31 protein-coding genes (2 of these 31 running past the window's edge) are annotated in these 57671 nt (G+C 40.8%); 24 read left to right on the plus strand and 7 right to left on the minus strand.

Annotated elements, in window-relative coordinates; genetic code table 11:
* From HDE70_RS05925 to HDE70_RS05945, 5 genes are all read left to right on the plus strand, one after another.
* Positions 1-839, plus strand: partial view of an arylsulfatase gene (locus HDE70_RS05925; protein ID WP_183888701.1) — the 3' portion only. 733 nt of this gene lie to the left of the window's left edge; the window shows 839 of its 1572 coding nt (coding positions 734-1572); its start codon lies off the left edge, out of view; it ends in the stop codon at positions 837-839.
* Positions 840-841: 2 nt separating this feature from the next.
* On the plus strand, positions 842-1594 hold the full coding sequence (locus tag HDE70_RS05930) for a thioredoxin domain-containing protein (RefSeq protein ID WP_183888703.1): 753 nt from the start codon (positions 842-844) through the stop codon (positions 1592-1594).
* Positions 1587-3419 carry an arylsulfatase gene (locus HDE70_RS05935; RefSeq protein WP_183888705.1) on the plus strand — a complete coding sequence of 611 codons (1833 nt, stop codon included), beginning with the start codon at positions 1587-1589 and terminating at the stop codon, positions 3417-3419. Before HDE70_RS05930 ends, HDE70_RS05935 begins: the two co-directional genes overlap by 8 nt.
* 327 nt (positions 3420-3746) lie before the next feature.
* On the plus strand, positions 3747-4631 hold the full coding sequence (locus tag HDE70_RS05940) for a polysaccharide lyase (RefSeq protein ID WP_183869154.1): 885 nt from the start codon (positions 3747-3749) through the stop codon (positions 4629-4631).
* A gap of 112 nt (positions 4632-4743) precedes the next feature.
* Positions 4744-6633 carry a 7TM diverse intracellular signaling domain-containing protein gene (locus tag HDE70_RS05945; protein WP_183888707.1) on the plus strand — a complete coding sequence of 630 codons (1890 nt, stop codon included), beginning with the start codon at positions 4744-4746 and terminating at the stop codon, positions 6631-6633.
* Between the two features lie 3 nt (positions 6634-6636).
* Here the strand turns inward: HDE70_RS05945 and HDE70_RS05950 are convergent, their stop codons facing one another.
* Genes HDE70_RS05950 through HDE70_RS05960 form a run of 3 tightly spaced genes read right to left on the minus strand, consistent with a single transcriptional unit; the run spans position 6637 to position 9514 of the window.
* On the minus strand, positions 6637-7680 hold the full coding sequence (locus HDE70_RS05950) for a hypothetical protein (protein ID WP_183869152.1): 1044 nt from the start codon (positions 7678-7680) through the stop codon (positions 6637-6639).
* A 13-nt stretch (positions 7681-7693) separates the two neighbouring features.
* Positions 7694-8458 (minus strand): LytR/AlgR family response regulator transcription factor, encoded by a 765-nt coding sequence (locus HDE70_RS05955; protein ID WP_183888709.1) that lies wholly within the window; start codon positions 8456-8458, stop codon positions 7694-7696.
* A gap of 3 nt (positions 8459-8461) precedes the next feature.
* A complete protein-coding gene (locus HDE70_RS05960) occupies positions 8462-9514 on the minus strand; it encodes a sensor histidine kinase (protein WP_183888711.1) in 1053 nt (350 codons plus the stop codon).
* Between the two features lie 407 nt (positions 9515-9921).
* On the opposite strand from HDE70_RS05960, the gene HDE70_RS05965 reads away from it, so the two are divergent.
* Positions 9922-12288, plus strand: coding sequence for a TonB-dependent receptor (locus HDE70_RS05965; RefSeq protein WP_183888713.1), 2367 nt, complete (start codon positions 9922-9924; stop codon positions 12286-12288).
* 19 nt (positions 12289-12307) lie between these two features.
* Here the strand turns inward: HDE70_RS05965 and HDE70_RS05970 are convergent, their stop codons facing one another.
* Positions 12308-13033 carry a hypothetical protein gene (locus tag HDE70_RS05970; protein WP_183888715.1) on the minus strand — a complete coding sequence of 242 codons (726 nt, stop codon included), beginning with the start codon at positions 13031-13033 and terminating at the stop codon, positions 12308-12310.
* A gap of 111 nt (positions 13034-13144) precedes the next feature.
* Between HDE70_RS05970 and HDE70_RS05975 the strand changes: the two genes are divergently transcribed.
* From HDE70_RS05975 to HDE70_RS05990, 4 genes are all read left to right on the plus strand, one after another.
* Positions 13145-13987 carry a DUF3828 domain-containing protein gene (locus HDE70_RS05975; protein ID WP_183869147.1) on the plus strand — a complete coding sequence of 281 codons (843 nt, stop codon included), beginning with the start codon at positions 13145-13147 and terminating at the stop codon, positions 13985-13987.
* Between the two features lie 34 nt (positions 13988-14021).
* Positions 14022-14543 carry a DUF3828 domain-containing protein gene (locus HDE70_RS05980; protein ID WP_183869146.1) on the plus strand — a complete coding sequence of 174 codons (522 nt, stop codon included), beginning with the start codon at positions 14022-14024 and terminating at the stop codon, positions 14541-14543.
* A gap of 172 nt (positions 14544-14715) precedes the next feature.
* Positions 14716-15567, plus strand: a complete 852-nt coding sequence (locus HDE70_RS05985; RefSeq protein ID WP_183888717.1) for a DUF3828 domain-containing protein — start codon at positions 14716-14718, stop codon at positions 15565-15567.
* A gap of 186 nt (positions 15568-15753) precedes the next feature.
* A complete protein-coding gene (locus tag HDE70_RS05990; protein WP_183869144.1) occupies positions 15754-16308 on the plus strand; it encodes a DUF6985 domain-containing protein in 555 nt (184 codons plus the stop codon).
* A gap of 2 nt (positions 16309-16310) precedes the next feature.
* Here HDE70_RS05990 and HDE70_RS05995 read toward each other — a convergent pair whose 3' ends face one another.
* Positions 16311-16913, minus strand: a complete 603-nt coding sequence (locus HDE70_RS05995) for an HD domain-containing protein (protein ID WP_183888719.1) — start codon at positions 16911-16913, stop codon at positions 16311-16313.
* A 202-nt stretch (positions 16914-17115) separates the two neighbouring features.
* Here HDE70_RS05995 and HDE70_RS06000 point away from each other — a divergent pair, with 202 nt between their 5' ends.
* From HDE70_RS06000 to HDE70_RS06030, 7 genes are all read left to right on the plus strand, one after another.
* The gene (locus HDE70_RS06000) at positions 17116-19830 is read left to right on the plus strand and encodes a DEAD/DEAH box helicase family protein (protein WP_183888721.1); all 2715 of its coding nucleotides are present in this window, start codon (positions 17116-17118) and stop codon (positions 19828-19830) included.
* Positions 19831-19947: 117 nt separating this feature from the next.
* Positions 19948-23613 carry a phosphoribosylformylglycinamidine synthase gene (purL, locus tag HDE70_RS06005; protein ID WP_183888723.1) on the plus strand — a complete coding sequence of 1222 codons (3666 nt, stop codon included), beginning with the start codon at positions 19948-19950 and terminating at the stop codon, positions 23611-23613.
* A 103-nt stretch (positions 23614-23716) separates the two neighbouring features.
* Complete coding sequence (locus HDE70_RS06010; RefSeq protein WP_183888725.1) at positions 23717-24514, plus strand: hypothetical protein; 798 nt, start codon at positions 23717-23719, stop codon at positions 24512-24514.
* 539 nt (positions 24515-25053) lie between these two features.
* A complete protein-coding gene (locus HDE70_RS06015; protein WP_183888727.1) occupies positions 25054-26250 on the plus strand; it encodes a hypothetical protein in 1197 nt (398 codons plus the stop codon).
* Positions 26251-26267: 17 nt separating this feature from the next.
* A complete protein-coding gene (locus tag HDE70_RS06020; protein WP_183869137.1) occupies positions 26268-27506 on the plus strand; it encodes a glycine betaine/L-proline ABC transporter ATP-binding protein in 1239 nt (412 codons plus the stop codon).
* Position 27507: 1 nt separating this feature from the next.
* Entirely contained in the window at positions 27508-28338 is an 831-nt protein-coding gene (locus HDE70_RS06025; RefSeq protein WP_183888729.1) for an ABC transporter permease, read from the plus strand.
* Positions 28339-28410: 72 nt separating this feature from the next.
* A complete protein-coding gene (locus HDE70_RS06030) occupies positions 28411-29280 on the plus strand; it encodes a glycine betaine ABC transporter substrate-binding protein (protein ID WP_183888731.1) in 870 nt (289 codons plus the stop codon).
* 111 nt (positions 29281-29391) lie between these two features.
* On the opposite strand, the gene HDE70_RS06035 is transcribed toward HDE70_RS06030, so the two are convergent.
* Entirely contained in the window at positions 29392-29853 is a 462-nt protein-coding gene (locus tag HDE70_RS06035; RefSeq protein ID WP_183869134.1) for a VOC family protein, read from the minus strand.
* A 177-nt stretch (positions 29854-30030) separates the two neighbouring features.
* Here HDE70_RS06035 and HDE70_RS06040 point away from each other — a divergent pair, with 177 nt between their 5' ends.
* From HDE70_RS06040 to HDE70_RS06060, 5 genes are all read left to right on the plus strand, one after another.
* Positions 30031-31011: a glycoside hydrolase family 43 protein gene (locus HDE70_RS06040; protein WP_183888733.1), complete on the plus strand. Its 981-nt coding sequence runs from the start codon at positions 30031-30033 to the stop codon at positions 31009-31011.
* Positions 31012-31495: 484 nt separating this feature from the next.
* The gene (locus HDE70_RS06045; RefSeq protein ID WP_183888735.1) at positions 31496-35962 is read left to right on the plus strand and encodes a Pls/PosA family non-ribosomal peptide synthetase; all 4467 of its coding nucleotides are present in this window, start codon (positions 31496-31498) and stop codon (positions 35960-35962) included.
* A gap of 136 nt (positions 35963-36098) precedes the next feature.
* The gene (locus HDE70_RS06050; RefSeq protein WP_183869131.1) at positions 36099-37013 is read left to right on the plus strand and encodes an S-adenosyl-l-methionine hydroxide adenosyltransferase family protein; all 915 of its coding nucleotides are present in this window, start codon (positions 36099-36101) and stop codon (positions 37011-37013) included.
* Between the two features lies 1 nt (position 37014).
* Positions 37015-39693, plus strand: coding sequence for a TonB-dependent receptor (locus tag HDE70_RS06055; RefSeq protein WP_183888737.1), 2679 nt, complete (start codon positions 37015-37017; stop codon positions 39691-39693).
* 213 nt (positions 39694-39906) lie between these two features.
* Positions 39907-41145, plus strand: coding sequence for an MFS transporter (locus HDE70_RS06060; RefSeq protein WP_183869129.1), 1239 nt, complete (start codon positions 39907-39909; stop codon positions 41143-41145).
* A 29-nt stretch (positions 41146-41174) separates the two neighbouring features.
* On the opposite strand, the gene HDE70_RS06065 is transcribed toward HDE70_RS06060, so the two are convergent.
* Positions 41175-41825 carry a response regulator transcription factor gene (locus tag HDE70_RS06065; RefSeq protein WP_183869128.1) on the minus strand — a complete coding sequence of 217 codons (651 nt, stop codon included), beginning with the start codon at positions 41823-41825 and terminating at the stop codon, positions 41175-41177.
* Between the two features lie 261 nt (positions 41826-42086).
* Here HDE70_RS06065 and HDE70_RS06070 point away from each other — a divergent pair, with 261 nt between their 5' ends.
* Both HDE70_RS06070 and HDE70_RS06075 read left to right on the plus strand, forming a co-directional pair.
* A complete protein-coding gene (locus HDE70_RS06070; protein ID WP_183888739.1) occupies positions 42087-49769 on the plus strand; it encodes a SpvB/TcaC N-terminal domain-containing protein in 7683 nt (2560 codons plus the stop codon).
* A gap of 61 nt (positions 49770-49830) precedes the next feature.
* Positions 49831-57671, plus strand: the 5' portion of a protein-coding gene (locus tag HDE70_RS06075) for a neuraminidase-like domain-containing protein (RefSeq protein ID WP_183888741.1). Its footprint extends 1363 nt past the window's final position; the window shows 7841 of its 9204 coding nt (coding positions 1-7841); its start codon is at positions 49831-49833; the stop codon falls past the right edge of the window.

Here is a 57671-nt window from a genome sequence, read left to right on the forward strand (position 1 = left end):
TGAGGCTACGCAGATATAAAAAGCTACAGGCTTTAGGGATTATCAAAAAAGAATGGGTGTTATCTCCACGATTTGAAAATGTAAAAGCATGGTCTTCTTTGTCTGAACCGGAGAAAGAGCTTTGGGATACGCGGATGGCAATTTATGCAGCGATGATTGACCGGATGGACGCGGGCATTGGCCAGATACTGGATAAGATCAAAGAGCTGAAAAAGGATAAAAACACGCTGGTTGTTTTTCTTTCAGATAATGGCGGAAGTGCGGATGAGGTTAAAAACTGGGACTACGTGACACAGAAAAACGGGGTCCCCGGGAGTGTGAACTCAATAGACAGTTATGAAGCCCCCTGGGGAAATGCAAGTAATACACCTTTCCGGTTATTTAAGAAAAATACGCACGAAGGCGGTATTTCAAGTCCTTTTATCGCTTACTATCCGGGTTTGATTGAGGCTGGATCCAGCAGTGATTTGCCGGCACACTTTATAGATCTGCTGCCCACATTGCTGGAGCTTTCCGGAATTGAATATCCAGAGACTTTTAAGGGGAATCCGTTAACGAAACTGGAAGGACGTAGTTTACTGGATGTATTTAAAGGTAAGAAAACAGGACGAAATGATGCGTTTTATTGGGAACATGAAGGGAGCAGGGCAATCAGGGACGGAGATTGGAAGCTGGTTGCCGAATTGAATGCGCCATGGGAGTTATACAATCTTAAAACGGATAGGACAGAGGTTTATGATCTGGCCACGAAATATCCTGACCGGGTTAAACAAATGGAGAAAAAATATCAAATATGGGCAGCAAAAGTTGGTGTCAGAGATTGGAACAAAATCAAATAAATATGAAAAATATCAAACAACTACTTTTAATCGCACTCATTTCGGTATCTGGAATGGCAGTTAAGGCACAGCAAATTAATGCTAATGAGGCGGCGGCGGCTTCCGGGACAAAGGAATCTTTTTTAACACTGGCTGATTTTGAAGTTAAATCTAAAGTGACTGGTGCACAGGTTGTGGATGCCAGAACTGCTGAAGAGTTTAGTCAAAATCATTTAAAAGGGGCGATCAATATTGATCCTGCGTCAACCGGGTATGCGAAAGCAGTGGACGCGCTGGTTAAAGACAAACCTGTTTTCGTTTATTCTATAGCCAATGGCCGGAGCGTGTCTGTGGCAAAAGAACTAAGAGCTAAAGGTTTTAAAGAAGTTCATGTTTTGCCGGGTGGGATTGCGAACTGGATTGGTTCAGGATATCCTATTGTGAGTACGACTAAAAAAGGGCTGGCACTATCTTCAGCACAGTTTAAAACCTTAAGTGAATCTTCGGAACTGGTTTTAGTTGACTTTGGTTCTAAATATTGTGGTGCTTGTAAAAAACTGATACCGGTGCTTGATTCTCTGGAAAAACAGCAGGGCTTTAAAGCCAAAGTAATCCGGATTGAAGCCTATGACAATACTTTGTTGCTTAAAGAATTAAAGGTTAGTCAACTGCCGACCCTGGTTTTGTATCAGGGTGGAAAACAGGTTTGGAGAAAAGCAGGATTATCATCCACAGCAGAAATAGAAAAAATTATAAATACGAAAAGACATGAGTAAGAAACAAATAATTGCTTTGGTCACTATCATGGCCGGGTTAGGTTATACAGCTGGTTATGCGCAGAATATTACGCAGCAGCAAGAGGCTTTTAAAGGGGTAATCGGCAGGACCCTTGCCGAATCGAAAGAATCGTGGACTAAGCCACAGACGGCTCCAAAAGGAGCGCCAAATGTAGTTTGGGTGTTGCTGGATGATGTCGGTTTCGGCGCAACCAGTACCTTGGGAGGAGTTATCAATACACCTACTTTTGATACTTTGGCGAATGAAGGATTAAGGTATACTAATTTTCATACTACAGCAATTTGTGCACCTACACGTTCGGCACTATTGACCGGAAGGAATAGTCACTCGGTTCATGAAGGTGGCTTTTCTCATGTAGCGATGTCCGCTGGTTTTCCGGGTTATGACGGCAGAATTCCTTCAGATAAAGGAACAATAGCAGAAATTCTCCGTGAAAGCGGGTATAATACATTTGCAGTGGGGAAATATGGATTGACCCCTGATGAAGATGCATCGGATGCAGGGCCATTTGACAGATGGCCGCTGGGCAAAGGTTTCGACCATTTCTTCGGCTTTTTAGGTTCAGCTACAGACCAGTATAAGCCTGATTTAGTAGAAGATAACGCACATGTTAAACCTGATGGCAGACACTTAAATGAGCAGATTACAGATAAAGCGATCAGCTTTATTGACAGACAGCAGCAGGCAAAATCTGGTAAACCTTTTTTCCTGTATTATGCGCCGGGTGCAACACATTCTCCTCATCAGGTAGCCACGGAATGGAGCGATCTGTATAAAGGTAAATTTGATAAAGGCTGGGATGTATTCAGAGAAGAAGTCTTCAACAGACAGAAAAAACTGGGTATTATTCCTGCGAATGCTGTATTACCGGAACGTAATCAGAATATTAAAGCATGGAATAAGCTAACGGTGGAAGAAAAGAAATTATATACCCGCTTTATGGAAGTATATGCTGGTTATCTGACTTATACAGATCATGAAGTTGGCCGGTTGATTGCGCATCTGAAAGAGATCAAACAGCTGGATAATACACTGGTCTTTGTAATTATTGGCGATAATGGCGCAAGTAAAGAGGGGACTTTGAACGGAACCATTGACTTACAGCGCGCTGCTTCTGCAAAATTGACTTTGCAAGAGTCGCTGAAACATAATACAGAAGTAATCAGTGAGATAGGAACGCCGGATGCTATTCAGGGGAATTATCCTCTGGGCTGGGCACAAGCTTTAAATACTCCTTTTAAACAGTGGAAACAAGATGCCGATTCAGAAGGAGGGACGCGTAATCCATTAATAGTTTACTATCCTAAAGGGATTAAAGATAAAGGAAGTATCCGCACACAATACAGCCACGTGATTGATCTTTTACCTACTACTTTAGAATATACCGGAATTAAAGCTCCTGACTATATCAGGGGGATAAAGCAGGATTCCATTCAGGGGACATCGCTGGTTTACTCTTTTGATGATGCAAAAGCGCCGGCAAGGCATCTTGTTCAGCATTATTACATATTTGGGGCAAGGTCAATTTATAATGATGGCTGGAAGGCGGCTTTACCTTACCATCCTGATTTGATTGATGTAGCGAACAATAAAGAAGGAATTCCGAAAAACTATAAAGAGAATGTTTGGGAATTGTATAATCTCAAAGAAGACTTTAACGAACGAATTAACCTGGCTAAAAAATATCCGGAGAAACTGGAAGAACTGAAGGCTTTATTTGAGGTTCAAGCCAAAAAGTATAACCTCTATCCGTATATCACCTGGGATGATGTGTACAACGGCAGAATTCATAAAAACTATTAATGTGATTAAAACCCCTGAAGAAGTTATCATTTGCGTCTTCAGGGGTTTATTATATGACACTAATCTTTTGAAGATTACAACCGGGCAATCGAAAAAGAATAAATATTTTTTTGTGGTGTAAGCGTATCAAAGATAAAATGAGGTAGAAGTTAAATTGGTTACAGGCTGATAAAGGCGCTTGTTGTGTTAAAAAATCTATGATTTATAGCGTATCAATTGTTTTTTAATTATTTGATATACAGTTAATTGTGATATTATTCTCTTGTTTATATCAATAAAACTCCTTTAAATTTATAGCAACCAATTTATAAACCAAATATTTATCTAATGAAAAAACAGACTACTAAAAGACAGTTGATGGCTAGTATAGTTTTGCTGGCAGTTTTATTCGGGACAGCTTGTAAAAAAGACGTCAATACAAACGAATCGGGGAACAAGGATCAGGAAGCTCCAACAACTGAAGTTAATGCGGTAAATGGAGATATCAATCTGAACTGGGAAAACCGGACCAACGGCTCAACTTATACCAATTCACAGGCGGCCGCAGATTTTGGAAACATTTCGGGGTGGCAAGAATCCAGGGCTTTTGTGACTAATGGAAAAGACGGTTCTAATGGATTAAGAATTACTTTATTGCCAAATGCCCTTTCGGCGGCAGGCGGTTTGGTTGGAAATGTGAATTTGAGCCAGGGAACTGCTTACGAACTGGATTATGATGTAAAGTTTCATAGCAATTTCAATTTTAGCAGAGGAGGAAAGATCGGGTTCGGCTTCGCAATTGGTGAAGGGAATACTGGCGGAGATCCAGGATGGGACGGAAATGGTGGAACACTCCGTTTAATGTGGTATTCACCAAGTGCAGACCGGGTATTCTTTCAGCCTTATGTTTATCACAAAGATCAGCCTACCAAATTTGGCGATACTTATACCAAACGTTTCCCTGCAAGCGGATCTCTTCAAAAAGGGGTTTGGTATCATGTCCATATGTATGTGAAAAGCAATACAGGTTCTAGTACCAACGGACATGCTCAGATTATTATTAATGGACAAACCATTCTGGATAATGATATTCGCTGGACTACAAATGATAGTCAGAGATTAATCAATAAGCTTACATTCCACACTTTTAGAGGAGGAAGCCAGGAAGAATGGAAAGCAAATACTACAGATTATATCTATTACGATAATTTAGTTGTGAATAAAATCAATTAGTGCACTCAACTGGCCTGACTTTCATTGGTCAGGTCAGTTATTTGATTGTTAAATTGTTCATTGCAATTGATTATATTTAGTCATCCTGTGATTAACATCTTTACAATTTTTAATGACTAAACCTGTATTTATCTATTTTACAGGCCATTTGGTTAGAATCCTTGTGGTCATGTATTTGTCTTTAATGCTGACAACTGAACTGTCTTATGCACAAAAGATCATTTCTATCAATGATAAAGTCCCTCATTATATTTTTTCTTATGGGGAAATTGAGTATTTGGAAGATAGTACGAACACTTTAAAATTAACTGATATTTTAAAACCTGCTGTTCAGTCAAAATTTCTTATTAATGATAGATATACACCAAAAAACTATCACATTACCTCCGCTTACTGGTACAAGTTTAAAATAAAGCATTCCAAAGCGTCTGCTAAAAACTGGATACTGGAATTCTTTGATCAGTCAATTAATCATTTTGGATTATTTGTACCCGATAGCAATGGTCATTACCAGGCGCACTATTCCGGTACTGCCTATCCATTCAGTCAAAGAGAATATCAGCATAAGAACTTCATTTATGAACTTAACAATGATGCTGACGCAACGTTAACCTATTATGTAAGGATAAAATCGTCGCAATCAGTAAGTGCAATTATGGTGTTGAGAGATATCCGCTGGTTCGTGAAATATGCATTGAATGAATATCTGATTTTCGGACTTTTCTATGGCATGGTCATCGTTTTCAGTTTGTATAACCTGCTCATGTTTTTTGCGGTCAGACAGATGCAATATCTCTATTATGTATTGTATAACCTGAGTATTGGCCTGTACGAAATGAGCATTGATGGTATAGCTTTTCAATACTTGTGGCCAGACTGGCCTTTATGGAATGAATACGGAATCGGCTTTACCTTGTACTTAAGCAGTGTTTTCGCGCTGATGTTCACACTTAATTTTCTTTACGTCAAAGCTAAAGCTCCAAAGCTTTATCAATTAATTATCTGGATTATCATTTTACGCAGTTTGTTTTTTATAATCTGTCTGTTCAATACACATCTTTTCAGCTATAAACTAGTAGAACTGATCCCTTTACTGGTCGCTTATGGAACTGGTATTCATATTCTGAAAAACCGTTACCGTCCGGCGATGTTTTTCGTGATTGGTTATACATTTCTGGTTATTGGCTTCCTGATCAAGATCCTGTTGTTACTAAATGTACCCTGGATGCCCTATGGGCCATTTACTTACTATAGCCTGAGTTTCTGTTTTATATTTGAAATGATCCTCGTGTCTTTTGCCATTGGCGAGCGTGTAAGGACCTTGCGTAAAAATGAAAGTGAAGTGCAAAAAAGGATGATCCATCAATTAAAGGTAAATGAAAGTCTGAAAGATACTTTGAACAAGGAATTATCTACACTGGTTGATGAGCGTACGCAGGAAGTAAGGTTGAAAGCTTCTATCATTGAAAAACAGAATGAGGAAATCTCCTTAATGAATACGATGCTCGAAAAGGATAATCAGGAGCTGCATTTAAATATAGAGAAGGTTACCAAAGCCAGGGTCATGTCTGACCATGTTGATTTTGCAGAGTTCAGTAAGATTTATCCGGATAGGGAAACCTGTTTTAAATATCTTTCCGAGCTGAAATGGGCAAAAGGATATGCCTGCCGTAAATGTACGAATACGTTCTTTCTGGCTGGTTTTTTACCCTATAGCAGAAGATGTACCAAGTGTGGTTATGATGAATCAGTAATCGCCTATACTATTTTCCAAAATAGCAAGATCCCGATCAATAAAGCTTTTTATATGCTTTTTCTGGTATATTCTACAAAAGGGAAGATTTCTTCCCATAAACTCTCAGGATTATTGCTGATAAGGCAGAGCACATGCTGGGCGTATAACAGTAAGATGCAGAAGATACTGGAAGAACGTAAAAAAGAGTTAAAGGCTAGCGGAGAAGGAGGATGGAGTAAATTGGTGCTTGATCCGAACCCGTCTTAACGGCTATAATTTCACCTGCCTGATGATGTTTTTAATGTTCAATTCTACAATATCAGTCATCGTTTTACAGCTCAGGTAATTCTGATCAGCAAAATGTTCTGACATTCCTTTTTTCAGTGTTTCTATGTTTTCTGGTGTGGTTAGTATCTCCATATTGGAGACATCCCGTAAATCAGTCAGCCGATGGCGTTCACTACGGACGCGGTGTAAGATCGAAGATTTCTCTTCCTGTTGATATTGCAGGAAAGTCTTATCAGATAATTGTTCCATACACATCTTTACATAAGGAAGGTTCTCTTTAAAGAACTGTGCAAGGTATACTTTGATATTTCCCTCATAAAATTGCTGATCAAAGTCAATGGCTCTGATCCTGAACTGAATGTCGTCAAAGTCGGGTGTGATCTGTACTACGAAATTATAAGCCCGCATATCGCCTAATAACATGACTAAACAACGTTCGTTGAATTTCACAAATTCTTTTGCAATACGGGTAGGGTTATATTCAGGATTGTGCAAATACATCTTTGCGAAAACATCTCCTGGTATTCCGGCTACATGCTCTTCAATTAGTGTTTCTCCATCTACAAGATAATTGACCTGGTTTGGTGACAGGATTTCTTCCAGCTCCAGACCGTAAATCCGGGATGCATCTGCTTTTTTAACATAAAAATAGTCATAGACATCATTTAAACGGTTTACAATTTTAATCCGGAAAGGATGTGTATTACCAAAAGTGCAATATTCGATTTTCTCGATATATTTATGCTGTACAATACGCAGGTTACCAGATGCTTTTAAATTGGCATAAATAACTTTCAGGCCATTATGTAACTGCTCAATCCTGTCTGCGGGATAGATCGGCCCTTCCCAAAGGGAGTCTTTGCCATATTTATCCATAATCGGATAAGCCTCGTTAAAAACTAACAAATCGTTGTAAGTGATTGGAAGTTTTGAATCCCGCTGATAAGTTCTCAAATACTTTTGCAAAGCAGGTGTGACTGGGAAAATAGGTTTCTTACGGGATATTTTTACATCATTAGGTTCCATGCATTCGCTGATTTTAGAAAGAACTATTTAACCATTTTTTTAAACTTACTGATTTATCCCGGCTCACCAAAATGGCGGTATCATTTGCGGGGATCAGTTCAATTTTCAATTTACCGTTGAATGACTGATAAATTTTATGAATAGATTTGACAGACACAATATATTGGCGGCTGATCCTGAAAAAGTCCTGCGGATTTAACTCTTGTTCCAGCTCTTCCAGTGTTTCTTCAATCATATAATGCTGACCCTGGTGGGTAGTCAGGTAATTCTTTTTATTCTCAGAAGTGAAATAAGCTATATCTGTGGTGATCACTGGTACAAACATATCCCGGTAGGCGACCAGAAACCGGGAGCGGTAAACGTGTGCTTTGACTTCGATTTTCTGAAGGATTTCCTGCATTCCGGAATGATCTGCTTTACCGATCATATTTTTAACCTTACGAATGCTGTTTTCGAGTTTATTTGCTTCAAGTGGTTTTAAAAGGTAATCAATTCCATTGACTTCAAAAGCCCGGAGCGCATATTCATCATAAGCGGTAATAAAGATAACTTGTGACTGGAGCTGAACCTGGTTAAAAATCTCAAAACTTAGTCCGTCTGTTAAACGGATATCCATGCAGATTAAATCCGGATGCTCGTTTTCACTCAGCCATTGTATACTCGCCCTGATTGTTTGTAACTGACCAGTAATTTGTATGGTGTCATCTATTTTAGTCAGCATTTCTTTTAACCGGACTGCATTCGGAAGCTCATCTTCTATAATTAAAACGCTCAGCATGTATTAAGTTTTTTTATTGACCAACAAGGGTATTTTGACTTCGAAATAGTGTTCTTCTGTATTGATTACAGGTATTCCATCACCTAACAGCAAGTATCGTTCCCGGATATTCTTCAAACCCAGTTGTGAACCTGGTTCGCTGGAAACTTTAACGGATTTGTTGTTTCTGACTACGATCCATTTATTTTCCAATGGGTAGATAGCTATCTTTAATGGGGATTCCAGCGAGAAAGAATTGTGTTTAATCGCATTTTCAATAAGCAGCTGGAGTGTTAAAGGAGCAATACCTTTATCACTTAATTCTTCCAGATTGGAAATATTAACCTGTATAGCCTCACCATACCTGGTCTGATATAAAAATAAATAAGCATGGATAAATTCAAGTTCGGCTTTGATAGAAATGATATTTTGTGGCCGGTTATTCAACATATACCTGTAAATCGATGATAGTTTAATCACGTAATCAACTGATCGTGCAGGGTGATCAGGAATAAGCGAGGCCAGTGTACTTAAATTATTGAATAGAAAGTGCGGATCTAATTGAAGTTTTAAAGCATCCAGTTGTGCCTGGGTTGCATGTTGCCTCATAATGGAGGTTTCCAGCTGTATATCTTTCCATTTATGGAAAAAGTGTTCGGCAGCAAATACAGCTGTGGCTAACAAAGAAAAGATAAAACTGAAGATAATAATCTGGCGGAACAAGAGCTGATCGGCCGTAAATTTACTAGGAAGCTCAATCTGGAAAATGGGAATAAGCGTAATAGAAACCAGGGAGATATGCAAAAGAAACTGCACAACAAACCTGGTCATGATTTTCTTTTCCCAGGGAAGTTTCCTGTTCAGTCTTAAGGTAAGCTGTATACCTGTTTCAAATAACAGGGCAGCATAAGACATCGTTAACAATACGTCTACGAAAATGAAATCCAAAAAAGAAAACTGTCTCCAGCTGTGAATGGAACGCTCGTAAGGATTAATTAAGAAAAATAACAGGATGAGGATTAAACCAAAACTGGGATATCCATAGAGCCTGAATGATCTGTAGCTGGTAGTTGACATCTATACAAAAATAGGTTAAGCATTGCGATAAATGTCATTGATAATGGATCAATATTTATAAAAATATTAATCCACAGCTTAGCAATACAACTAAGCCCAATAAAATAACCGGTGCTAATTTAATCAGATCATATATTTTCCTTACCGATGATGTTGTGCCCGCTTTCAGATTCATATGCGTGTCTCCTTTATAATATCTATTTAATGAGACAAATATCAATGTATATCTGCTTGAATTTTTCTTCAAACTACCCAGTTCGCAAAAATTCAGGCTGAAATTACGAGAATCGCGACTCAATTCTCTTGACTACAAAGAGAGAGATTATCTAAAGTCTATTTAGACTGATTACAGATAATGTATATCTTTGCCGGTGTTATTATTACACTTACTCATATCATATTAGTTGATGAAATTTTTACTGACTACACTTTTAGCACTGGTTTTTTATACCGCTTTTTCCCAAAAAACCCAAACCACAGGAAATATATCTGGTACAGTTTTACTGGTTGACGGCCAGCCGGCCGGATCAATTTCAGTTTCTTTAATTGACCTGGCTAAACACACATTGACCGATGAACACGGTCATTATTCTTTTAATAAAATTAGCCCCGGTAAACATACGATCAGAATTCAGATGTTAGGTGCCGCTCAAAAAGATCTGGCTGTAACAGTTATTGCAGCACAAACCATAAAAGCTGATTATCAGTTAAGCAAAGAAAATGTTCAGGCATTGCAAGAAGTTATCATTGGCGGTACATCGAATAAATTCTCTAAGAAAGAGAGTGTTTATTCAGCACGCCTTCCTTTGAAAAACCTGGAAAACCCACAAGTTTATATCTCTATTCCAAAAGAGCTTATTCAAGAACAATTAGCAGTTGATCTGGGCAGCATCTCTAAAAATGTTCCTGGCTCTGGAATTCCAATGCTGGCGAACCAGGGGAGGGTAACTTTCCGTTCCCGTGGTTTTGAAACTGAACCTATGGTGAGAAACGGAGTCGCTGGCTTTGCTTATACTGCCATAGACCCTGCTAATTTGGAGCGTATAGAGGCTATTAAAGGGCCTTCGGCTACTTTATTTGGAAATAACCTGTCCAGCTATGGTGGCTTATTCAACCGGGTAACCAAGAAACCATATAATGGGGTAGGTGGTGAAATTTCCTTATTTGGTGGTAGCTGGGATTATAAAAGAATGGCTTTTGACATCAATACACCATTAAATGCAGACAAAACGGTATTATTCCGTTTAAATGGTGCAGGCACTTATGAAAACAATTTTCAGGATGCGGGATACACCAAGAGCTTTAGCGTTGCGCCAAGTTTTTCTTATCAGATTACAGACAAACTTTCCATGTTGTTTGATGTGGAATATGGACAAGCTGAAGGGACATCGGTTGTCCGTTTTAACCCTTATACAAAGACAGATCCAGCTTCTAAAGTTGTCAAAGTGCAAAATATCAGGGATATGGGATTTCCGTATGACAAGCTGTTCGGAAATAATGACTTAGCCTACAGAACACAGATGGTAAACGTATTTGCACAGTTTAATTATAAAATGTCTGAAAATTGGACTTCGCAAACTGTGATGTCCAGATCCAGCACTGCAATCAGAGGATATATTTCGGCCTTGAACGGCGTATCCGATACTGAGTTAACTGCGCTGGTGATGCGAGGTTATACTTCATTTATTGCAACAGACATTCAACAAAACTTTACAGGAGACTTCAAGATTGGATCACACCGTAACCGGTTGGTTGTTGGTCTTGATTTTTATAACAATACGAATACTTTTGATAGGGTTCAGGTAACGGGGCCAAAGGTTAATTTCGTTAATCCTGGTAATAATGCCGGGATCAGCAAAAAGATTATTGATGACCTGGCACCTACTAAAGCCGGAAAAATAAGAAATGAAGCTAATGCAGATAATAGTTATGCGGTTTATGCATCTGATGTTTTTAATATCAATGAAAGGCTCCTGGCCATGGTAAGTCTTCGTTTAGATCGTTATCAGGCTGACGGGACAACAGTAGTGGCTACAGACGTTAATACCGGAGCTTTTGGTCAGACGGCGCTTTCTCCTAAATTAGGATTGGTTTATCAGGTAGTTAAAGACCGGGTGTCTTTATTTGGAAGTTATATGAACTCTTTTACCAATAAAAACGGGACTAAGATTAACGGAGATATGGTCAAACCAGAACAGGCAAACCAGGTAGAAATGGGCGTTAAAGGTGATCTGTTTAATCATAAATTAGTGGGTACAATCAGTTATTATGATATCAAAGTAAAAGATATTGTTCGTCCTGATGTGGCTAATAATACTTATAGTATTCAGGATGGAGATCAAAAAAGCAGGGGAGTAGAAATTGAACTGACTGCAAACCCATTTCCCGGATTTAATATTATTGCTGGTTATGCTTATAATGATAGTAAGGCTATAGGGGGAAGTCCAGATACAGAGGGCTTAAGACCTGCTTTATCAGGCCCCGATAAAATGGTCAACTTCTGGTTGAGTTACAAATTTCCGCAAGGAGCATTGAAAGGTTTTGGAGCTGGTTTTGGTGGGAACTCTGGAAGTTCATCTTATCAAACCAATACGAAAACTTCTAAAGTGATTATCCCTGGCTATACGATGTTTGATGCGACTGTATTTTATGATCAGCGTCGTTTCAGAATCGGGGTTAAAGTTGATAACCTGACCAGTGAAAAAGCCTGGTCTGTACGTTTAACACCACAAAGTCCGGCACGTTACCTGGCCAACCTGACCTTGAAATTCTAAATTAATTACAGTTTGTTAGTTAATCAACTAACAAACTGTAATTACAACGGTATCTGATACTGGTGTAAGGCAAACCTTTATAATTACCCGGCTTTGCTAAATTATAATCCTGTCTGATAATATATAAGCCCTTCATTACAGGCATAAAAGCAGCTTCACCATGGGCGTCGGTTTCAATTGATTTCTCCCAGTTCTGTGGATTAAATACCCGTAGTTTCGTCCCATTAGCAGCCGGATTTCCATTGTTAAAGGCTCTGACGATAATCATTTGATCTTTTGTAGCAGTAACAATATCTAAAAACTGAACAGGCTTTTCTACATAGCCCGTATGCTCAACAGTATAAGCTGCACATAAATAGTCGATAGGGCGTACATTCTTTCCGCCAGTTTTAGAACGATCTACAACCGGAAGAGACTCGTTGAGTGCTAAAATCTGGTAAACTCCCTTTTCCTGAGGAATAAAAGTTCCTTCCCAGCAGTCTGTTTTAGGGGAGATGCTGACAACGGTGTGTTTACCTTTTTCATCTATAACCGTGACCTTAAAATCACCAAGCTCAGCAAGTTCCGGCCCGGTTTCCCGGTGACGGATATTGTACTGATCAATTTCACCAAAACAGATTTGGATCTGCACAGGCTGATTTACTTTTCCAGAGCCCTTAATCGCAAACCAATAGCCATGTGCCTGGCTAATCAATGGTAAACAGCTCAAAAAGAATAACAGGCTGTAAATAATTCTTTTTATCATGCGCGCAAAGGTAAATATTTCATAGCTGAGATAGGGGTATTGCAGCTAAATCGCGTTTACCGAATTATAAAAGCTATTTAAGCAGCTTCTTAAACTTTAAAAAACAATTATATGAAATTAAAAATCCTGTTATCATTGATCGTAACGACGCTCTTATTCAGTTGTAACCCTTTCAAAAATAATGAGATTAACAAAGTGATTAATGCATTCTATACGCAGCACAAAGGGCCGTTCGAGGATGTAGACAAAACCTTACTCTCCACAGGTTTATCCTCTTTAGTGAACAAAGCAATTGCAGAAGAAGTTAAGTCTGTAGAAGAACTCAAAGCTTTAAAATCAACAGACAAGCCAGCTAAGATCGAAGGTGATATTTTTACCAGTCTGTCAGAAAGCTTCACCTCTTATGAGATCGGGAAAACCAGTATCTATGACGATAAAGCCACTGTCCAGATCGAATTTACCAATAATAAGGCTGGTACTGAAACGTGGAAAGACGATATAGAATTGATTAAAGAAAATGGCGCCTGGAAAATTGATAATGTCCGGTTTAAAGGTGAACGCGCTTTTGGGAAAAGTACTAAAGATGTTTTATCGCAGTTCCTGACCCCAATTACCGCAGTAAGTTCGGATGCTGATGATCAGCGGTGCAGGCTGTGTGCTGGTCATCAATATCAATGGAGCAACCTTAAAAAAGGATGTGTTCGTGTGCTTGAACTGCCTTTTAAATTAAGAAGTATGGATAAAACTTCCACAGCAAGTGTCATCTTCTCCGATGATCAGAGAAAAGCAGAAGTATTTACAAAAAATACAAGTTGGGTACTCAACAAAAAGTCTTTAACAGCCTATGAAACCGAGGCTTCTGATAAAGGTGTATTTCTGGAAAAAAGAAATAATGTCTGGAGACTTGGAGAGTTGAAAAACGGTAAGACGATCTATTCAGGACACGTAGAATAAAAATTATACCTGCTAAAACAAACCCCCTATACCGATGAAAACCAAAATTCTGTTCTCAATTATTACTGCTGTAATTTTATCCGGCTGTACTAATTCTAAAAGCAATAGTGCAGCAAAGGCTGTAAATGCATTTTATAAAAATTATGAAGGCCCTTTTGAAGAGGTAAACAAGACCTTACTTTCAAGAGAACTCGCCACGCTGATCGACAAAGCAATTAAATTTGAAAATCAGTCGGCTGCTGAATTGAAAGCGGCAAAGTCAACAGATAAACCAGCCATGATAGAAGGTGATATCTTTACAAGTTTGTATGAGAGTTATACTTCTTTTAAAATAGTGCGCGTAAAAACTGATGGTGATCTGGCCACAGTACGGGTAGAATTCACAAACCACCGGGAAGGTGATATTGTCTGGACAGATGAAGTGCAGCTGATCAGGCAAAATGGAAATTGGAAAATAGATGATGTACGTTACGGATTAAAAAATGTAACCCATCCAAACCTTAAAAAGGGATTGTCGGATTTCCTGGCTCCAGAGCCTGTAGTAAACGAAAGTTAGCACCCTTCAAGAGAACTAAAAGATAGAAAAACGATTTATTTGATAAATAAAGTTATTGTGTTATCATTCAAATACTTATAGGTTAATTACGGTGATATTATTTATTGTCCTGTCTGAATAATTGCTTATATTAGATAGTAGTATTTTTAGCTAAAAACCAAATATTAAGCTTATGAAAACCAAAATTCTATTTTTTCCTCTTATTGTTATTACACTTTTATTCAGTTGTAACAATTCTCAAAGTAATGGGATCACTAAGGTGGTTAACACATTTTACAAATATTACAAAGGCAAGTATGTCGGTGCTGATAAAGGGCTGCTTTCGGCCTCATTAGCCGTATTGATTGACAAAGCGCTTGAAAAAGAAGCTGCATCAGCAGCAGAGGTCAGGGCTTCAAAATCAACGGACAAGCCAGCGACGATCGATGGTGATATTTTTACCAGTCAGCATGAAGGGTATACCGGATTTAAAATTGGTGAAACTAAGGTTGAAGGAGATAAAGCTGTTGTCACTGTAGAGTTCACCAATAAGAACGCAAACGTTAAAACATGGAAAGATGATATTGTAGTCATTAAAGAGAATGGCGCCTGGAAGATTGATAATGTCAATTATAAAGGAGATGCAGGTGCTGGCAAAAATATCAAAGCAGTGCTAACGCAATTCTCATCGGCTTCAGCTGCACCTGGTATGATGGTAGGCGGAGATTCAGATGCTCATGGTTGTAAAGCTTCTGCTGGCTATACCTGGAGCGTACTTAAGAAGAACTGTATCCGTGCGTTTGAGTTACCTTTGAAACTATCAAACCCTTCTGGAAGTACAATGGCTGGGGTTGCCTTTTCAGAGGATAAAAAGCAGGCTGAAGTATTTGCTAAGGAAGGTAGTTTTATCCTGACCCAAAAAGCTGAAAACTCTTATACAAGTACAACTCCTGATGGGGGGATGTTCCTGAAAAAAGGAAACGGCATCTGGGAGTTTGGTACATTAAAAGACGGAAAAGCCCTGTATGCTGAGCGCAAAAAATAATACTTATACTTTAAATAACGGCTTTATGCTGATCTGATAAAAAGCCTGTCCTCAACCTGTGGACGGGCTTTTTTGTGCCTCTGAATGGCCTTAAATAAGCTTATCAATTGATTAACAGTAGTGTAATATTGACACCAATGATGAGTTTCTTGATAAAAATGCTTAATTTTTCACAAAAAAGCAGCCATGGGAGAACAGATCATATCAAAAGTAATCGGAACTTTAACTGAAGATGACAGCCTTCCGGATTGGTGGATAGGGGAAGAAATTGAGATCCCGTTTTTTGATCATGAAAAGGTAGGCATCAGTTTTACCGATTATGACAGGGAGCATGATGAAACCTTTTTAGTGGAGGCTGATGATGCTTTGCAACATTTTCTGGCGTTGACTTCCGCAGACAGGAAAGCGGTGACCCACCTCGTTTATAAATACTGTTTAGATTTCCTTGAATTAGCGGAGCCAGATGAAGCAGATGATGATTTAAGGGCAATTACAGATGAAAATGAGATCTGGAAATTCGTGCAGCCTACAGAAATTTATGTGACAAGGCGGTTGTATGAACAAGAAGACCTCTATGTTCAGGTTGCTTGTGCATGTGATTGGGATCAGGAACATGGGTTACAGTTAGTTTTCAGACAAGGAAAAAAACTGACCAGGGTTAGTGGTCAGGATGGTCATTTAACCGAAGCTGATGCGTATGGCAAACCCGATAGTGAAGACTTTTTATTGTCTCAATTTTGATTCTACTCCTGGTCTGTCTTTTTTATATATCCTTTTAATACGCTGTCATCAATCAGTTTTTCAGTAAAATCCCATATTGTTTTAGATCCATGCTCAATTTTACCAGTTTTCTCCATCACGGTGTGATAAGGTACATTATGCTCAGTCCAGGTACCGCCCTGGTTAGACACATTCTGTAAAATTGGCTCAAATCTATCCATAGAACGTGCGAACCTGGCCTCTGCTGTATCTCCTGTTTCAAACTCTTCCCAAATTGCAATAAATTCCTCTGCTTGTTTTGCAGGCAATAAACCAAATATTCTTTCTGCTGCTTTACGTTCAGCCTCTGTATTGTCGTGATTTACAATAGTATCATAAAGAAAAACATCGCCCGAATCAATCTCTACCAGGTCGTGAATCAGCAACATTTTTAAAACCTTTAAAATATCTACCGGCTCATTGGAGTGTTCTGCTAATGTAAGTGCCATCATAGCCAGGTGCCAGCTGTGTTCTGCATCATTTTCTCTGCGGTCACTGTTAAAAAGGCGGGTTTTTCTTTGAATGTATTTAAGCTTGTCGATTTCGTGGATAAAAGCAACTTGCTGAAGTAATATATCTAAATTCATGATGATAAAAATCTTTGTCAAATATAGAAATGGAAAACGGTTATCAGGATATCCGGCAAGAGTTTTCTAATTTAAAGCGCTGAATAACCAATTAGCATAGCTATCCAATTAACAATGATCATGAAATTAAAAGAAGTGAGAGGGAAAATTTAACTTCGCTCAACTTTAAAATTTTGAATCATTAATTTATAAATACATCAGGTTGATTGAGTTTCCAAAAGATATCAGGTTTAAATATAGCTGGAGAAAATATCAGCAACGCGTTTTTGATCAGCTGGACAGGTATTTAACAGACGGGCACCTTCATGTCATCGCACCTCCGGGTTCGGGAAAGACAATCCTGGGGTTAGAAGTAGCATTGCGGCTCAATCAGCCTGTTTTAATTCTGGCACCAACCATTGCCATCAGGGCACAATGGATTCAGCGTTTTAGTGAATTGTTTTTATCAAATGATGAAATACCTGGCTGGATATCAACGGATATCCGTAAACCCGGGTTTATGACAGTGGTGACCTATCAGGCACTCCATGCAGCGTGTAATAATTTGTGTATTGATGAAACTGAAACTGAAGAGGAAATTGAAGAAACAAAAACAGAAAATAGCGATAACAGGAATCTTGATCAGATTGTTAAAGGATTGATTGAACAGAAAGTCAGGACAATTATAGTTGATGAAGCACATCACTTGAAAAATGAGTGGTGGAAGACTTTGACAAAAGTTAAAAATCAGATTAAGCCTGTTATTGTTGGTTTGACGGCAACGCCTCCTTACGATGTTTCTGTGAATGAATGGCAAAGATATCTGGAACTTAACGGGCCGGTTGATATAGAAATTTCTGTGCCTGAACTAGTTATAGAGGGCGATTTATGTCCACACCAGGACTATATCCATTTTACTTTGCCAACAGCGGATGATGTGCAAAGCATACAGACTTTCCGGAAAAATGTATCTGGTTTATATTTAGAAATCAAAGCTGATGAGACTTTAATTTCTGCTTTAGAAAATTGGGCTGTCTGGATAGAACCTGCCGCCTATCTGGAATGGATTTATGAAAATTTCTCTTCTTATGCCGCTTGTCTGATCTTTCTGAAAGCATGTGGAAGAGAAATTCCGGATGGACATCTTGAAGTTATAGGAGATAAGAAATTCAATGTCCCAATATTGGATTATACCTGGATAGAAACCCTGTTGCAATTTTATCTTTTTGACAATACTCATTTCAATACATTTCAGGAACATCAGAGAAAGCTCGAAAACCGATTAATTCATCATGGTATAATTGAAGGCAAACAGGTCAGCTTCTGGCATAATAAGAAGGTAACAGGGTTTTTAACTTCCAGTACCAATAAGTTAAATAGCATTAAAGAGATTGCTGATTTTGAGTATCAACGGATGAATACAGCACTGAGGATGGTTATTCTTTCAGATTATATAAGGAAAGAATTTTATGTGAACGCTTCAGAGAACATCATGGAGTTGAATAAAATTGGTGTGATGCCTGTTTTTGAAAAGTTAAGGCGCAATAATCCTGCAAATATGAAAATAGGAGTGTTAACGGGGTCCATTGTTATCCTTCCTAAAACTGCTTATGCAGCATTTGAAGTCTTGTCAAAAGCTGCGGGATGTTTAAAAATTAATACGTCGGTTGTACCATTTGATCCAGATTATCTATTGATCCAGGTTGAAGGAAATCTTAGAAATTCAATCATACAACTGGTTACTGCCATTTTTCAGGCTGGGGGTATCGAAATCCTGATTGGTACCAAATCTCTGCTAGGGGAAGGATGGGATGCGCCTGCTATAAATTCACTTATTCTGGCCAGCTTTGTTGGTTCTTTCGTTTTGTCTAACCAAATGCGTGGCAGGGCGATAAGAACGCAAAAAGATAATCCGGGGAAAACCGCAAATATCTGGCATTTAGTCTGTATAGATCCAACTTCGGCGATGGGTGGTGATGACTTTGAAGTATTGAAAAGAAGATTCAGAGGTTTCGTTGGCGTCTCATTTCAAGGGAAATCTGGTATTGAAAATGGGTTAGGGCGTTTAAATATTCCTGATAGAATTCATGAGGATAAAGAAATTGCCCTCAGAAACAAAGAAACATTTATTGGTGCGGGTGACCGTGAATCATTAAAAGAGAACTGGAACACCGCTTTAAAATCCGGAGTAGCACTGGTAGAAGAAATCCGTGTTCCTTTTTCGGACAGGGCGCCTTATCAAAAGATAAAAAAGATGTATCTGAATAAAACGATGGCTTATCTGTTTGCTGAATTGTTTTTTGGGCTCCTCAGTTTCGGAGCAGATATGGTCAGGCTATTTTTCCGTTCACTCCGGTACATGAAAACTCCTGAATCTTTTTTTAAATGGCTGATGCTTGCAGGGTTTTTGGGATTGATTTTTTGTGGTAAACAGCTTTATACTGCTGCCAGGTTATATCTGAAATATCGTGATATCTCAAAAGATGTATTTCAGATTTCCAATGTGCTGCTTAAATCATTGATTAAAGCGAAAGTTATTCACTCCGATCCTTCAAAATTGGAGATTATTGCTGTCCACGATAGCTATGGTGCCATTTATTGTCATCTGGCGGGTGGAACAACCTTTGAAAACTCTGTATTTATAAAAGCTTTAAAGGAAGTGCTGGAAGAAATTGATAATCCGCGTTATGTGATCGTCAGAAAAAGCAGGCTATTTTCTTTTTTTAGTCAGAAGGATTACCATGCGCTTCCAGAAATACTTGCCCGAAATAAGGAGCTTGCTGAATATTTTACCGGGCAGTGGAAAAGTCTTGTCGGCCCTTGTAATTTGATATTTACCAGGACCCTGAAAGGCAGAAAATTATTGCTGCAATCAAGAATGCAGGCGTTGTCTTCCCAATTTACGGAAAAAACCGGACAAGTGAATAAATGGAAATGAGCAACAGCCCTGTAATTCTACATCTTAAAGTAGAATTTGCAAATTGTTGCATCTATTTTTGCAATATATAGCGGCATAGAATTTTTTTAAATTAAATTTGCGCCATAAAAACATACCATGATTTATTTCTTCTCCAACGAGCTTAATACTGTTTTTGCTTTACAATCAGAGCAAACTCTCTCATCGTCAGATATTTCAAAGTTAACTTGGCTGTTTGGCGGGGCCCAATTCAAACAAGAAACCGTTTTGACGGAGTTCTTTATTGGTCCGCGCGCTGCAATGGTAACTCCATGGAGCACGAATGCTGTTGAAATTACCCAGAATATGGATATTCACGGGATCATCAGAATTGAAGAGTTCAAAAACACAACGGCAGACTTTACTGACTTTGATCCGATGCTGTTTCAAAAATACAGTGAACTCAATCAGGAGATTTATACGATCAGCCTTCAACCAGAGTCAATTCTGCCAATTGAAGACATCGCAGCGTATAATCAGCAGGAAGGTCTTTCTTTAAGCGAAGAAGAAGTAGATTATTTAAATAAACTTGCAGAGAAACTAGGGCGTAAGCTAACAGACTCAGAAGTATTCGGTTTTTCTCAGGTCAACTCAGAACACTGCCGTCACAAGATTTTCAATGGTACGTTTGTGATTGATGGAGAAGAACAACCCTCATCTTTATTCAAACTGATCCGTAAAACATCTGAAGCTAATCCTAACGGAATTGTTTCAGCCTATAAAGATAACGTAGCCTTTGTAAAAGGGCCCAGAGTTCAGCAATTTGCCCCTAAAAGAGCTGATGTGCCGGACTACTATGAAATTAAAGACTTTGATTCAGTAATCTCACTGAAAGCAGAAACACATAACTTTCCAACTACTGTAGAACCTTTTAACGGTGCAGCTACAGGTTCAGGAGGAGAAATCAGAGATAGATTAGCAGGCGGTCAGGGCTCTTTGCCATTAGCAGGTACTGCTGTTTACATGACTTCTTTCTCTCGTCTGGAAGAAAATCGTCCATGGGAAAAAGCGGTAAATGAGAGAGATTGGTTGTATCAGACTCCAATGGATATCCTGATCAAAGCTTCAAACGGGGCTTCTGATTTCGGTAACAAATTCGGCCAGCCGTTAATTACAGGTTCGATCCTTACTTTCGAACATGAAGAAGACGCAAGGAAACTGGGTTACGATAAAGTAATCATGCAGGCCGGCGGGGTAGGTTATGGAAAAGCTGACCAGGCTAAAAAAGAAAAACCTGCCCTGAATGACAAAATTGTTGTTTTAGGTGGAGAAAACTATAGAATTGGAATGGGGGGGGCTGCGGTATCCTCAGCAGATACAGGAGCTTTGGGTTCAGGTATCGAACTGAATGCCATTCAGCGTTCCAACCCGGAAATGCAGAAAAGAGTTGCCAATGCCGTACGTGGTATGGTAGAAAGCGATCACAATACGATTGTATCTATCCATGATCATGGAGCTGGTGGTCACCTGAACTGTCTTTCTGAACTGGTTGAGGAAACCGGTGGAAAGATTGATTTAGATAAACTGCCGGTTGGTGATCCGACCCTTTCTGCCAAAGAAATTATCGGTAACGAGTCTCAGGAACGTATGGGACTGGTGATCAGCCAGAAAAATATTGATACTTTACAGAAAATTGCTGACCGTGAAAGGGCTCCGATGTATACTGTGGGAGAGGTGACTGGTGATCATCGTTTTACTTTTGAATCTGCTACCAACGGCTCTAAACCGATGGATCTGAAAATGGAAGACATGTTCGGCAGTTCTCCAAAAGTAATCATGCAGGATAAAACGGTTGATAGAAAATATGAGCCTGTAACTTATAATACTGCTGAGCTGAATACTTATCTGGAGCAAGTATTACAATTAGAAGCAGTAGCCAGTAAAGACTGGTTAACAAATAAAGTTGACCGTTGTGTAGGTGGCCGCGTGGCTAAACAACAATGTGCAGGCCCATTACAATTACCATTGAATAACTGTGGTGTAATGGCTTTGGACTTTCAAGGTAAAGACGGTATCGCAACTTCTATTGGGCATGCGCCGCTTTCAGCACTGATTGACCCAGCCGCAGGAAGCAGAAACGCGATTGCAGAATCACTTTCGAATATCGTTTGGGCTCCTTTAAAAGATGGTTTGGAAAGTATTTCACTTTCAGCCAACTGGATGTGGGCTTGTAAAAATGAAGGTGAAGATGCCCGTTTATATAAAGCTGTTAAAGCATGTTCAGAGTTTGCGATCAGTTTAGGAATTAATATCCCTACTGGTAAAGACTCTTTATCGATGAAACAGAAATATAAAGATGGAGAAGTTATCGCACCAGGTACAGTAATTATCTCTGCTGCTGGTCATTGTGATGATATTACCGCAGTGGTAGAACCTGTTTTACGTAAAAGTGGTGGTGCTATCTATTATATCAACCTTTCGGGAGACCGTTATAAATTAGGAGGTTCATCATTTGCACAGATCTTAAATAAAATTGGTACTGAAACTCCTGATATTTTAGATGCAGCGCAGTTTAAAACGACTTTTAATACTTTACAGGAATTAGTTAAAGCAGGAAAAATACAAGCAGGGCACGATATAGGCAGTGGTGGTTTAATTACTACACTTCTTGAATTATGTTTTGCAGACCGTAACCTGGGTGCAGATCTTGATCTTTCCGCTTTAGGAGACCAGGATATTATAGAAACACTTTTTGCGGAGAACATCGGTATCGTATTCCAGGCAGATGCAAGCGCTGAAGCTATTTTGGATGCGAATGGGGTAGTTTATCATCAAATCGGTACGGTGAACGAAACAGCTCAGTTAACGGTTAAAAATGCTTCTGGTAACTGGAGTTTTGATATTGATCATTTACGTGATGTATGGTTTAAAACTTCTTACCTGCTTGATCAGAAACAAAGCGGGCCGGTTAAAGCTAAAGAACGTTTTGATAACTATAAAAACCATGTGTTAAACTATAGTTTCCCATTAAATTTTGACGGAAAAAAACCAGTTATTGACTCTTCTAAACCAAGACCTAAAGCTGCTGTTCTTCGTGAAAAAGGAAGTAACTCAGAAAGAGAATTAGCAAATGCGATGTATTTAGCTGGTTTTGATGTGAAAGATGTGCACATGACTGACCTAATTTCAGGCAGAGAAACCTTAGAAGATATTCAGTTTATTGGTGCAGTTGGTGGATTTTCTAACTCAGATGTTTTAGGATCTGCTAAAGGCTGGGCAGGAGCATTCTTATACAATGAGAAGGCTAAAAATGCACTAACCAACTTCTTTAAACGTGAGGATACCTTATCAGTTGGTGTTTGTAATGGTTGCCAGTTATTCGTAGAGCTGGGTCTGATTAACGAAGACCATGAAGAAAAACCTAAGATGTTACACAATGATAGTGCTAAACATGAGAGCATTTTTACTTCACTAACTATACAGGAAAACAATTCGGTAATGCTTTCCACTTTAGCAGGAAGTACTTTAGGTGTGTGGGTTTCACATGGTGAAGGTAAATTCCAGTTGCCATATGCAGAAGACCAATACAATATTGTATCAAAATATGCTTATGAAACTTATCCGGCTAACCCTAACGGATCTGATTATAATACAGCGATGCTGAGCGATAAAACAGGAAGACACCTGGTGATGATGCCGCATATTGAGCGTTCATTGTTCCAATGGCATTGGGCTAACTATCCTGAAGGACGCAAAGACGAAGTTTCTCCATGGTTAGAAGCGTTTGTGAATGCCAGGAAATGGATTGATAATTTAGCAAAATAGACTATTTAATATAGCTGGAACCTGCAAATAAGCAAGTTCTTTATTGTGGCCTGATGTACTATCTTTGTATAGTAATCAGGCCATATTTATATCAGGAGGTTTTATGAAAAGGATGGTGTTATTATTTCTGCTATTATTTGCTTACCGTGTACAAGCACAGGATATTGTGTACGAAGTGAAAATTGGTACAGCCAGTAAGTATAAAAAAGACCCTACACCCAGACTGGCGATGTATCTCGCTTTCGATTTGCTTTTCCCTGACCGTTATCTGCCATTACAGCTTTTTAAGCTTACAGGTGTTAAAAAGATGAAAGTAGAAAATCCGGCTGATCCATCTAAAAGCTTTGTGCTCGTGTTTAACAGAAGAGGGCAGTGGACTGCAATGCAAACCCCGAATGATACTTTATTGGTAACCTATAAAGACGGTGCACCTGATGAATTTATAAATCATTCAGGGAGCTTTAATAAGTTTCAGTATTCAGGGGACACAGTAATTACAGTGCATAATCACAAGACAGACCGTTATATCCGTAAAGGCAGGATTTTTCATAAAGTGAATAAGCATGCTGATAAATTATCACAACCGATAACCATTTATTCTAATACGAACTGGGATTTGCCCTTAACCATCCATTATAAACAGCATCCGGACGATGATGAAATGAATGTCATGACCGAAAACTTCTTTAATGATGGCAATGGAAACCTGATTTTAGACAAGACAATTTCCGTCGGACGGTCACATCTGGTCTTTAAAATGGAGAATGGATTACCAGTCACTTTGAGCACCTTTAAACAGCGCTTATCCGGTGTTGAAAAATTAGTAAAAGAGTCGGGTGAGAAGTCAGAATTGCTTAATTTCAGCTACGAATATTTTGAAAAAGAAAAAAAAACAAAATAAAATATCGTCCTTTTGAAGACTGAAATTTCTGCCCTCTACACAGCAGTCAGATTTGCTGCCCGGATTGTCTGAAATTACGGGTTCAAATCACAGCAAAGAGATTTAGCCATGCTTCTTCAATATCGGTAAAAATCATGCCTTATGTTTGCTGACACGCTTTTTTTTATTGCTCAGTAATTCTTGGATCTCCCTATTTATGACTATAAAGCAGGGAGTGGATTTCTAGTCTTTTTCACAGCGAAAAACCGGCTGAATTATCCCCTTTTTTTTCTTGTTTTTACCACGTCAAATCTGGCCCATTCTAGTTCCATATCCGCCACAGGGGCTAAAAACCGATAAATTTTGCTTACCTTTGCCTCGGTTTTAGTTTAAACGTCCGCTGTTAAAGACGCCATCTGAGCGTTAAATTCTAGAAAGAAACAGCACAATTTCTGTTTAAATATTCAGGGAATTTACTCCCTGAGCATTTGTTAATTAATGTTTTATTTAAAGCATTTTATGATATGCGGCAATTAAGCCAGCGTATATAAACTTTATTTATGAAAATAAAATTACAGCACTTATTAAGCTGTATAGTATTTACCGTTATTTTACCTTTAACACTAGTAGCGCAAGACTCTGCATCAATAAAAAAAGATACTATACCCTTAAAAAAGGATACCACGATAACTCCTTCACGTCCGGATAAACCAGTTCTGAAAATTGGGGGCGCATTAAGGTTCAACTACAATCTATCCTCCTGGAAAAAAGAACAAGTTAAAAGAGGTGGAGACTTTGGCCTTGACATGTTTCGTATCAATGCAGACGTTGCTTACAAGAAACTGGATTTTCACGCAGAATACCGCTTTTACTCTAAAGATTTCGGAGGAAGCTTTCTGAAAGAAGGCTATGTGAGATATCTTTTCAATGACAGTACCCATATGGATATCGGACTGGTTCAGAATCCATTTGGAAATACAACCTATAACTCTCATAACTGGTTCTTTAACCTTCCATATTATGCAGGCTTTGAAGATAAGTTCTCGATGGGGGTTAACTTCCATCAGCGCAGAAACCGGTGGATCTATGATATTGCCTTCTTTAAAAATGCAATGGAACTGAACTTCGGAGACAAGTCCGGAACTGACCCGTCCCGTTATTCTTATGATGTTGCCGGCAGAAACAAAGAAGTGAATCAAGGTAATATCAAAACAGAGTATTTGATAGCAGAAGATAAGAAGATTGGTATTTCCGGCATGATTGGTGGGGTATACAACATTCCTACCGGAAGAATGGGGGCCAGATGGGCTGCTGCATTACACACAGACCTGACCTTTGGTAAGCTTAATGTTAAGCTGCAATCTATGTATTATCAATATAATCTATCTGATTCATCTCAGTATAAAAATATAGTACAACTAGCAGCCTATGGTTCATCTTACGATGTCGCCCGCAAAGCTTACCTGCATACCGCATCTTTCGCTTATACACAGCCTGTAAAACTGGGCCCGGTAAAGTCGCTTGTTTTTTATGAGAACTACTCTTATATGAATAAGCCGCAAACCGGATTTAAAGATACACAGATGAATGTACTCGGTTGTATGATCAATGCAGGGAACCTGGTGACCTATGTAGATTGGGCCGCAGGAAAAAATCAGCCCTGGTTAGGGCCGGATTGGCAAAATGGATTATCAACAGGTAATCCGGATTCAAAATGGAGCAGCCGGTTCAACATTAATATTGGTTATTATTTTTAACATAAAACAGCTACACTATGTCTAAACTTAAAATAGAAGACCTTACACTCATATTCGGTAAAGAAAAAGAGGAGGCACTAGCACTATTAAAGCAAGGAAAAACCAAAGCAGAAATCCTGAAAGAAACAGGGTGTACTGTTGCGGTGAAAAATGCCAGTTTTAATATCGAAAAAGGCGAGTTCTTTGTGATTATGGGCTTATCAGGTAGTGGTAAATCCAGCTTACTGAGATGTTTTAACAGGTTAATTGAACCCACTTCGGGTAGCGTCATTTTGAATGATGTAAATATTACCAGTCTTGGAGACAAGGAATTACAGAACGTCCGTAAAAAAGAAATGGCCATGGTTTTCCAGAATTTTGGTCTGTTACCTCACCGTACAGTACTGGAAAATGTTGCCTTTGGCCTGGAATTACAGGATATCCCAAAAGAACAACGCGAAGCAAAAGCTCAGGAAGTTATTGAGATGGTTAGTCTGAAAGGATATGAAAATCAGAATACCTCAGAACTTTCTGGTGGGATGCAGCAACGTGTTGGTTTGGCCCGCGCTTTAGCAAATGATCCTGAGATCCTGTTAATGGACGAAGCTTTCTCTGCACTGGATCCGCTGATCCGTACACAAATGCAGGATGAGCTGATTGATTTGCAGGAGAAGATGCATAAAACAATTGTTTTTATTACGCACGATCTGGACGAAGCGATCCGTCTTGGAGACCGTATTGCCATTATGAAAGATGGTGAAGTGATCCAGATTGGTACTCCTGAAGATATTTTAACCAATCCGGCAGATGATTATGTGTCCTCTTTTGTAGAGAAAGTGGACCGTAAATCAATCATTACTGCGGCCAGTTTATTATTTGAGAAACCTACCGTTGCGATTTTCAGAAAAGATGGGATAGAAGGTAGTTTAAGAAAGATGCGTTCTTCGGGATTGACATCACTGCCGGCAGTTTCTGTAGACAAACATTTCCTTGGTTTTGTTTATCTGAAAGATATTCTGGAACTCAAAGCTAAAGGGCACCAGACGATAGAAATGGCTATTGTTAAAGACGTACCAGTAGCTTACCCGGAAACTACAGTGGAGCAAATGCTTCCATTTATTGCAGAAAACGGGAGAGCAGTACCAATTATTGACAGAGAGACAAATAAACTGCTGGGAATTGTTGCACAAACTTCTCTCTTGATAGAGACTACAGGGACTTCCTGGGAAAATGTGAACGGAAACTCAATTGATAACTTACAAAACGAAGTAATATAATATGATACATATAGGACCTTATATAGAAGAATTTATAAACTGGCTTACCAGCAATTTTGGAGCCTTATTTAATATTATAAAGATCATTGTGATCTCAGTAGTGGACTCAGTGGAATGGGTATTAATGTTCCCTCCATTTTATGTGATCATTTTACTGGTTGCTTTCCTGGCCTGGAAACGTACAGGTTTAGGCGTAACGATATTTACTATTTTAGGCTTAACCCTGATCTGGGCTATGGGCTATTGGGGACAAACCATGGCTACACTGGCGCTGATTCTGTCTGCTGCTTTCATTGCCCTGTTAATGGGGGTACCTATGGGAATCTGGGCTGCTAAAAACCCTTTGGCGGGAAAAATTATGAGACCTATACTTGACTTAATGCAAACCATGCCTGCATTTGTTTACCTGATTCCGGCAGTATTGTTTTTCGGTTTAGGGAAAGTACCCGGAGCATTTGCGACCATTATTTTTGCAATGCCTCCCGCAGTTCGTTTAACTACGCTGGGAATCAGTCAGGTACCTAAAGAAATTGTAGAAGCAACCCGTTCATTCGGTGCTACACCAAGACAATTGCTTTTTAAAGTAGAATTGCCTTTGGCCCTGCCAACTATACTGGCAGGAGTGAATCAAACGATTATGATGGCACTTTCTATGGTTGTTATTTCAGCGATGATTGCAGCCGGAGGATTGGGAGAAGTGGTCCTGAAAGGGATTACACAACTGAAAATAGGATTAGGATTTGAAGGTGGTATCGCGGTAGTGATCCTGGCAATTATCCTGGACCGTATTACACAGTCTTTTGGAAATACTAAAAGGAAAAATATAGCCTAAGCGGCAAGCTCAGGTTTCAAACGCAACAAAAACGGATTAATGATATTCAATAAAAAAATTAAATCTATTCAAATGAAGAAAGTAATTAGCGGATTATTAATAGCACTGACAGCAACTACACTTTACTCTTGTGGAGGTGGCGCTGCGAACAATAAAAAAGTAACCATTGGTTATGTAAACTGGGCAGAAGGTGTTGCCATGACTCAGTTATCAAAAGTATTACTGGAGAAAGAAGGTTATACTGTAGAACTGAAAAATGCAGATGTTGCACCAATTTTTGCAGCAGTAGCAGGAGGGGATGCAGATGTTTTTATGGATGCATGGATGCCGGTTACACACAAAGAATACATGGATAAGTTTGGAGCAAAACTGGAGGTTTTGGGTACAAACTATGCAAATGCACGTATTGGTTTAGTCGTTCCTGATTATGTAAAAGTAAACAGTATTGAAGAATTGAATGCAAACGCTGCACTTTTTGATGGTAAAATTACTGGAATTGATGCCGGTGCAGGGATCATGAATAAAGCAGAAGCAGCCATTAAAGACTATAAATTAAAATTGGAACTACAATCTGCAAGTGAAGCAGCAATGCTGGCTATCTTAAAGAAAAGTATTGATGCCAAAAAACCAGTGGTTATTACAGGCTGGTCACCACACTATATTTTCAGTACTTATAAACTGAAATTTCTGGCAGACCCTAAAGGTGTTTTTGGAAAGGTTGAAACCTTACAAACTGTTGCCAATAAGGACTTTGTGAAATTAAACCCGCAGGTGACTTCGTTTTTCAGAAACTTTCAGCTAGATGATGCGCAATTAGGGTCATTAATGGCTGCGCTTAATGGAGCTGATGATGAAAAAGCAGCGATTGAAAAATGGCTGACAACTAACCAGGAATTTGCTATTAGAATGAGTTCTTTTTTAAAAACTGAATCTGTAAAATAGTAAACAGTTTAATGGCTGTTTATTATCGGAGTCATTAGAAATAAAAGGCTATATGTCCCTTCATGAAGGGGCATATAGCCTTTTTCTATTTTAAGCATCTATTTAACATTGCTAAGCGTCTTTTAACGCCTGCATATCAAGCTTGTCCATTTTCAGCATTGCGCTCATCACTCTGGCCGCTTTTTCGGGATCATTATGATGTAACAATCTGCTTAAATCAGCAGGTACAATCTGCCATGATAAGCCAAACTTATCTTTGAGCCAGCCACATCTTGATTTTTCACCTCCTGCTGATAACTTTTCCCAGAATTCATCTATTTCTTGTTGTGAATGACAGTTCACAAAGAGTGAAATTGCCGGGGTAAAAGAAAACATAGGGCCTCCGTTCATTCCCAGGAAATCCTGCCCGTCCAGATGAAAAGAAGCAGACATCACAGAGCCCTTTGGCATAGGGCCGCCTTCCCCATGGTAAGAAATGTTTTGAATAACTGAATTTTTAAAGATGGAGGTGTAGAAATGGATGGCCTCTTCCAGGTTGTTGTCGAACCATAAAAATGGGGTTATTTTTTTCATACGTAATATATTTGGTGGTTAATTAATTTTAATTTATTTACCCTTACATTAGGAATAATAGTATTTAAGCCCGTTTAAAGTTTAAATATACCTCAGTAATTTGATTTAATGAAGGGGGAAAAGAGACATTTAACGGGTGAAATCATGCCTTTAAGCCTAAACCAAATAACCACAACTATGAAACGTATTTTGATCCTTTTTGCTTGTTCAGTTTTCGGAACTTGCTTATTTGCGCAGAAAAAACCAGTTAAAACCTCGGGTAATCCGATTTTTCAAGGCTGGTATGCAGACCCTGAAGCCGCAGTTTTTGATAACAAATTCTGGGTGTACCCAACTTATTCCGCTAAATATGAAGAACAAGTATTTATGGATGCTTTTTCTTCATCAGATCTGGTTACCTGGAAAAAACATGACCATGTTTTAGATACTGCTAATTTTAAATGGGCAAAAAAGGCAGTATGGGCACCTTCCATTACTAAAAAAGACAATAAATATTATCTTTTTTTTGGTGCAAATGATATACAAAATGATCAGGAAACAGGAGGGATTGGGATCGGTGTGTCCGATAAACCCGAAGGCCCTTTTAAGGATTATCTCGGAAAACCATTAATTGATAAATTTTATAACGGTGCCCAGCCCATAGATCAGTTTATATTTAAAGATAAAGACGGTCAGTATTATTTGATATATGGCGGATGGGGACACTGTAATATTGGAAAAATGAAACCTGACTTTACTGGGTTTATCCCATTTGAAGACGGCAAAATATTCAAGGAAATTACCCCTAAAGGTTATGTAGAAGGCCCTTATATGTTTATCAGGAATGGAAAATATTACTTCATGTGGTCAGAAGGAGGATGGACGGGCCCTGATTACTCAGTAGCCTATGCTGTAGCCGATTCACCAATGGGGCCATTCAAAAGAGTGGATAAAATACTCAAACAAGACCCAAAAGTCGCCACTGGTGCAGGTCATCACTCGATTATCAAACATCCTCAAACTAATGACTATTATATCGTTTACCATAGAAGACCATTAAATGAGACCAATGGAAATCACCGGGTAACCTGCATTGATAAAATGGAATTTGATGCCAGCGGATTGATTAAACCAGTGCAGATCACCTTTGAAGGCGTAAAAAGTAATCCAATCAAATAAGGAAACGTAATCCAGTCAATTGATGAAAAGGAGTTCAACTGATTGAATACCAATTATTCTTGTAAATTGTTACAATTAATGCCCGATAAAGGCGTTTTGTTCGTGTTTTAACCTTGTTTTTTATCATTTGTTTTATTCATTTTTGCACCCCTGTTTAAGCTGTTGATCCGGCATGCTTCAGGAAAAAAGATTTAGCATGAAGCAGAGGTGGGAAATGGGGGCTTTGCCGGATCGGGGGATTGCAGTCTGCCGGATAAAAAGAACGATACTTTATAAAAGATAAACTGAACAATTTAATAATTACGCTTTAGGACTGGTTTTTGTAAACTATAAAAGCAAACAATAATGCCCTGATTGATTTAAATCCTATTTAATAGCAATAGGGTTATGGGAATGAGAGAAAAAACAACTAAGTTGTACATCCCTTATCGATTGGGATTATACACTGATTTTTGCTAAGAATTTTAAATACGCTGCTACACAAATGAATGAATTAACCGGGCCTTCTAAACAAACTTTGAACTTATTAAGTGCTGTTACGGGAGCTGTTTATGTGCTGTTGAATAAATATCAGGCCTATCTGAACGATGTAGTAAAGATTGAACTGGGCATTCAGGAAAACGGGCAAAACGGGACAGTAAAAAATACAATGGAATTTCAATACCCATTGGATGGTTCGTTGACTTTCAGTGCCTTAAGTGAAAGGATATCCAAAAGCATCGATACCCTGAACAGCAATGCCGCTGATAATTTTTTCTTATTGATTATCTGGAAGAGTGACGATCAGGCCAATGAATATAAATGTGTTATTCGTATAGAAGATGGTGATGTGGTTGGCTCAGTATTCAGTTGTAAAGACACCGCATTTTACGCTGCTGTCTTTAAACAGGCACACAGCCACTTTGTGAATGTATTACAACAGGTAGTGGAAAATCCGGTGATACAAATCTCCAAACTCTCCTTTATGGATGAGCAAGAGCTGGAACAACTTGCCATTTTTAACACTGGTCTGATCGATAATGCAGTTGGAACGCCCGAATTATTACACTCCATATTTGAACGTACTGCGTTAACTTTTCCTCAAAACAAGGCAGTACATGCTGGAAGCAGGCAGGTAAGTTATCAGGAATTAAACCAGGCCGCAAACCAGCTGGCCAATCGCTTAATTGCAAAAGGTATACAAAAAGGTGATTTTGTGGGGATCTTGCTCAAGCGTTCCCCGGAAGTTTATCTTTCCATGCTCGCCATTCTTAAAGCAGGAGCTGCTTATGTACCACTGGATATCGGTTATCCTGAAGACAGGGTTAGTTTTATCCTGGAAGATTGTGGTGCTAAATTTTTATTAAGTGATGAAGCCTGTTCTGCCAGCTTTAAACTTTCCTGCGAAGTAATCCTGGTGGATGACAATTCATTTGCCATTCGTCAAAACGATATTGATGCCCCGGAAATAACGATAACAGTTGCTGATCCGGCTTATATGATTTATACTTCTGGCTCAACAGGACGTCCTAAAGGCGTAATCATTTCACATGCAGCGATCAGTAACCTGGTTAAAGGAGAAGATCGTTTATTTGAACTGAACCCGCTGGATAAAGTTGCACAGGTTTTTTCTGTAGCCTTCGATGCTTCCTTAGAAGAAATCTGGCTGGCTTTCAGGTCAGGTGCTACTTTATTCCCTGTTTCGGAAGCTGTAATGCACTCCGGATCAGATTTGAGTGACTATATTGCGACCCATCAGCTTACGGTATTGTCTACAGTACCGACTATGCTTTCGATGATGCAATACCCTTTGCCATCGCTGCGCCTGCTGATCCTTGGCGGAGAAAACTGTCCGCATGAATTACTGCTGCCATGGCATAGCAGTGGCCTGAGAATCGTCAACACTTATGGGCCTACAGAAGCAACGGTAATTGCTACCTATGCTGATTTTGATCCCTTACATAAAATAACAATCGGAAAACCCGCAGTTAACTATACCACCTATATCCTGGATGAGCAACATTTACCCGTACCCATTGGTGTACCGGGTGAACTTTGCATTGGTGGGCCAGGGCTGGCTATAGGTTACCTGCATCAGCCTGAGTTAACCGCTGAGAAATTCATCCAGCCGGTTTTTCCACTGGCTGATATTGCGCCATCCTGTTTATACCGCAGTGGTGACCTTGCCCGTTTCAACGAACAGGGGAACATTGAATTTTTAGGACGTATAGATCTTCAGGTAAAACTCAGGGGCTATAGAATAGAGCTTTCAGAAATAGAATCACAGTTACTGCAAATTGAAAGTATTAAAAATGCAGTCGTTACCGTTAAAGAAGACGAGCAGAAAGTACAAAGGCTGGTTGCGTACCTGATCCTGAAAGGAGAAGCAGATACCTTTAACGAAGAAGGCTGTAAAACACAACTTAAAGCCAGATTAGCACCCTATATGGTGCCTGCTGTATTTGTAATTATGGATGCCTTTCCACTGCTGGCCAGTGGTAAAGTAGACCGTAAACTTTTACCACAGCCTGTTAAAAAATATAAAACCGAAGGACGCAAGCTGGTCGCTGCCCGTACGCCAACAGAAACAATGCTGCTGGAGGTATGGAAAAAATACTTTGAACCACAGGAAGTTTCTGTGACTGATGACTTTTTTGACCTTGGCGGACATTCCCTGGTCGCTTCCATGATGGTTTCTGAATTACGGAAAACAGGCGCTGCTGCACAAATCTCTGTGCAGGATATTTATACCTGCCGGAGTTTAGAAAAACTTGCTGCTAAAATCAGTGCCATTGCTGATGACAACGAACAATTGCCAAAAGCAAAAGCAGAACCAACTGTCAGGTTAAAAGTATCAGGAGGCATGAAGGCCTTAACTTCATTTTTACAGTTAATCAGTGTGTTTATCTTTTTTATGATAGGCTCAGCAGGGTTGATGGCACCCTTTGTGATCCGGCATTTCGGCTCCTCAACCAAAGCATATGACTTGCTGGTTTATGGTGTAACTGGTTTTTCCGCTTTATTCTTTTCTATCATTATCCTTTCTATTGTTGCAAAATGGGTGTTGATCGGTAAATTCAAAGCAGGCAGATATCCGCTTTGGGGTTGGTATTACCTGCGTTTCTGGATTGTAAAGAAACTGATTGACCTGAGTCCGATTGGTATTTTAAGCGGAACACCATTTCTAAAATGGTATTTCAGCCTGATGGGCGCAAAAATAGGAAAGCGTGTATTCCTTGGCTCAGACAGAATCAGGGTATTTGACTTATTGACGATCGGTGACGGATCCAGCATTTCTAAAGAATCCCACTTACTCGGTTATAAAATTGAAGACGGTGCGCTGATTATCGGTAGCTTAACTATTGGAGAAAACTGTTTTGTAGGTACGCGTTCCGTGATTTCGCCCGGTGCAGTGATGGAAAATGGCTCTGGAATAGGAGAGCTTTCACAACTTCAGCCAGACACTACGATTCCTGCCGGAGCTTACTGGAAAGGAACGCCAGCAGTACATATAGGGCCAAACAAAGCAGCGCCGGCTATCAAATTCACCGGGCAGAATTCACCGATGAATTTCGCATTATATGTGGCTATATTAGCTTTAACACTAGGTTTTGTCTTCGTTTTTCCTTTCGGATTAAGTATCCCGTTTATCGTGATCTATTACGAAGTGATCTTATCTTTCGGTCTGGGCTGGGCAATGATACTTTCTATCCCGATTTCGGCGATGTATATTATCATTTATTGTGCCTCAGTTGCCCTGTTTAAATGGCTGATTATTGGTAAACTCAAAGAAGAAGCCTTCAGTATGTACAGCTTCAAGTATATCCGGAAATGGGCTGTGGATTCGCTGATGAACATGAGTTTGAATTATTTCAGATCTGTTTATGCGACTATATACCTATCATCCTGGTTAAGACTGATGGGCACCCGTATTGGTAAAGCCACTGAAATATCTACTGTAAATCAAATCACGACCGACCTTGTTAAAATAGGCGCAGGAAGTTTCCTGGCCGACTCTGTGAGTTTAGGCTCTCCGGAAGTACACCAGGGCACAATGTACCTGCGTAAGATTACGATCGGGAATAAAACCTTTATTGGAAACAGTGCCGTGATTTCAGCAGGGGATACCATCGGCAGCAATTGTCTGATCGGGGTATTGTCTACACCGCCAGCCAATATTGAGAAAAAATATGTCAACGATTCTTCATGGCTTGGTGCCCCACCAATGTATTTGCCTAAAAGACAGGAGAGTGTGAAGTTTGCGGACGACCTTACTTTCAGGCCGACCAATAAATTATACATCCAGCGTGGCGTTATTGAGCTTTTCAAGATTACTTTACCTTATGCCATTACCTCAGTGATCCTATTGTTATTCTATCATTTAATTGATAACTACTACGATCATTCCAGCAGACATATCGTTTACACCCTTAGCATTGCCCCGTTTTTACTGCTCGCGCTGATTGCTGCCTCCGCTTTAATTACTGTGCTGTTTAAAAAGGTACTCATTGGTACTTACAAACCATCAAACCAGCCCTTATGGAGTATGTTTGTCTGGAAAAATGAACTTGTGAACTCCCTGTGTGAGAATATGGTTTATCCTTTATTGGTCAATACACTGCTAGGAACACCATTTGCACCTATATTTTTCAGAATGATGGGCTGTGATATTGGAAAAGACGTTTATATGGATACCAGTGAGATTACAGAATTCGACCTTGTACATATCGGAGATCATGTGGCTATTAACCATATGTGTACGATACAAACTCACTTATTTGAAGACCGCGTGATGAAAATGGCGCACCTGCACATTGGTGATAACTGTAATATAGGGGCAATGAGTGTGGTGCTTTATGATTCTACGCTGGAAGAAGGCGCAACTTTACAAGCATTATCCTTAGTCATGAAAGGGGAAACGATCCCAAAACAAACACAATGGGCAGGTTCGCCGGCCAAATTTGTCAAGTAATCTATAAGAATAGAAAAATAATCAGGTAATTCAATAGAATAGAAAAATAACAAGGTGAAATAAAGCTGATTATATAGGTTTAATTGTTGCAACTCTGGTCTTATCTACTAAATTTGTAGACTTTAAATAAAACCTGATGATCACAAACCTAAAACACAGTATTACCTTAATTTTTCTATTCTTTGTTACCAGCCTCGCTTCAGCCCAAAACAAGATCCTTGTTTTTCAATCAGACTTCGGCTTAAAAGACGGGGCCGTTTCTGCGATGAAAGGAGTAGCTATCGGCGTTTCGCCGGATCTTAAAATATTCGATCTGACCCATGAAATCCCTGCTTATAATATCTGGGAAGCCGCTTATCGTTTAGTGCAGACTGTACCTTATTATCCAGCCGGAACAGTATTCGTTTCTGTGGTAGATCCCGGAGTAGGGACAGCCCGCAAATCTGTAGTGCTTAAAACCAAAACAGGACAGTTTATTGTTACACCAGATAACGGTACGCTGACTTTAGTCGCGCAATCACTGGGCATTGAAGAAGTCCGTGAAATCAATGAAGTTAAAAACAGACGTAAAGACTCAGAAAAATCCTATACCTTCCACGGCCGTGATGTTTACGCTTTTACCGGTGCAAAATTAGCTTCGGGTGCAATCACCTATGATCAGGTTGGAAATGAACTTCCAAAACAAGTGGTAGAAATCCCCTATCAGAAAGCTACCCTTGAAAACGGAAAACTCAAAGGAAGTATTTCTATCCTTGATGTACAATACGGCAATATCTGGACAGACATTACCGCAGACCTGGTGAAACAACTTAACCCGCAATACGGAGACATACTGCATGTGCAGATCTTCCATAAAGGAAAGAAAGTTTACGAAGGAGATGCTCCTTATAGTCAGACTTTTGGTGCTGTTGCCGAAGGTAAACCTTTAAGTTATCTGAATAGCTTGTTACAACTATCCTTCGCTTTAAACCAAGGTAACTTTGCCGCAGTTCATCATATTGCGAGTGGCAATGAATGGAGCGTGGAAGTGACTTTAAAGAAGGGTAAATAGGATGAGGGGATTAATTTACGCTTTCTTTTTTCTACTGATTTCAACTGCTGCTTTTTCCCAAACCCGGACCATAACAGGCCGGATTACAGACCAGCATAACAATCCATTGCCCGGTGCAACGATTGTATTATCGCCCGATGGCAAACAAACCACCAGCGATCATTCAGGTGCATTTAAAATAACGGCAACTGCCAGCACACAACTGATCGGTGTTAATTTTATAGGGTATAAACTTTTTAAAGAAAAGCTAACCACTGCAAATTATTATACCATCAGCTTACAACCAGATGAAGCTGTGCTGGATGAAGTTGTTTTAGTGGGTACGCGCAGTACAGGCAGAACAAGACTGAATACCGCAGTCCCTGTGGATGTATTCAATATCCCAAAATTACAAATGATGGCGCCGCAGAATGATCTAAATCAGCTGCTGCAATATGCCTCACCCTCATTTAACTCTAACCGCCAGTCTTCTTCTGATGGCAGTGAACATATTGACCCGGCCAGTATCCGCGGATTAGGCCCGGATCAGTTACTCGTGTTAATTAACGGGAAACGCAGACACACGACTTCTCTGGTGAATAACCAGGGAACGGTAGGTAATGGATCTGTAGGTACAGATATGAACTCCATTCCTGCTTCGGCAATTGAAAGAATTGAGGTTTTAAGGGATGGTGCTTCTGCACAATACGGCTCAGATGCAATTGCAGGTGTCGTGAATATCGTTTTGAAACAAAATACAGATAAATTACTGATTGCAGCGACTGGTGGGATTACTTCCAGAGGTGACGGGCAGGTGGGGCAGCTCAACCTGAACTATGGAACTGCGCTGGGCAAAAATGGCGGTTATTTAAATTTGACTGCCGAAGGCGCTTACCGCGGTAAAACTACCCGTGATCAAAATAATGACCTGATTATCTTTGATGAGTCCGCTAATCCAACCCGTGCCTACGATGATGCGCAATTAAAAGCCGGAGGCTTAACCAGAGATGATTTTAATTTCCAGATCGGAGATGCTAAAATTCAGAACCTGTCTGCCTTTTTTAATCTTGGACTTCCATTTAACCACGGAAAAACTGAGTTCTATGCTTTTGGAGGATATAATTACAGAACCGGAGAAGGCTTTGGCTTTCGCAGGCTGCCGAGCGACCCTTCAGTGAATGTATACAGTATTTTTCCAAATGGATATCAGCCCAATACCACTTCAAAAATCAATGACAGGTCTTTGGCATTTGGATTTAAACAGAAACTGGGGAATTGGAATGCCGACCTGAGTAATACTTTGGGTGATAACAGATTTGACTACGAAGTGAATAATACCGTGAATGCTTCTTTACAGGATAAATCTCCAACCAGCTTTAAAGCAGGAGGGCATGAATTCCTTCAAAACACAACCAACCTTGACTTTAGCCGTAAACTCGATGTGGTTTCTGGTTTAAATCTTGCTTTTGGTGCAGAATTCAGAGTTGACGATTATCAGATCAGGGCGGGTGAGGAAGCTTCCTGGAAAAACTATGCTTTGATTACAAATCCTGACGGCACGGTTTCCAATCCTTCAGGATTGGCAGGAGGTTCACAATCATTCAATGGTTTCTCTCCTGATAATGTGGTGCATAAAAACAGGAGTAATACTGGCTTATACGCCGACGCAGAACTGGATATAACTTCGAAATGGCTGATCAGTGGTGCGGCCAGGTTTGAACATTACAGTGATTTTGGTTCTACTGTGAGTGGTAAATTCGCTACCCGTTACAAGATTACCTCTAAATTTAATATCAGGGGAGCGATCAGCAATGGATTTCGGGCGCCATCCCTGCATCAGCAATATTTCAGTGCCGTAAGTACCGATATCTTACCAGATAATACTTTAGGGCAATCCGGTTTCTTTACCAATAACAGCCCTGTTGCAAAAGCTTTGGGTATTCCAAAATTGAAACAGGAAACCTCCCTCAATTACAGCCTTGGTTTTACCGCTCAGCCCTTTAGAAACTTCAATATTTCGGTAGATGGTTACCTGACGGATATTAAAAACAGGATTGTACTGACCGGAAGCTTTGGTTACGATGCTTTTGGAGATCCGGTTCCGGAAATTCAAAGTATCATTAATTCCTTTGGTGTATCCTCTGCGCGTTTCTTCAGCAATGCAATTGATACCAGGACTATCGGCGTAGATGTTGTGGCAGATTATAATATCAAATCCGGTGACCATACCTATGGTGCTTCGTTGGGTTTTAACATCAACAGGAATAAGATTATTGGTGACCTGCATCTTCCAGACCAGTTAAAAGGGCAGGAGGATATCTTTTTCTCACCGAATGACAGAACTTTGATTACAGAAGGAACGCCAAAGATAAAAACTAATCTTGCGCTGAATTACGGCTACAGGAATTTTAGTTTACTGCTGCGTAACGTCTACTTTGGAAAAGTGGCCAGAAATAGCTTCCCGTATGGAGAAGAGCAAATCCATAGTGGAAAAGTGGTGACTGATCTGTCCCTAAGCTATACCGTAAAACCAGTGACCTTTACTTTAGGTGCTAATAACCTTTTTGATATCTTTCCTGATCAGCAAATCTATGCCAATAGTTATTTTGGTGTATTTAAATATGCTTCAGTACAAATGGGAACCCTCGGAAGTTATTACTTTTTACGGGCGACCTTAGACTTGCCAAACAAAAAAAGATAAATAGCAGGCTAAAGGCAGGAATTGGGTCTGCCTTTAGCCTCTTTTTGTTTGAATTGTGTAATAATTTAGAAATACGAATAAGCTGTATTCTTTGTTTAGTGCTACCTGAACTGTATTATTAATGATAATTTAATATACCATCATTGAATTGTGTAATCATTTATTTGATTATTGTAATTGCAGGAGTTGCTAAAGTGGTAATTTTGTACCATTATGATAACGATTACCTCCAAATCGAAAGCTATTAAAGATCAAAACCAGGGAATAGCCACCCTGTTAGCTTTTGCATTACTCCCTCTATCTGGCTTTGCGACTGATATCTATATTCCTTCTTTACCTACTATGGCTGGGGAAATGAATGTAAGCAGTATTCAGGTGCAGCTTACCCTAAGTATCTTTCTGATCAGTTATGGTGTTTCTCAGCTCTTTATCGGGAGTGTCCTGGATAGTTTTGGGCGCTATAAAATCTCTTTGATTTCCCTGGTGATTTTTGCACTGGCAAGTTTCACGATTGCTACCACACATAATATCTATCTGATTTACCTGATGCGGGTGATCCATGGATTAACCGTTGGTGCGATTATCGTAGCTAAACGTGCTTATTTTGTCGATGTATTTTCGGGAGATAAACTCAAACACTATTTAAGTCTTTTCTCTATTATCTGGTCTACAGGCCCGATTGTAGCCCCTTTTATAGGCGGTTATTTACAAGCAGCCTTTGGTTGGGAATCTAACTTTTACTTTTTAGGTGGTTTCGCACTGGTTTTGCTGGTACTGGAAATGATTTATAGCGGAGAAAGCCTGGTTCACTTTACCGAATTCCGTTTCCGTAATATTTTAAATATCTATACGACGATGATCAAAACTGCCAGTTTTACACTGGGAATTGTGATGCTTGGATTAGCTTACTGTATGGTGATGATTTATAATATGACGGGCCCGTTTATCATTGAGCATCATTTACAGCTTTCACCTATTATTGCAGGTTATAGTTCCCTGTTTTTAGGTTTTGCATGGATGGTCGGCGGATTTATTGGTAAAGCGACAATTAACAAGCCTTTTTTCAGAAGGCTTGCCGTTAATATAGGCTTGCAGGTTGCTTTTGTGACTGTGATGATCATCAGCCTGAACTTTATCAGCAACTTATACTCGATGCTGTTTTTTGCTTTCATTATCCACGTAGGTGCAGGTTATACCTTTAATAACTATTTCACCTTCTGTTTAGGTAAGTTTCCAAAGAATGCAGGTATTGCTGGCGGGCTTACCGGCGGGATCACTTATGTCATTGTTTCTTTCCTGAGTTATGGAATTGTAAATGTTGTACCCGCAAAAGACGAAACAAATCTGAGTTATAGCTATTTGATCCTGATCGGGCTATCTGTAGTGATTATGCTGATTATTGCTAATCTCAATAGAAAAGCTGCAAATCAAGCAGTAGCACAGACTGCATAGCAGTGAAAAAACAGAACGGGATCTTTTGCTTAAACATGAATGATCCCGTTTTTTACGGCATAAATAACGAGTCCGGCGATCTTCTTTGAGCCTATTTTTTCAAACAACTTAGTCCGGTAACCTTCTACAGTCCGTACACTCAGAAAGAGCTTCTTCGCAATTTCTATATTGGTGCTTTCCTCACAAATCAGTTTGAGTATATCAATTTCCCGGTCATTCAACATCGCTTCTTTGCTGCCAATCGTTGCAGGCGGCTGGACTAATAACTCTTTGATTAAAGTAATCGATAAGTGTTTATTGAAATAAAAGCCCTTTTCATACACTTCACGGATAGCCATAATAATTTCCTCAGGCTCTGAATCTTTTAACAGATAGCCACTTGCACCCGCTTTCATCACTTTGATAATATACTGGCCTTCATCAATAGTAGACAGCATCAGTATTTTGATATTTTCAAAATTCGCTTTGATATAATCAAGCATCTTTAAATCATCCAGGCCAGGCAATTTGATATCTATAATGATCACGTCCGGCTTTTTAGAGGACAATTGATGGAGCAGATCAAAACCATTTCCTGTTTCAAAGACAAGATCAAATTCTTTGATATCATTGACTATTGCTGTTAATCCTTTCCTGAAGATTTTCTGATCATCAGCGATTGCAATTTTTAGCGGTATCATAAGAGAGAGAAAATTATAATTTGATATAAACCCGAATAATAAATATAATTCAATTCTTATAAAGTATCAAATTTTTAATCCTGGTTTACGTAGAATCACGGTAAGCCTGCCGTGGTAGCACGTATTTTGAAATCCGTAATTGAACACTCCCGATTCCGTATTATCCACCTTGAAATAAAGCAGCCAATATTCGAATTTAGGTCATGCAATTTGTAGAAGATCCAGCCATGAAATTGATATGTTCAAAATAAGTTGATCCCGATGAAACATGATGAATTTGAATCAAAGAATAAATCAGACAAGCAATTCCTGAATACTGAAGGTGGTAAAACAAAATCCAATGCGATAGAGATCCCTTCGATTAACTTGCCCAAAGGGGGCGGGGCGATTAAAGGTATCGATGAAAAATTCTCGGTCAATGCCCTGAATGGTACTGCCTCTTTTTCTGTGCCCCTTCCTTTTTCCAGTGCAAGGGGTAATTCACCCGCTTTGAATTTAACGTATAGCTCTGGCGCCGGAAATGGGGTTTTTGGACTCGGCTGGACTATAAACCTGCCTGCGATCAAAAGGAGAACGGATAAGAAACTGCCTCGGTACGATGACCTGGCGGACTCTGATGTCTTCCTTTTCTCTGATGCAGAAGATCTGGTTCCTGTCTTTAAAAAAGACCTGACCGGAGATTTTATGAAAGACCCCGCAGGTCAGTATATCATTGATGAAAAAGACTCCGCAGATCATTTATTCACGGTCCGGTATTACCGTCCCCGCATAGAAGGCTTATTTGCAAGAATAGAGCGCTGGACTGCTAAAACCGGCCCTGAAATTCATTGGAGAGTAACCACAAAAACAAATGTGACTACTTTATTCGGCTGGAGTGTAAATTCAAGAATTGCCGATCCCGGCGATGAAAACAAGATCAGCGAATGGCTGCCTGAATTTGTCTTTGATGATAAAGGGAACTGTATCCGGTACAGTTATAAAAAAGAAGACGAACTGGGTTTTGATCCGCAGCTCATCCAGCATACCAACCGTTTAAAAGCAGGAAAAATAACTTACACAAACTTATACCTGGAAAAGGTTTTATATGGTAATAAAACACCTTATATAGCCTTTGGAGATGCATATCCTGCCGAAACAGATTTTATATTCCAGACCGTTTTCGACTACGGAGAATACGATACCAACGCACCTTATCAGGTTATTCAGGATTGGGATTTCCGTGCCGATGCCTTTTCCGCTTACAAAACGGGTTTCGAGATCAGAACAACCAGGCTTTGTAAAAGAGTGCTGCTGTTCCATTATTTCGAAGAATTGACCGATACCATTTCCGGACAACGCACATTGGTCAAATCTCTGAATTTCGATTACAATACCAGCACAGCACAAGGTTTCACTTTTTTAAATGCCATCACGGCTTTCGGGTATATCAAACAAACCGATGGTACTTATACCAGCCAGTATTTACCGGCGATGGAATTCACTTACCAGGAACATGAGTGGAATAAAGAGATCAAAATACTCTCTCCCGAAGCGCTGGTTCATGCCCCCTCAGGTTTGGATGAACAACAGTATCAGTTTACAGATTTATTCAATGAAGGCCTGTCAGGAATACTGACTGAACAAGGGAACGGCTGGCACTATAAGCGGAACCTTGGAGATGGCAATTTTGAAAATGCACGTCTGGTTGCCCCAAAGCCGTCTTTTAGTGGATTAAATAATCAATTGCAAATTACAGACCTCGATGCAGACGGAGGCCGGCAGGTGGTCAGCTATAACAATCAGCCCAGAGGATATTTTGAATTGAGTGAAGAAGATGAATGGCAGCCATTCCGGTATTTTCAGACGCTGCCTAACATTGATATGAAAGACCCCAATGCCAGGATGCTCGATTTAAATGGAGATGGCAGGCCGGATGTGCTGATTACAGAAGAGCAGGTTTTTACATGGTATGAGTCTTCAGGAAGGGAAGGGTTTAGCTGTATCCATAAAGTATTTAAGCCCTTTGATGAAGAAAGCGGGCCGCATATTCTGTTTGCTGAAGCTGAACAAACCATTTTCCTGGCTGATATGCAGGGTGATGGCTTAACAGATCTTGTGCGTATCCGCAATGGGGAAGTCTGTTACTGGCCAAACTTAGGTTACGGAAAATTTGGTGCAAAGATCACGATGGGCAATGCACCCTTTTTTGATTATCCGGACGCTTTTAACCCTGCTTTAATAAAACTGACAGACATAGACGGGTCTGGTACCACTGACCTTATTTATCTCGGTCAGCAAAGTTTCCGCTGCTGGCTGAACCTGAATGGCAATAGTTTTAGCACAACGCCGGTTACGATAGATCCTTTTCCGGAAATCAGCAACCTGGCTAAAGTCACGGCTATTGATTTATTAGGCAATGGGGTAGCTTGTATTGTCTGGTCAAGCAGCCTGGCTAAAGATGCTGAGGCTCCTTTAAAATACATTGACCTGATGAACAGTAAAAAGCCCAATATCCTTACCAGTTATAAAAATAACCTGGGGAAAGAGGTCACACTGGAATATACACCTTCTACGAAATTTTACCTGGAAGATAAGCTTGCGGGAAGACCATGGGTTACCAAACTGCATTTCCCGGTTCACTGCTTATCCAGAACCGAAACCCGTGACCAGATTTCAGGCTTTTTGCAAATCAGTACCTATGACTACCACCATGGTTATTTCGACCATGCAGAAAAGGAATTCAGAGGATTTGGAAAGGTCGTACAGACCGATACCGAACAATTTCAGGATTGGGTAAAAACGGGGGCGAGCAATATCACCGCTCAGGATTTACATCAGGACCCGGTAAAAACGAATTCCTGGAGCCATACCGGTGCATTTACCGGCAGAGCCAGCATGCTGAACCAGTTTGCCCATGAATACTGGTACGAAGAAATGAGCCGCAACGGTTATTCTGTTACCCAGCACGAACGTATGCTGCCAGAAGCACAGGTTACCCTTGCCCCAAATCTGGATGCTTCAATCCTGCAATATTTGAGCCCTGAGGAATGGCGGCAGGCAGCAAGAGCGTGTAAAGGGATGGCTTTGCGTACCGAAGTATTTGCACTGGACGCACCATTGTCCGGTGCGACTAATGATCAGCTTCAAAAACAATTAACCCCTTATACCGTAAGCACGCACAATTGTAATATTGAATTGCTGCAACCTAAAGGTCAGAACCCTTACGCAGTTTTTATCGTTAAGGAAAGCGAAGGAGTGACCTACAATTATGAACAGGATACCTCAGATCCAAGGATATTGCACAAACTGAGTTTAAGTTTTGACGAATATGGCAATGTACTGGATTCTGCCTCTGTAGTTTACCCAAGGATACTGACAGATTCAACGCTTCCTTTTGATATTCAGCAGCTTCAGCAGCAGTCTCTGCTTACGTATTTAGCCAATCAATATACCAATGATATGATCACCGCTACAGATTACCGTTTGCGGATGCCATCAGAAGCGGCCACCTATGAAATCAAGGGCTTAAGTAAAACAGGGTTTTATTATCAGCCAGCAGATTTTGACCAGGTATTAAATACAGCAACCGAGGTTGCCTATCAGCAAATTGATGCGGCCCCTGCGCCCGGAACTACACAGAAAAGATTAATTGAACAAATCAGGACGATTTACAGAAGTAATAACCTGACTACAGCATTAACGCTGCATACACTCGATTCAAAAGGGTTTTCTTATGAAAATTATCAGCTGGCTTATACGCCCGCATTGGTCACTGATCTATTTGGCACCCGGGTGGATGCAGCCTTAATGCTCGAAGGTAAATTCTGTCACAGTGAAGGAGATGCCAACTGGTGGATCAGGTCAGGGACTTCTGATTATATCACAGGTACAGAAACTCTTCCGGCAGCTCAAAGCCGTTTTTATATGCCCGTTTCCTTTACCGATCCTTATGGTGCAACAACCAAAGTGAAATATGATAGTAATTATATTTTATTTATTCAGGAAATAGAAGACGCTATTGGTAATAAAGCATCAATTGATCAATTCAACTATAGAACACTGAGTCCCGGCAAGTTAAAAGATATTAATGATAATCTTTCTGAGGTGCTCAGCGATGAGCTTGGTTTTGTCAAAGCAGTTGCACTTTATGGAAAAGGTACAGAAGCCGATGATTTGACCGGCCTCCATGCATTTACGACAACCGCAGAAAATACGCTCAAAGCAAACTTTTTTAACTCCGCTGATTCCGTACAACTCGTGCAAAACGGTAAAGACTTATTGCAGCATGCTACCACCTGTTATGTACTGGATTTCCATAGCTACGTGACCAAAGGTAAACCTGCGGTGATTGCTTCCATATCCAGAGAAGAACACTTTCAGAAAAATAACCATTCACCCGTCCAGCTTAGTTTTGAGTATACCAATGGACTGGGGCAGGTGATGCTGAAAAAGACACAAGCAGAACCCGGTCTGGCCAGGCAAGTGGTGGTACAGCCTGATGATTCTTATACGGTGACTACGATAGATACCAGCTCTTTAACACCACCACAACTCCGCTGGATAGGAAACGGCCGGACAGTATTAAACAATAAAGGAAATGCAGTTCAGCAATATGAACCTTATTTCTCTGTCAGCTTTCAATATGAAGATTTGAAGGAACTCATAGAAACAGGAGTGACCTCCACCTTATATTATGACGCGCCGGGCAGGATTATCAAGACTGTACTACCGGATGAAAGTTATTCTAAAGTTGAATATACTTCCTGGAAACAGCTCTCCTGGGATCAGAATGACACTTTATTGGATTCTCCATGGTATTTAAACCGGCATAACGGGCTGATCAATGCAGAACTCATTGCCGATGGCAAAGATCCGGCACTGGAAAAACAAGTCGCCGATCAGGCAGTTAAACATGCCAATACACCTGCTGTACAGCATTTTGATACGATGGGCAGACCAGTATTAGCTATCGCACATAACAAAGACCTGAGTACTGCCGCAGATGTGTTTTCCCAGACGCGGGCCATACTGGATGCAGAAGGAAATCAGCGGGGAGTAATTGATAGCAGAGATAACCTGCTGATGCAGTATAAATATAACATGCTCGGTAATCTCGTTTATCAGGACAGTACCGATGCAGGTAAGCGCTGGCTGATTCAGGATATTACAGGGAAACCTTTAAGGACCTGGGATGAACGGAACCATGAGTTTCAATATTACTATGACATCATGCACCGGTCTGACTATAGTAAGATCCTTGGCGGGGATGGCGCAGTTGCACTGGATAACATCTTTGAGCGGTTTTTTTATGGAGATACTGTTCTTAATGCTAAGGTTAAAAATCTTAAAGGTCAGATAATCAAACGTTATGATACAGGTGGTTTAATAGATACTCCAGCATATGACTTTAAAGGGAAACCTGTTTCAACTAACAGAACACTCTTTAAATATTATAAGCAGGTTGCTAACTGGATTGACGGGAACCTGGTTTCAAACCTGGAAACTGACAGCTATACTTTTACAACCGAACTGGATGCACTGGGCAGGATTTCTAAACAAACTGCGCCCGATGGAAGTGTCATTACACCTGCTTATAATGAAGCCGGGCTGTTAAATTCAGAGACGGTCGCGCATACAGACCCGGTGATCACCACCACTTATATCAAGGATATTGATTACAATGAAAAGGGGCAGCGCAGTAAAATTATTTATGGGAATGACGTCATCACCCGGTTTTACTATGACCGGGAAACCTTCCGGCTCAACCGGCTGGAAAGTAAAAGACAAAATAATGATCCATTACAAGACTGGACTTATAGCTACGATCCGGTAGGAAATGTGGCTTTTATTAAAGACCAGAATATTCCGGTTGTATTTTTTAATAACCAGAAAGTGACCGGGATGTCTGAATATATTTATGATGCTTTATATCAATTGGTGAATGCTAAAGGCCGTGAAAACGATGCCGCGCTGGTTTATACGAATAAAGATAACTGGAATGATATTGCTTTTATGCAGACTGCAAACCCCGGAGATCCGATGGCTGTCCGTAATTATACACAAAGTTATCAGTATGATAAAGTGGGGAATATCCAGCAGGTACAGCACGTGGCTACAGGCAACAGCTGGACGAGGACTTACCAATATGGGACAGGTAATAACAGGCTGAACAGTACAAAAATAGGAGCCAGTACCTATGCGTATACCCATCATCCTGAACACGGCTTTATCCTCGGAATGCCCCACCTGGAAGAAATGGGCTGGAGCTTTAAAGAAGAGCTTATCAAAACTGTCCGTCAGAAAAGACTGGATGGAGGCACTGCCGAAACTACTTATTACCAATATGATGGGCAGGGACAGCGGGTCCGGAAAATTACCGAAAATGAAGCTGATCCTGGAAATACACCTACAGTTAAAGAAGAACGTATTTACAATTCCGGTTATGAGCTTTACCGTAAAGTGACTGGTACAAATGCCGGGCTGGAACGCAGAAGCTTAAGCCTGATTGACCAGGGAAACCGCTTTGTGATGGCCGAAAGCCGGAATGCGATAGACGATGGAACAGAAAAACACCTGGTGCGTTATCAGTTGCATAACCATACCGGTTCTGCGAGTATGGAACTGGATGCTACGGCGCAGCTGATCAGTTATGAAGAATATCATCCTTTTGGAACAACGGCTTACCAGGCAAAAAATGCCACTGTCAAAGCTGCAGCCAAACGTTATCGCTATACCGGGATGGAGCGCGATGAAGAGAGCGGGCTTTCTTATCATAGTTCGCGTTATGAGCTGCCCTGGCTGGGGCGATGGCTGAATGTCGATGCAGCAGGGCTTAAAGACGGGGTGAATTTATATGCTTATACCCGGAATAATCCGATCCGGTATAATGACCAGACCGGTACACAGTCCGATCCTGTGCAAATAAATTTTTGGGAAAGCCGGGTTTACCATACCGAAGTCACTGCGACTTACAGTGCCCGGGGGATTTCTCCTGAACTCAGAGCGACAATGACCGGAGTATACCGGATCTGGACTTCTGATTATACCAGCGAAGTAGATGTCGGGCACATGGGGAAACCTTTTGTTTTACTCAGAGCGGGCGAAAGATCGCCTGTGGGGCCTCAGCTGGCCGGGCCTAATAGAAGTGACGGCGGTGGTGCAGTAAGAGCAATGGCGGCAGCTGTAAGAGGGGCAGGTGGTTTTACCAGAACTGATGATCTTGATTTAACTCCCGCAGGTATCGCTTCCAAAGGGACGAGATACCCGGCTATTGCTTTGCCTCCTGCACTAAGAGATCCAAGGCTCCCGGTGATTGGCAGGCTGACCGCAGCGCCGCCAACACCGCCACCACTGATTACGGTTCCGCCGGCTTCAGGAACTGGCGCTCCGGTAACACCCGTAACGCCACCTGCACCAATGGAACAGTTGTCTTTTGACTTTAATGCCCCGCCAAGACCAGCTGCGCCACCACGGCCTCCGGTAGCACCACCGCGTCCGGTCACACCGCCAAGAGCTGCCACCCCGCCAAGGGCGCCATCTGGCGGAGGCGGAGGCAGAAGTGGAAGAAGCGTTCCGATGGGAGGCGGAGGAGTTGGTACCAGTGTGGTCGGTGCAGTTGGACGTGCAGTTCCATTTGTGGCCGAAGCCGAAGTGGTCTTGACAGGCGCAGCAGGCGCATCCTTAATGACTGCCACTACAGCGCCGCTGGCGGCACCTTTACTGGCCACCGCAGAAGCTCTACCAGTAGTTGCCGGGGTTGCCGTGATTGGGGCAGGAACAGGGCATATTGTCCGGGCTGTGGCTTCTGAAGCCGGAGCAAGCAGGTCAACTGCCGATGGACTGGGTTTAGGTGCAGCGGTATTGACCGGAGCCGCGATCGGATCAGTTATCCCTGGTGTCGGAACTGCTGTAGGAGCCGGAGTAGGCGCATTGGTAGCAGGGGGACTTTACTTATGGTCGCTTTAAGGTTAAAATTGAAAATAAGATAACAGGAATAATATAAAAATTAAACATAAAGGAATTCATCATGGCAATTTTAAACGAGGTAATTAATATTGTATTTGGTAAAATAACTAATCAATCTAATCAGCCCTTAGCCAACCTGCTGGTACAAGCTTATGACCGTGATATGCGATCAGAAGAGTTGCTGGGCGAATGTATAACCGCGCAGGATGGCAGTTATAAAATTAACTGGAAGCATGAGCAGTTAAGCGGGCGGGGTATTAAAGAGGCCGATTTATCGATGAAGGTGGTGAGCAGGGAGAAAAAAACCGTACTCTATGCCGCTACTGTAGCCGAAACCAGGTTTAATGCCTCCCCGTCAGAAGAAATTAATATAGTCATCAAAGGTATTATTGAACCGGAATTCATTGAATACGATTTTTTATATAAAGAAGTATCATTTCTGGCGGATAAAGTGAAGCTTGCCGATTTACAGGAAAATGATAACAACCAGGATATTTCGTTCCTTTCCAGGGAAATGAGTGTGCCGGCTGAAAAAATCACACACCTTGCGATAGCACAGCGGCTTCAGGAGTTATCAAAAATAGACGCGCCTTTCTTTTATGCCCTGCTGCGTAAGAATACCTTATTGAAAAATGACCTGATCAATTCTTTTCAGGCGCGTGTGGCCGTAGACCTGAATACGGAAATTCTGCCTTTACTTTACGATGCTGCTTTAGTTGATCCGAAAACTATCAAAAAGGATGTTGGAGAGGCGGTCAAAGAGAAGCTGATCGCCGGAAAGACGCTGAAAGAATTGGATAGTTATCAGGAAATCCTTCAGCAGTATAAAAAAAGAGGTGAAGATTATTATCAAAATGAATATGCCGGTAAAGTCTTCCTGTTATTGAAAAGTTATGTGCTGGATAGCCGCTTGTCTGAAATCGGGCAGATTTTTAAAGCGAACAGGAACAACCTGAATGGTTTGGTCGATGAGCTGACAGCAAAAAGTTTCTTTGAGAGCAGCAATCAGTCTATTGATGCAAAAACTGCGGTTAAACTGGCTCAGCTGTTAGGCTTGAATATCGAGCTGATAGACCGCGTTAAAAAAGCAGAAAATATTAAGTCCGAAGAAGATGTTAAAAATCTGGCAGCGCTGAATAAAGCGGACTGGCGGGCTATTCTGGTCAAACAACCGGGGGTTAAAGATCAGGGTACTGAAAAACAGATCCTTGATCTGCAAGCTTCGGCTCTTGCCCGGAATTTCGAAAAGCAATATCCGGGAGTTGCTTTTGCGGCACAGGTAGCAAGAGCGACAAAAACACCTTACCGGAACCAGGCAAAAATCCAGGAGTTTTTTAAAACCCAGCCGGATTTTGATTTACAGCAAAGCAATATTGATCTGCATTTCAAACAGCAGAAAATGGCAGATGCACAGAATAATCCGCTCCGTGATGAATTGAAAGCAGTTCAGCGGGTTTTTAAACTCGTGCCGCACTACAGTAAAACGAATGGGCTATTGGCGCAAAACATCCATTCTGCACAAAGTATTACTTTAGCTGGAAAATCACGTTTTGTGAAGGATATAGCTCCTAAAGCAGGAATAGACCCTGTAGAGGCCAAAGCAATTTATAAAAAGGCAGAAACAGTCAATACTGCGGCCATGCTGATGGCTGGCGAACTGCATGATGTGATGAGTGCTAAAGATATCCCGGCTATGGAAATGAAATCGCTGAGCCTGAAAATAGAGGCGGTCAGCAAAGATTTTCCAAACCTGAAGACTTTATTTTATACCGCTGATGTTTGTACCTGTGATGAATGCAGGTCGGTTTATAGCCCTGCGGCCTATATGGTAGAGGTTTTACAGTTTCTGCAAAACAGAATGGTTACCGATCTTACTTTGCCAGCTACTAACCTGTCTGCTAAAGAAGTACTGTTTGAGCGCCGTCCGGATATAGGGGATATTGATCTGGGCTGTGAAAATGCAATGACCCCTGTTCCTTATATTGATTTGGTTTGTGAGTTATTAGAAGAAGCTATTTCGCCAGATCCGGGCATTCCTTATACTGGTGTACTTTCTGATGGGCCGGATCCGCTTAAAGGAAAAATCTCAGCTGCATTGCTCCATACACTATTGTCGGCCAAAACCTCTTTCACTGATCCGGTGACTTCAGTTGTTACCGATACACCTTGCAATTTTCCGGTGACTGATCAGGCGCTTATTTTTAAAACAGAGGGAACGCTTCCTGATCAGCCTTTTTACCTGCGGGATCAAAAAGTAGTTTTTAAAGTTGTGCCATTGGGAGGCATTAAGTACATGATTCACAACTTACGTCAAACATTTTCTCCTGCCGAAGAGCTGGCTTCAACTCCAGCTTATGTTAATGTGAACGCATATAAAACATTGCAAACCAGTTTCTATGCTTTTGAACTTCCTTTTGATCTGAACCTGACTTCGGCCAAAGCCTATTTCTCCCGCTTTGGGGTAGACCGGTCTGAACTGATGAAAGCTTTTCAAAGCGCAGCCAGCCCTTCAGATCTGGCGATTGCCACAGAAATGCTGGGTTTAACCGATGCGGAAAAAGATTTAATTAGTAATGCTGCGACCGGTAAACAGCAGAGTTACTGGAATACCACCGCTGCCAATGCCTCCTCAGAAATGAACAATGTGGATGTGTTCCTGACTAAAACAGGGCTGAGCTTCCAGGAATTAACTGTATTGCTGACACTGGAATTTATAGATCCGGATCAAAAACTATTTGTTCAAAATCTGGATCTGACTTGTGATACCACGAAAAAGATAATTGCTAACCTGGATGATGTTGCTTTAGACCGCATTCACCGTTTCTTAAGATTACAGAAAAAAACAGGGTTGAAATTTGAGTTACTGGATGAAATCATTTCTCAACCGAACCTTGGCGCGGACGATCTTCAGGAAACGTTATTAAAGCTGGCTGAGCTGAACAGTATTTCGGTATTAAGTGGTATTAAGGTGGAAGAACTTGTAGGTTTCTTCGGAGAGATCGCTTATGAAATACGTACACAGGAGAGTCCGCTGCCATTGTTTTACCAGGTCTTTCTGAATAAAGCTAAAAATGGTTTTGCAGATGATCAGTTATTGGCAGATACGATTACAGGTACTGCTTTATTGTCTCTATACAAAGATAGTTTATCAGTTTGTCTGCAATTATCGGGAGATGATTTTGATGCGCTAACACAGTTTACACCCGATGGTTTGTTGAATTTCAAAAATCTGAGTGTGCTGTATTCGATAGCCAGAATGCTGCAAAAATTAAGTTTGAAACGTACTGACTTTGAAGCGATCAATGAATTATCCGGATTGAGTTATGCTACAGATCCGGCTGTCTTACTGCAATTCATTCAGCAGGTTATGGCTTTCAGATCTTATCCTCAGCGTCCTGCGGATCTGCTTTTTATGCTGAAACATGAGGCTACAGACCTGGTGGACCGGGAACTGAAAGAAGACCGGATTATAGCCGTATTGACACAGTTACAAACTGATCTGGGAAAAGTTCTTACAGACAATCAGTCGCTCTATATTGATGGCCTGGAAACTGATGAACAAAGAGAAGCTTTACAAAATCAATTTGCCGGATTAGCCAATGTAGAACAAGATACGGTTAAAACATTGATGGGATTTCTGGATGCGGATTGGGTTTCACCAGCTGCGGCCAAAACATTTGCCGATGATCATCTGGCTTATCTTGATCCGGTTGCAGGTATCAAAAGAGAAGGCTTTGATACTACTGCGATTAAAGCCAGTATAGATGACCTCGCGGCAGCTACAGCAGCTACTTTTCCGGCAGTTCAGAAAACCTTGCTGAAGTCGTTTTTTGATGCAATTTCTGTCTATTTTATAACTGCTGGAAAGCTGACTACTTTAACACAATGCCTGATGCAGACCTTCAAAGCCCCGGAAGATCTTTCGCAGGTGATTTTGAATTACGCCTTGTTGAGACAACCTGCGCCGGGTACAGCCATGCTCAAAGACCTGTTATCAGCTGATAGTTTTATTAATCTGGCAGCTCCGATTACCAGTATAAACGCAGCGGATCAGTTTTCGGCGCTCCGGTTATTGCATAAAATGATCCCGCTGATCAATTCATTTCAGCTGGATGCGCCAACTACGGCGTGGTATTTTGAAAATGCGGCTGATTTAGGATGGTTTGTATGTGACGGAATCCCTTATACAAGTACGCTGAACCCTGTAGACTTCGCTTTATATGCTGATTTTATCGGCATATTGAATCTGGCAAATGCTTTAAGCCCTGTCCCTGATCCTGCGGATGCAGAAAACCCGCTTACCTTTCAGCAGACTATGGAGTTACTGCTGCCCGGTAATACCACGAGTCAGACCCTATGGCTGCAAACGGTGGCTTTACTCACTGGTTATCAATCCTCTGATGTAACAGCTATAGATGCCAGGATGTTTGTTGCCTTTAATCCGGACGCTTATAAATCTTCAAAAACCTGGCAGGCGTTAATCACCAATGCCGAATACCTGCGCACATTAGGGACTACGGTAAGCCAGGTTATTGCTTTTATCAAACCTGTTTTAACTGATGTAGACACCACGCAGCTCAGAATGGCACTTAAAGCCAGGTATGATGAAAATACATGGTCAGATACTTTGAAAGAGATTACTGACGCGATCAGGCCTCAGAAAAGAGATGCACTGGTTGCGTATTTATTAGCCATTAATCCTGATTTAAAGGATGAAAATGACCTTTATGATTATTTTCTGGTTGATGTGGAAATGGAATCTCTGGTTTCTTCTTCGCGGATCGTATTAGCACACAATACGATACAGCTTTTTGTACAACGCTGTTTAATGGGGCTGGAGCCAAAATGTGCGGCAAATCTGGATGATGATCCAAGCTGGGATCAATGGAAGTGGATGAAGAATTACCGGGTTTGGGAAGCAAACCGTAAAATATTCCTGTATCCTGAAAACTGGATGGAAGCAGAATTGCGTGATGACAAGTCGTTTATGTTCGAAGAACTGGAAAGTGAATTGTTACAGGATGAGCTGAACAATGATACAGCCGAAGCAGGGCTGATCAACTATCTGGAAAAATTAGATAACATTGCCTTTTTGGAAATCGTGGCCAGCTGGTATCAGGCCGATATCAAAACTATGCACGTTTTTGGACGTACTAAAGGCGGTGATCCGGCAATTTATTACTACCGCAGGTTCGAGCAGGAGCGCTCCTGGACGCCATGGGAGAAGGTAGAACTTGATATTACTTCAGATCAGCTGCTTGCTTTTATGCGGAATAACCGGCTTTGTCTGGCCTGGCCAATTTTTAGCGATGAGGCCGAAATGAAAGATACGATCTCTGTGCCAGGCGGTTCCGGCGGGGGCACTGTACCGGGCAAGCCGAATAAAAAATCAAAAATACAACTTGCTATCAGTGAGTTTGCCAATAAAAAGTGGCAGCCTAAAAAGATATCCAAAGACGCGATTGAAAATCCGGCCGGCCCCGGAAATTATGCCCTGAATACCGTGTCACAGGATTTATATAACATGATGTATGTGGAAGCTATAGATCAGATCTGGTTTTTCAGTACCAATGACAATGGCGACTCCAATCAGCATAGATTGGATGGTATATTCAATGTGGCAGGTTGTAAAGGTTATCCTGAGCTGGTAAAGGACTTTGATCCTATAGATTTGCCGGATTTTTACCCTGACTTTGACAATACCAAACTGAGTTTGCAGCGTTATAACGAAAGGAGCGAAAATGCACCTGAAGTAGATCACCTGGCCGTGATGAATGCTTTTTCTATGACCGAATTTATGGAATTGCTTGGCGTAACACCCGGAACTTTCCGACTCACTTACCCTGCACAGTTTACTTATATCGATTTTTTAGTCATGTTATTTGAGCTGATCTTCTCCGGAATTAACGGAGGATACAGGGCAGAAAGTGCAGTAGGCAGAAAAGGCAGGTTTAAAGGGGCAATGGGTACTTTGTTGCCGTACTTTATGGAAGATAGTAACCATGCCTATGTGATCGTCCCTGGATTTTATCACCTGTCAAAAGATGAAACCGGGCCTGTTGTTTTACAGCGGACAGTTTCTGATGTGCTGACCCTTATGGAGGAAATCATCGCCCTTGGCAAAAAATACCTGGCTAAATTACAGGCTGTACCTGCACCCGATCCGGTTGAATTAGTCAAAGAACTCAACAAAGATGATGCGTTTCAAAAGATTAAAACAGAGTTTGGTAATTATAAAGGCCTTAAATATGGTGAAGCTTTCAAGAATATGTACCACCCGCTGGTTTGCCCGCTTAAAAAGACCTTATACAAATCGGGAATTCCTGAACTCATGAAACGCGAGACGCAGTTACAGCAGTCTGATTTTAATTTCAAGACAAATTATAAGCCCAATCTGCTTAAGATACCAAGAACTTATTTGCTGGAAACTAATGGGGTCAGGAAACTGACCTTCCCAGTGGAAGATATTGATTTTAGCAGTGATGGCAGCTATAGCGGCTATAACTGGGAGCTGTTTTTCCATATCCCGTTTTTACTGGCCTGTCAGCTTACGCAGAATCAGCAATTTGAAGACGCGATGAGCTGGTTCCATTACATGTTTAATCCGACGGGGGCTCTGGCTGGCAATGCGCCTGAAAAGTATTGGGTAACGAAGCCCTTTTTTCAAACCCACCAGGCAGATTACGCTGCACAGCTGATTGATAACTTGTTATATAAAGTGGCAGAGTTTTCTACTGAAGATGTTTCTAAACTGAATGCTGCGATTTCACAGTGGAGGGACAACCCTTTTCAGCCTTATGTGGTAGCCAGGTTCAGGCCGGTGGCTTATCAGAAAGCACTGCTGATGAAATATATTGAAAACTTAACCGAATGGGGTGATTACCTGTTCCGGCAGGATACGATGGAAGCCATTGCACAGGCTACACAAATGTATATTCTGGCCGATAAGCTGCTTGGGCCTAAGCCAAGGGTGATTAAGCCAGTGATTAAGGCTCCTTATGAAACTTACAATCAGTTACAGGCGAATATAGATGCTTTTGGGAATGCGCTGGTTAATCTGGAGAATATTTTACCTGATTTGTCGGTCTTACCAGAAGGGGGAGCCGAATTACCTCCTGCGCCGGTTACCTTGTCTATGTTATATTTCTGTATCCCTGACAACGATCAGATGGATACTTACTGGGATCAGGTAGCTGACAGGTTGTTTAAAATCCGTAATTCTCAAAATATTGATGGCGTATTCCGCAGCCTGGCTTTATTTGCACCTCCAATTGATCCGGGGATGCTGGTCCGTGCGGCGGCTTCCGGAATGGATATTTCTTCAATTCTTGCGGGGATGAATGCACCAGCACCTTATTACAGGTTTAATGTTTTGACGCAGAAAGCAACAGAACTCGCCCAGGAGGTCAGGGGCCTGGGTAGTTCTTTGCTTCAGGCGTTAGAAAAGAAAGATGCAGAAGCCATGGCTTTATTGAGAAGTGAACTGGAAATCCGTGTTTTAAATGCGGTAAAGGACATGAAAACGCTGCAAATTGATGAAGCTAAGGAACAGATTGATGTTTTGGAGAAAACGAAACTGGTTACCCAGGCGCGTCATGATTACTATATGAATATCAGTTATATCACGCCTAAAGAGCAGTTAAACCTGGATAAACTGAGTGAATCTCATGATTACCAGATGGCTTCCCAGATTTTAGGGGCTACGGCGGGTATCCTGGCTTTAATCCCGGATCTGGATATCGGTGCTTCTGGTTTTGGCGGAAGTCCGCTTGCGGCTGTTAAATGGGGAGGTAGTTTCCTTGCGCATTCTGCAAATGCAGCGGCGGGGGTATTGAATGTATTGAGTTCTGCGGCTTCTTATGAGGCGAACCGGGCAGCGACTGCGGGTAGTTATGACCGCCG

The organism is Pedobacter cryoconitis (assembly GCF_014200595.1).
GTDB classification, from domain to species: Bacteria; Bacteroidota; Bacteroidia; order Sphingobacteriales; family Sphingobacteriaceae; genus Pedobacter; species Pedobacter cryoconitis_C.

Coding starts and splice junctions, on each gene's coding strand:
- HDE70_RS05950 (WP_183869152.1), bottom strand. CDS start 7,680: ATGGAACCTAATGATGTAAAAATATCCCGTAAGAAACCTATTTTCCCA.
- HDE70_RS05995 (WP_183888719.1), bottom strand. CDS start 16,913: ATGAATTTAGATATATTACTTCAGCAAGTTGCTTTTATCCACGAAATC.
- HDE70_RS06020 (WP_183869137.1), top strand. CDS start 26,268: ATGTCTAAACTTAAAATAGAAGACCTTACACTCATATTCGGTAAAGAA.
- HDE70_RS06045 (WP_183888735.1), top strand. CDS start 31,496: ATGAATGAATTAACCGGGCCTTCTAAACAAACTTTGAACTTATTAAGT.
- HDE70_RS05990 (WP_183869144.1), top strand. CDS start 15,754: ATGGGAGAACAGATCATATCAAAAGTAATCGGAACTTTAACTGAAGAT.
- HDE70_RS06055 (WP_183888737.1), top strand. CDS start 37,015: ATGAGGGGATTAATTTACGCTTTCTTTTTTCTACTGATTTCAACTGCT.
- HDE70_RS06070 (WP_183888739.1), top strand. CDS start 42,087: ATGAAACATGATGAATTTGAATCAAAGAATAAATCAGACAAGCAATTC.
- HDE70_RS06010 (WP_183888725.1), top strand. CDS start 23,717: ATGAAAAGGATGGTGTTATTATTTCTGCTATTATTTGCTTACCGTGTA.
- HDE70_RS06015 (WP_183888727.1), top strand. CDS start 25,054: ATGAAAATAAAATTACAGCACTTATTAAGCTGTATAGTATTTACCGTT.
- HDE70_RS05980 (WP_183869146.1), top strand. CDS start 14,022: ATGAAAACCAAAATTCTGTTCTCAATTATTACTGCTGTAATTTTATCC.
- HDE70_RS05930 (WP_183888703.1), top strand. CDS start 842: ATGAAAAATATCAAACAACTACTTTTAATCGCACTCATTTCGGTATCT.
- HDE70_RS05985 (WP_183888717.1), top strand. CDS start 14,716: ATGAAAACCAAAATTCTATTTTTTCCTCTTATTGTTATTACACTTTTA.
- HDE70_RS05975 (WP_183869147.1), top strand. CDS start 13,145: ATGAAATTAAAAATCCTGTTATCATTGATCGTAACGACGCTCTTATTC.
- HDE70_RS05935 (WP_183888705.1), top strand. CDS start 1,587: ATGAGTAAGAAACAAATAATTGCTTTGGTCACTATCATGGCCGGGTTA.
- HDE70_RS05965 (WP_183888713.1), top strand. CDS start 9,922: ATGAAATTTTTACTGACTACACTTTTAGCACTGGTTTTTTATACCGCT.
- HDE70_RS06060 (WP_183869129.1), top strand. CDS start 39,907: ATGATAACGATTACCTCCAAATCGAAAGCTATTAAAGATCAAAACCAG.
- HDE70_RS06035 (WP_183869134.1), bottom strand. CDS start 29,853: ATGAAAAAAATAACCCCATTTTTATGGTTCGACAACAACCTGGAAGAG.
- HDE70_RS05945 (WP_183888707.1), top strand. CDS start 4,744: ATGACTAAACCTGTATTTATCTATTTTACAGGCCATTTGGTTAGAATC.
- HDE70_RS05955 (WP_183888709.1), bottom strand. CDS start 8,458: ATGCTGAGCGTTTTAATTATAGAAGATGAGCTTCCGAATGCAGTCCGG.
- HDE70_RS06065 (WP_183869128.1), bottom strand. CDS start 41,825: ATGATACCGCTAAAAATTGCAATCGCTGATGATCAGAAAATCTTCAGG.
- purL (WP_183888723.1), top strand. CDS start 19,948: ATGATTTATTTCTTCTCCAACGAGCTTAATACTGTTTTTGCTTTACAA.
- HDE70_RS06040 (WP_183888733.1), top strand. CDS start 30,031: ATGAAACGTATTTTGATCCTTTTTGCTTGTTCAGTTTTCGGAACTTGC.
- HDE70_RS05960 (WP_183888711.1), bottom strand. CDS start 9,514: ATGTCAACTACCAGCTACAGATCATTCAGGCTCTATGGATATCCCAGT.
- HDE70_RS06025 (WP_183888729.1), top strand. CDS start 27,508: ATGATACATATAGGACCTTATATAGAAGAATTTATAAACTGGCTTACC.
- HDE70_RS06050 (WP_183869131.1), top strand. CDS start 36,099: ATGATCACAAACCTAAAACACAGTATTACCTTAATTTTTCTATTCTTT.
- HDE70_RS05940 (WP_183869154.1), top strand. CDS start 3,747: ATGAAAAAACAGACTACTAAAAGACAGTTGATGGCTAGTATAGTTTTG.
- HDE70_RS06030 (WP_183888731.1), top strand. CDS start 28,411: ATGAAGAAAGTAATTAGCGGATTATTAATAGCACTGACAGCAACTACA.
- HDE70_RS05970 (WP_183888715.1), bottom strand. CDS start 13,033: ATGATAAAAAGAATTATTTACAGCCTGTTATTCTTTTTGAGCTGTTTA.